Origin of the sequence: Pseudomonas sp. NPDC089758, assembly GCF_044748705.1 — a bacterium.
Taxonomy (GTDB): Bacteria; Pseudomonadota; Gammaproteobacteria; order Pseudomonadales; family Pseudomonadaceae; genus Aquipseudomonas; species Aquipseudomonas putida_X.
The window spans coordinates 345,406-393,450 of record NZ_JBIVGN010000002.1; the positions used below are offsets into that span (position 1 = coordinate 345,406).

A 48,045-nucleotide genomic window follows, 5' to 3' on the forward strand; every position below is an offset into this window, starting at 1 on the left:
TTGGCAGGCATCAAGCCACCAGGTCGAATTCATAAAGCAGGTCCTTTGAGCATCAGGGGCAGGCCGGCGACAGTGAGTACCACGCGCTGGCAACGTTCGGCGACGGCCTGGTGCAGCCAGCCGGCCTGGTCGACATAGCGCCGGGTCAGCTCGCCCATGGGCACTACACCCAGGCCGGTTTCATTGCTGACCAGAATGATCACGCCGGGCAATTGCTCCAGGCAGTCGAGCAGTGCATCGCGCTCTTGGGCCAGGCGCTGATCGTCGTAGAGCATCAACAGATTGGTCAGCCACAGGGTCAGGCAGTCCACCAGCAGGCAGCGCCCTTCGCCCGCTTCGGCGCGCAGCGCGGCAGCCAGGGCCAGCGGCTCTTCGATCAGCGCCCAATCGCTTGGCCGGCGCTGGCGGTGCAGGCGTACCCGTTCGTTCATTTCGCCGTCAAGGGGTTCGCTGGTGGCGATATAGGTCACCGGCAGGCCGCTGTCGACTGCCAGTTGTTCGGCCAGGCGGCTTTTGCCCGAACGGGCACCGCCGAGGATCAGGTTGCGCATGTCAGGCGAGCCCACAAAGTTTGCGCAGTTGCGCGGTGTCCAGGTGCTTTTCCACCAGGTCGGCCAGGCGTTCGATATCCCGTTCGCGCAGGGCCTGGTAATCGATCTGCTGCACGTCCGCCAGGCCCGCCCAACGCAGCAGCGCTGCGCACGACTGGCTGCCTTCGAACAGGCCATGCAGGTAGGTGGCGAGGATCTGCCCGTCCGCGCTGATGGCTCCGTCGCTGCGGCCATCGGCCAGTTGCACGGCGGGGCGCTCCAGCGCAGGGCCTTGGGTGACGCCGGCATGGATCTCGTAACCGGCCACAGGCGACTGTTCGAGGTGCAAGGCCCCGGCTACGTTGCGCAGCTGCTTCTCGGCCTCAAGCACCGTGGCGTAATCGAGCAGGCCCAGCCCCGGGCTGGACCCGGCAGGCCCCTCGAGGCCGAGCGGATCATGCACCTCACGGCCCAGCATCTGCAGGCCGCCACAGATACCGATGAGCTTGCCATCGTAGCGCAGATGGCGGGCGATGGCGGTATCCCAACCGCGCGCGCGCAGTTGCGCCAGATCGCCACGCACGCTTTTGGAGCCAGGCAGGATGATCAGGTCGGCAGGCGGAATCGGCTGGCCAGGGCCGATGAACTGCAGGTCCACCTGGGGGTGCAGGCGCAATGGGTCGAAGTCGGTGTGGTTGCTGATGCGCGGCAGCACCGGCACGATCACCTTGAGCACGCGCTCATCCTTGGCCGCCTGGCGTACATCGATGCCGTCTTCGGCCTCCAGGTGCAGGTCGGTGACATACGGCAGCACACCCAGCACCGGCTTGCCCGTGCGCTGCTCCAGCCAGTCCAGGCCCGGCTGCAGCAGGGCGATGTCACCACGGAAACGGTTGATGACGAAGCCCTTGACCCGGGCCTGCTCGGTCGGCGACAGCAGTTCCAGGGTGCCGACCAGGTGGGCGAAAACGCCGCCGCGATTGATGTCGGCGACCAGAATCACCGGGCAGTCGACCGCTTCGGCGAACCCCATGTTGGCGATGTCACCCGCACGCAGGTTGATCTCGGCAGGCGAACCTGCACCTTCGACCATCACCACCGGGTACTGGCCGCTGAGGCGCTGGTGGGACGCCAGTACCGCCTGCATGGCAATGGCCTTGTAGTCGTGATAGGCCACCGCATTCATGCTGGTGACCGCGCGGCCATGGATGATGACTTGGGCGCCGGTGTCACTGTTGGGCTTGAGCAGCACCGGGTTCATGTCGGTGTGCGGCGCCAGGCGGCAAGCCTGGGCCTGGACCGCCTGGGCGCGGCCGATCTCACCGCCATCGGCAGTCACGGCACTGTTGAGTGCCATGTTCTGCGGCTTGAACGGCACCACGGCCACCCCCTCGCGCAGCAGCCACCGGCACAGGGCGGTCACCAGCGTGCTCTTGCCGGCGTCGGAGGTGGTGCCTTGCACCATGAGGGTGGTCATGCCATTTCCTTCTGATAATCGGCCAGGGCCTGGGCCAGCCGCTGCTCTTCAGCAGCGCAGGCGGGCAGGCCCAGGCGCACGGCAGGTGGCTGTTCGAACAGGCGCACCAGGATGCCGCGGCGGGCCAGAAAGTCATGCAGGTGCGCTGCGCGCTCGTAGCGTACGTACTGGAACAGGTCGCAACCACCTGCGGGGGCCAGGCCAGTGTTTTCCAGCAGCCGGGCAAGCCGTTGGCTGGCACGGGCACAACGCTCGATCTGCAGCCGGTGCGCTGCCCGGTCGGCGAAACACGCCTGGGCCAGCACCCGGGTCGGGCCGCTGATGGTCCACGGGCCCAGCAGGTCGGCCATGCGCCGCAACAGTGGCTGCTCGGCTGCCACGCAGCCCAAGCGCACACCGGCCAGGCCGAAGAACTTGCCGAACGAGCGCAGCACGATCAGCCCAGGGCGTTCGGCGCAACCGGCCACGCTGTGCTCGGGCGTGTTGTCCATGAAGGCTTCATCCACCACCAACCAGCCGCCGCGCTCGGCCAGGCGGGCATGCCATGCCAGCAGGCGATCGCGCGGCACGCGGTGGCCGGTGGGGTTGTTCGGGTTGACCAGCACCAGCACATCGAGGCTGTCCAGGCACGCCTGGGCCTCGCTTTCATCCAGTTCGATCACGTGATGCCCGGCGCGTCGCCAGGCCTGTGGATGCTCGGCATAGCACGGCGACAGCACTCCGACACGACCGCGCGGGCGCAGATGCGGAAGGGCCTGGATCGCCGCTTGCGAGCCCGCTACCGGCAACAATTGGCCAACACCGTAGTACTGGCGGGCCGCCTCTTCGAGGCCGTCTTCGGTCTCGGGTAGCCGCGCCCAGGCGTGCGCCGGGATCGGCGGCACCGGGTAGGCCCACGGCGCAATACCGCTGGACAGATCGAGCCAGGCCTCCCGGGCAATCCCGTATTGCCGCACTGCCCTGAGCAGTCGGCCGCCATGTTCAAGCATTGCAGTAGGCTCCCACGCACATCACCAGCAACCACAACCACACGCCACGCTGCACCAGGGCCCAGCCGCGCTCGATGGCACCGGCATCGGCTACCGGGCCTTCGCCCAGGCGCGGGCGCTCGTGGCGCTCACCGTGATACACCGCCGGGCCACCGAGTTCGACACCCAGCGCACCGGCCCCCGCCGCCATCACCGGCCCGGCGTTGGGGCTGTCCCACAACGGGCCCTGGTTGCGCCAACAGGCCAGCGCCAGGCGGGTTTTGCCGAGCAAGGCGTAGGTCAGTGCCACCAGCCTTGCGGGAATATAGTTGAGTACATCGTCGATGCGCGCCGCACACCACCCGAAGCGTTCAAAGCGTTCATTGCGGTAGCCCCACATGGCATCCAGCGTATTGCTCAGGCGGTACAGGACCACGCCCGGCGCTCCGGCCACGATGAACCAGAACAGCGCGGCGAACACGGCATCGCTGCCGTTCTCCAGCACCGATTCGGTTGCGGCCCTGGCCACGGCCGGCTCGTCGAGCTCGCCGGTCTCGCGGCTGACCAGGTAACCGACGCGGCGCCTCGCATCCTCCAGATCACCCTGGCGCAAGGCGCTGGCGACCGGCAGCACATGCTCGCCCAGGCTGCGCAGGCCCAGGGCGCAGTACAGCGCCAGCACATCCACCAACCAGCCAATGTAGGGCAGCCAGGAGAGGATCAGCGCCACCAGGGTCAAGGGCACCACGGCCAGGAACCAGGCACTCACGCCGTGGCTGCGCCAACCACGCCCACCGGCATTCAGGCGCTGCTCCAGGCTCGACGCCAGGTTACCGAAGGCCACCAGCGGATGGCGCCGCTGCGGCTCGCCGAACAATGCATCCAGGGCCACACCGGCCACGGTCAGCAAAGCGACACTCATGGGCGCTCTCCCCAGTGGTTCTCATACAGCATGTCGCTCAAAGGCCGCTCCTGGGCCCAGTTTTCCATCACCAGCATGGGCGCCGGATAGAACTCGGTGACAGGCCCCAGGCACAGCACCGCCACCGGTTTGGCGCCGGCAGGCATGCCCAGCAGCGCAGCCAGTGCCTGCGGGTCGAACAACGAGACCCAGCCCAGCCCCAGCCCTTCGGCACGGGCCGCCAGCCACAGGTTCTGAATGGCGCAGGCGAGCGAGGCGAGGTCCATTTCCGGCAAGGTCCGCCGGCCGAAAATATGTGGCTCGCGGTTGTCCATCAATGCCGCCACCAAGACTTCGGCGCAGTCGTTGATGCCTTCTACCTTGAGCTTCATGAAGGCGTCGCTGCGCTCGCCCAAGGCCTGGGCCGTGCGCACCCGCTCCTCCTCCACCAGCGCCTGGATCCGCCCGCGCAGATCCCCCTGGCTGATGCGGATGAACCGCCAAGGCTGCATCAGGCCAACGCTGGGGGCCTGGTGCGCTGCGCCGAGCAGGCGGCCGAGCACGTCAGGCGCAACGCTGCCGCCGGCGAAGTGGCGCATGTCGCGGCGCTCGCCGATTGCCCGGTAGACGGCCGCGCGCTCGGCATCACTGAAGGCGTGCTCGCTCATGGCCGCAACAGCGCCGCCGCCGCCTCTGGGTTGGAGGGGAAATAGAAGTGCACATAGGATGCAGTGAGCCGCCCAAGGCGGTAGACCGCCTCGTTGCCGCGCCCGCCGTTGGGGCTCAGGCCGCGCGCGATGGGCTGCAGCTCGGTGCTGGTCAGGGAGTGGTGGTAGGTGTGGCCGCGCAGAGTGCCTTCGGGCAGCTCCACAGCTTGCAGGGCCAGCGCCGCCAAGCGTTTTTGCATGGTCGCCTCGCCGGGCAGCAGGCCGAGCAGCGCTGCACGCTCACCGGCTACGTCGGTCAGGGCATCGAGCAGGTAGAGCATGCCACCGCACTCGGCCAGCAACGGCTTGCCGGCGCCGTGGTGCGCACGGATCGCGGCGCACATCGGGGCGTTGGCGGCCAGCGCATGGTGGTACAGCTCCGGGTAGCCGCCCGGCAGGTACAGGCTGTCTACATCGGGCAACGCGCGGTCGTGCAGCGGTGAGAAGAACGCCAGCTGTGCGCCCAGGTTGCGCAGCAGGTCGAGGTTGGCGCCGTAGGTGAAGGCGAACGCTGCGTCCCGGGCGACGCCAATGCGCACACCCGCCAGCGAGGCGGTGCAGGGCACTTCCTGCGGCGCGGCGAATGCCACCGGCGGCGGCAATGCGGCATCGCAGCTGCTGCCCAGTGCCTGGGCGGCAGCGTCCAGGCGCGCATCCAGGTCATTCAGCTCGCTGGCCTGTACCAACCCCAGGTGGCGGCTGGGCAGCTCGATACCGCGCTCGCGCGACAACCCGCCGTACCAGCGCAGGCCTTCGCTCAGGCTGCCTTCGAGCAACTGCGCGTGGCGCAGGCTGCCGACACGGTTGGCGAGCACCCCTGCGAACGGCAGGTCGGGCTGGTAGCGCGCCAGCCCCAGGGCCAGTGCACCAAAGGTCTGGGCCATGGCCGTACCATCGATCACCGCCAACACCGGCACGCCGAAGTGGCGCGCCAGGTCGGCACTGGACGGGGTGCCGTCGAACAGCCCCATCACGCCCTCTATCAGGATAAGGTCGGCCTCACCCGCCGCGTCCCACAGCAGGCGGCGGCTTTCCTGCGCACCGATCATCCACAGGTCGAGCTGGTACACCGGCGCCCCACTGGCACGCTCGAGGATCATCGGGTCGAGAAAATCAGGCCCGCATTTGAACACACGGACCTTGCGCCCAAGGTTGCGGTGCAGGCGGGCCAGGGCTGCGGTCACGGTGGTCTTGCCCTGGCCAGATGCCGGTGCTGCGATCAGGACGGCTGGGCAGTGGCGCGTCTGACTCACAGTTCGACGCCCTTCTGGGCACGGATACCCGCCTGGAAGGCATGCTTGAGCATGCCCATCTCGGTAACGGTGTCGGCCAGTTCGATCATTTCGGCTTTGGCCGCGCGGCCAGTGACGATCACATGCTGCATGGGGGGGCGCGCCTGGATGTCGCCAAGCACCTGATCGAGGTCGAGGTAGCCGTGCTTGAGGGCGATGTTCAGCTCGTCGAGCACCACGAACTGGACGCTCGGGTCCTGCAGCAGCTGGCGTGAAACCGCCCAGGCTGCCTCAGCGGCGGCAATGTCGCGCTGGCGGTCCTGGGTTTCCCAGGTGAAGCCTTCGCCCATCACGTGGTACCGCACCTGCTCGGGGAAGCGCCGGAAGAACAGCTCCTCGCCGGTACTGTTGCGGCCCTTGATGAACTGCACCACGCCGCACTGCATGCCGTGGCCCAAGGCGCGTGCGAGCATGCCGAACGCGGAACTGCTCTTGCCCTTGCCATTGCCGGTCAGCACCAGCAGCAGGCCGCACTCATTAGGGGAATTGGCGATGCGCTCGTCGATGATCGCCTTCTTGCGCTGCATGCGCGCCAGGTGACGTTCGTCGCGTTCGGTGGTTTCGCTCATGGGGGTCTCCGCAGGCTGTCGCCGCGTAAGACACGGCGACAGGTCGATAGGCGGGCAGACGGAGAGCGCGCAGGGCCGTGGCCAGACGCCACGGTGCACCGCGCATCACCCTCCGTGATGCCGTTGGCAGTGACAGGCCGGTCTCCGGGCTCGTGAGCGGGCGTTGGCCCGGGCCCGCGCGCCTTCCCGGATACTGGCATCCAGTGGCCGTGCGCGGTTTTTGACTCACCTACCGTTGCGGGGGCAGCGCCGGACTCGCACCTTATAGGCGCACACCGGCTTCCCAGTTTCACCCTGCCCAGACGGGCTTGCAGGGCACCTGAAACACGCGCGAAGGTTAGAGTGTTGCACCGGGAGCGTCAATCGAAGGGGGTGATTTGGCAGCGATCTGATGCCGATAAAGGCGCATGATCGATTGCTCATGGATCGCTGCGAGCGGATCGGCCGCTACGACCGGGAAGTGCTCAGCTGAACCACTGGCCGTTCTCCCGGCTCTGAATCTTCAAGAGCATCGTCACAGGGGTGCAGACATGAAACACATGCGTGTTGTCTTTCCTTGGGTACTGGGCGCTTGCCTGGCGGGCTGCACCGAAAGGGCCATGCTGGAGGTCAGTGAGGGCAGCGGCCCGTCTGTACAGCTGCCCCCACCGAAAAAGACGTTGATACCCACCGTCAATATCGCGCCCGCCATCGGTTGGCCAACGGGTGGTAAACCCAAGGCGGCAGCAGGCACACAGGTGAACGCCTTCGCCGACAACCTCGACCACCCGCGTTGGCTTCATGTACTGCCCAACGGTGATGTGCTAGTGGCAGAGACCAATGCCCCGCCCAGGCCTGATGATGGCAAGGGCCTGCGTGGCTGGGCCATGGACAGGGCGATGAAGCGCGCCGGTGCCGCGGTGCCCAGCGCCAACCGCATCACCTTGCTGCGCGATGCCGACCATGACGGCGTTGCCGACACCCGCACGACCTTCATCGACGGGCTCAATTCGCCGTTTGGCATGGCACTGATCGGCCAGGATTTCTATGTCGCCGACACCGACAGGCTGCTGCGCTTTCGCTACACATCGGGTGCTCTGCAGCTTCGCGAACCGCCGGCGCAGGTCATCGAGTTGCCAGCGGGGCCCCTGAACCATCACTGGACCAAGAACGTCATTGCCAGTGCCGATGGCAAGAAGCTGTATGTGACAGTCGGCTCCAACAGCAATGTCGGTGAGAACGGCATGGAACAGGAACAGGGACGCGCTGCGATCTGGGAGGTCGATGCGGCCAGCGGCGCGCACCGGATCTTTGCCTCTGGGCTGCGCAACCCCAACGGCCTGGCCTGGGAGCCGCGTACTGGTGCCTTGTGGACGGCAGTCAACGAGCGTGACGAGATCGGCAGTGACCTGGTGCCCGACTACATCACATCGGTGAAAGATGGCGGCTTTTATGGTTGGCCCTACAGCTATTACGGCCAGCACGTCGATGAGCGGGTCGTGCCGCCGAACCCGCAAAAAGTCGCGCAGGCACTTGTGCCGGACTATGCCGTGGGGCCCCATACCGCATCACTGGGGTTGGCGTTTGCAGAGCCCGGAGCGCTGCCTGCACCGTTCGACCACGGTGCTTTCGTGGGCCAGCATGGTTCCTGGAATCGCCAACCGCACAGTGGCTACAAAGTGATCTTCGTGCCCTTCGACACGGCTGGCAAACCTGTCGGCAAACCGATCGACCTGCTCAGCGGCTTTCTGGATGGCGATGCCAACGCCATGGGGCGACCGGTAGGCGTGGTCAACGACCATCGCGGCGGCGTGCTGGTGGCAGACGATGTGGGCAACGTGGTGTGGCGGGTAAGCAAGGCGCCGTAGCGCCTTGCGCGATCAAGGGTTATGCGCCAGATGCCCTTGAGTGATCACCCGTTTTGCCTGCAGGTAGGCTTTGGACCAGTAACTGTTGGACAGGTAATCCAGGCGCACAGTGCCACCGGTGGACGGAGCATGCACGAAACGCCCTTCGCCCACGTAGATACCGGCGTGACTGACCTGCGAACCACCGCTGGTGGCGAAGAACACCAGGTCGCCCGATTGCAGGGAGTGGACATCCACGGTCGGAGCACGCATGACGATCATTTCTCGGGTGGAGCGAGGCAGGCTGATGCCCGCCGCATCCCGGTAGACATAGTTGATCAAGCCACTGCAATCGAAACCGGAATCGGGTGTGTTACCGCCCCAGCGATACGGCGTACCCACCAGACCGATCGCGCGCATCAGCACGTCGTTGGCAATCGGCGAAGCAGGGGGTTGGCTGTACGAGACCTGAGGCTGTACCACAGGCGCCGGTGCCGGGGCACGGCTGGAGCAGGCAGCAAGCAATGCCACCAGGGAAAGGAGTGCGAAGCGCGCCATCATCACCATGGCAGAACATCCTGTCTGAGATCGCTGGGCTGCAACCGAAAAGTGTTGAGAATTTAGATTAGACGCATTCTGTAAATGCGCACGGCGACTAGCTTTTCAAGCATCGTCGCCGTGGCAGGGTACATCATTTTGATATCAGTTGCGTGCGAGATTGCTCGCCGGCGCCATGGCCAGGGCGCGCTTGGCCTCGATGAAGGTCTTGCTCCAGTAGCGATCACCGAGGTTGTCGATGCGCACACCACCGCTGCGGCGGCTGCTGGAGTGGATGAACTGGTTGTCACCCAGATAGATGCCGGCATGGCTGACACGGCCACGGCCATTGGTGCTGAAGAACAGCAAGTCACCCGGCTTGAGCTTGTTGCGGGCCACCTTGGGCGCATCGACGTTGATCATTTCGCGGGTCGAGCGCGGCAGGGTCATGCCGGCCTCTTCGCGAAACAGGTAGCCGATGAAACCGCTGCAATCGAAACCGGACGCCTGCGAGGTACCACCGTAGCGGTAACGGGTACCGATCAGCGACATGCCACGTTCGAGGATGCTGTCGGCCAAGGCTGGCAACTGATAAGGCTTGCTGGTGCTGGAGAACGCCTGAAGGTCATCTTCAGTGGCCACTTCGGGTTGCTCGCCGAACACGGACGATACCGAAGCTTTGGCCTTGGGCGCCGACTGAGCGGCGACCGGGGTGTGATCCTGGGGCTGGGAAACAGGGCCTTGGGCCGCGCAGCCAATCAGCAGGGTCACAAGTGCGAGGGGCACGAGGGGTGCGAAGCGCTTGAGCATGGGCACGACCGTGTCTGTAGTCCTTTAGAAGGGGGAAACTATGCCTTCTATCAGGCCCATTTGCAAATTTTATCGAAAAAGATGTGACTTTTTCGTTTTGCCGCTCAAAGCCCCGTATTCAAGGGCTTACCAGCCAAGGGTTTCTTTCAGGAACGGGATGGTCAGCTTGCGCTGTGCCTGCAAAGAAGCCTGATCGAGCCGCTCGAGCAGGTCGAACAGGGCACTCATGCTGCGCGTACCACGGGTCAGGATGAAGTGGCCGACTTCATCGGTCAGGTGCAGGCCACGGCGCGAAGCGCGCAATTGCAGGGCGCGCAGCTTGTCTTCATCAGACAGCCCGCGCATCTGGAATACCAGCGCCAGGGTCAGGCGGGACTTGAGGTCGGGCAGCTTGATCGGCAGTTCGCGCGGCGAGGCCGAGGCGGCCAGCAGCAGGCGCCGACCACTGTCGCGCAGGCGGTTGAACAGATGGAACATCGCCTCTTCCCACTCTGCCTTGCCGGCAATCACGTGCAAGTCGTCGATGCACACCAGTTCGTACTGCGCCAGGTAATCGAGCAACCCGATACCACGATCGAGCAACTGCGCCAGCGGCAGGTACACAGCGGCTTCGCCCCGCTGCTGGAAGCGGTGAGTGGCGGCCTGCAACAGGTGGCTACGGCCGACACCCTGCTTGCCCCACAGGTAGATGAGGCTCTCGGTCCAGCCGGCGTCGGCTTCGCACAGCCGCTCTACGTAGCCCAACGCCGCTGCATTGGCGCCCGGATAGTAGTTGATGAAGGTGGCGTCATCGCGCAGGCGCACACCCAGGGGCAACTGGATCGGTGGTTTCATGCTCGCGGGCGGTCGGGAGACCACAGGGGGCCTAGGGTGATCGGTGTGCAAAGTCTATACCCGCAACGCGGGTGGCACAATCGCGAAGGCACGGAGCACAAGCAAAATCAACGAGTTGCAAGACAGTTTGGCGCCTACAGGGATTGCGCCGGCCTTTAGACATTGGGCAAGACAGTTGCTTCCACAGGTAAAGCGCAGGCCTGAAGAACAGCGCGGTCGTGGTGGGAGCCGGCTTGCCGGCGATGGGCTGCGTAGCAGCCCCTTAGCGGAGCTGTAATACCCCGAGCGCCCTCGACGGAACCAGCGAGCATCGGGGGCCGCTTTGCGGCCCATCGCCGGCAATCTCCCACTTGGATGGCGCCAGCGTTTAGAAGTAGAGCAAGACAGTAGCTTACAGATCAGGGTCGACCTCCCCCGCGTACATGTCCGATTCCTTGTACAGGTCATGCACATGGCGCAGCAGCACCATGATCACTGCAGCCACTGGCAAGGCCAGCAGCACGCCGGTAAAGCCGAACAGTTCGCCCCCGGCAAGGATGGCGAAGATCACCGCCACCGGATGCAGGCCGATACGGTCCCCCACCAGCAACGGTGTCAGCACCATGCCTTCCAGCGCCTGGCCGACCATGAACACTGCGACGATGCCCAGCATCGGGTACAGGTCGCCGCCAAACTGGAACAACCCGGCCACCAGCGCCGCACCGATGCCAATGATGAAGCCCATGTAGGGCACGATGGCCGCCAGGCCGGCCAGCATGCCGATCAGCAGCCCCAGCTCCAGCCCCACCAGCATCAGCCCGGCGGAATAGATCACCCCGAGCGCCAGCATGACCATCAACTGGCCCCGCACGAAGGCCCCCAACACCTCATGGCACTCTGCGGCCAGCCCGACCACCTGCGACTCGCGCTGGCGCGGCAGCAGGCTGCGCAGTTTGGCCATCATCAGGTCCCAGTCGCGCAACAGATAGAAGCCCACCACCGGGATCAGCACGAAGTTGGCCAGCCAGGCCAGCAGCGCCAGGCTCGAGGCAGTGGCTTGGGACAGCAGCATGCCAACGATGTCCGTGGTCTGGCCCATATGCTCACTGACCGCGGCCTTGATCTTGTCGAACTTCCAGAACCCGTCGGCCAGGCCCAGGCGGCTCTGCACCCAGGGCAGCGCCACATGTTGCAACCAGTCGAGCATCTGCGGCGTCAGTTCATACAGCCGCACCAGCTGTTTGGCCAGCATCGGGATCAGGATGAGCAGCAGCGCCAGCAGGATCAAGGTGAACAGGGTGAAGACCACCACCACTCCCCAGGTCCGCGACAACCCCATGCGCTCCAGGCGATCGACCAGCGGATCGGCCAGATAAGCCAGCAGGATACCCACCAAAAAGGGTGAGAGGATGTTGTGCAGGCCATAAAGAAGCAGGGCGATCAGCAGGGCGACACCCACCCAGATCCAACGGCGCATATCAGTCATGGTCGCTTATCCTTACCAGCGAAAACGCAGGCCGTCGAACGGCTTGGGGGCTACAGCAGCCGTTGCCGGTTGCCCTGGCGTAGCTTCGGCTCCAGGCGCAGGCGTAGCCGGGGCGGCAGGCGCAGGCGTAGCCGGGGCGGCAGGCGCCTGCTCAGCGGGGACCTCCTGCAACTTGGCCAAGCCAAGCTGTGCACGCAACTGCTCAGGGTTGGCAGTGACGCCATAGGTCAAGGTCTTGCCGTCGGCCAGTTGCAGGCGCGGGCCGTAAGGTTCGAGCACGCGGTTGAGCTCAGCGTAACGCTGCAGGTTCACGCCTTGCACCTGCACCTGCAACTGGCTGCTGGCGCCGGGCCGGGTCACGTAACGAGGGGCCAGGCGGTTGCTGACAGCCAGCATCACAGCATCGGCCAATGCGGCCTGGTCTGCGCCTTCAGCGCTGCCTTGCTCGCGCTTGTCGCCCAGCCACAGCTGCCATTTGCCTTGCCACTTGCCGTCAGCCTCCAGGGCGTGCACGGCCAACAGCGCATCGGCGCCATAACGCTCGGAAGCTTCGCGCAGTGGCGCCGGGTCGTTGCCTTCGAGCTGTTTGGCGTTGGCCACCAGTTGCTCCTGCAGGTCGGCCAGCGGCAGGCGCAGTGGCAGGCCGCGGTGCTGGGCGGCACGGCGCAGCGCCTGGGCGCTGGTCTGGCCATCGCCAACCAGGCTGCTGCCCTCGACACTGTCATTGAGCCACCAGCCGAGAATCGACGGCCGATTGCTGCCCCACAGCGCCAGCCCGGCCTTGCGCAAGGCCCGCTCGGTGCTACCAGGGTCGAACTCGACCATCACCGACTCAGGCGGGCCGGCCTCGGTACCGACCTGGTTGATGATCTGTTGCGGGTCTTTGCGCAGCTCGGCCAGCGCCGGGTTTTGCGGGGCCTTGGGGTCGCCGGTCAGGCGCAGCACCAACGTATCGAGCGCCTTGGTGGTGGCTGCAGTACGGGCTTCAGCGCCCTGCCCTTCGAGCGGTTCGCGCACCTGATAGAGCCCGGAAACGCTTTCGGCCTGGGCGGCGATACTGACCAAGGCAAGGCAGCCGGCTGACAGATAATTGAGAAGACGCATTGAGGATTCCTGTCCAGTCGAGCTTCAAGCTGCAAGCTTCAAGCTGTAAGAAAAAGCAGTCAGAACCCCAGCGCTTTGACTCGCGACTGGGGCTCGCTGATTGCAGCTTATACAGAAGGGGCTGCATCAACCACCCGCGAGGCTTTTTCAGTAATTTACTGCCCTGCCCGTCGGCCTGAGGATGGCCGCTGCACCGCAACCCTGATAAAATCGCGCGCCTTCACAGACCTCTGACGTTTCAGGCAGCCGCCGCTCCCAGCCGGCCTTGGCCGTCACGGTCGTTTTTACGAATCCCTCCCTCTTAAAGGCCTGGATCAATGAGCAAGCAACCCTCCCTGAGCTACAAGGACGCCGGTGTAGACATCGACGCCGGCGAAGCACTGGTCGAACGCATCAAGGGCGTGGCAAAACGCACCGCACGCCCTGAAGTCATGGGTGGCCTGGGTGGCTTCGGCGCCCTCTGCGAGATCCCGGCCGGCTACAAGCAGCCGGTGCTGGTCTCTGGCACCGACGGCGTCGGCACCAAGCTGCGCCTGGCGCTGAACCTGAACAAGCACGACAGCATCGGCCAGGACCTGGTCGCCATGTGCGTCAATGACCTGGTGGTCTGCGGCGCCGAGCCGCTGTTCTTCCTCGACTACTACGCCACCGGCAAGCTCAACGTCGACGTCGCCGCGACCGTGGTCACCGGCATCGGCGCAGGCTGTGAGCTGGCCGGCTGCTCCCTGGTTGGCGGCGAAACCGCAGAAATGCCGGGCATGTACGAAGGCGAAGATTACGACCTGGCCGGTTTCTGCGTCGGCGTGGTGGAAAAGGCCGAGATCATCGACGGCTCCAAGGTCGCTACCGGCGACGCGCTGATCGCCCTGCCGTCTTCCGGCCCGCACTCCAACGGTTACTCGCTGATCCGCAAGATTCTCGAGGTGTCGGCGACCGACATCGAGAACACCCAGCTCGACGGCAAGCCGCTGACCGACCTGCTGATGGCGCCGACCCGCATCTACGTCAAGCCACTGCTGCAACTGATCAAGCAGACCGGCGCCGTCAAGGCCATGGCCCACATCACCGGTGGTGGCCTGCTGGACAACATCCCGCGCGTTCTGCCGAAAAACGCCCAGGCCGTGGTTGACGTGGCCAGCTGGCAGCGCCCTGCGGTATTCGACTTCCTGCAAGAGAAAGGCAACGTCGACGAGCACGAGATGCACCGTGTACTGAACTGCGGCGTGGGCATGGTCATCTGCGTGGCCCAGGACCAGGTCGAGGCAGCACTGAATGTACTGCGTGCAGAAGGCGAGCAGCCTTGGGTCATCGGTCGCATCGAACAAGCCGCTGAAGGCGCTGCCCAGGTCGAGCTGCAGAACCTCAAGGCACACTGATGCCGAGCGAGCCCTGCAATGTAGTGGTACTGCTGTCGGGTTCGGGCAGCAACCTGCAAGCCTTGATCGATAGCAGCCATGGTGAAAACAGCCCGGTACGCATCGCTGCGGTGATTTCCAACCGCGCCGACGCCTACGGGCTGCAACGCGCGGCGGCGGCGGGTATCGCCACCGCCGTACTGGACCACACCGGCTTCGACGGCCGTGAAGCCTTCGATGCAGCGCTGATGGCGCGCATCGACGGCTTCGCGCCCGACCTGGTAGTGCTGGCCGGCTTCATGCGTATCCTCAGTGGCGGCTTCGTTCGCCACTATCAGGGCCGCCTGCTCAACATCCATCCGTCACTGCTGCCCAAATACAAGGGCCTGCATACTCACCGACGGGCCTTGGAGGCAGGCGACGCCGAGCACGGCTGCAGCGTACACTTCGTCACCGAGGAACTCGATGGCGGCCCTCTGGTCGTACAGGCTGTGGTGCCGGTCGCGTCAGGCGATAGCGCTGAGAGCCTGGCCCAGCGAGTACACCAACAGGAACACCAGATCTACCCGCTGGCAGTGCACTGGTTTGCCGAGGGGCGCTTGCGCCTGGGCGAACAGGGTGCATTACTGGATGGCCAGCCACTGCCGGCCAGTGGTCATTTGATCCGACCCTAGGAGAATTTATGCGTCGCGCCCTGCTCTTGGCTCTCGCCGTGCTCGCCCTGCCCCTCCAGGCAGCCGATCTGAAACCCTTCTCGGCCAGTTACACCGCCGACTGGAAGCAACTTCCCATGAGCGGCACTGCCGAGCGCAGCCTGGTCAAGAATGCCAACGGTACCTGGGACCTTAATTTCAAGGCTTCCATGATGATCGCCAGCCTGACCGAGCAAAGCACCCTGCGCATGGACAACGACACCCTGCTGCCGCAGAAGTATCACTTCGAGCGTGGCGGCCTGGGCAAAGCCAAGAAAGTCGACCTCACCTTCGACTGGAGCGGCAAGAAAGTCACCGGCAGCGACCGGGGTGACGCCGTCAGCCTGCCGCTCAACCGCGGCGTGCTGGACAAGTCCTCTTATCAGCTGGCGCTGCAGCATGATGTGGCCGCTGGCAAGAAAAGCATGACCTACCAGGTGGTCGATGGTGACGAGATCGACACCTACGACTTCCGCGTGCTGGGCACAGAGAAAGTCACCACCAAAACCGGCCAGGTCGAGGCGGTAAAGGTCGAGCGCGTGCGCGACCCAAGCCAGAGCAAGCGCATCACCGAGCTGTGGTTCGCCAAGGACTGGGACTACCTGCTGGTCCAACTGCGCCAGGTCGAAACCGATGGCAAGGAGTATGTGATCGTGCTGCAGGATGGTACGGTCGATGGCAAGTCGGTCAAAGGCAGCTAAGCCGCAGCCCGCAAGATCCGTAGCCCCGCCCTGTGCGGGGCTTCTTTTTGCCTGGGCAACATGAAACTTGTTTCATGGCTATTTTATTTACTTAGGCTGCTAACAAACTCTATAAAAGAGGTGCGCGACAGAATGTCGCAACCAACTGAACAGTGGAGTTTAACGATGACAGTCCAAGTAACTGAACGCGACGAATCGAAAATGTCCCACGAAGGCCTGGCCGCTGGCGTGCGGATCTGGGATGTGCACCAGCAAGGCGAATTGGTCGGAATGTTCCACAATGAACACGAAGCCCACCAATACCGGGCAGAGCTTGAAGTGCAGGAAAACCAGCGCACTTCGCAATGACCCGCACAGGCTTTTGATTTGGGGCCGCTGCGCGGCCCATCGCCGGCAAGCCGGCTCCCACCGGGATCGCGCCAGCTTTTAGAAGTTGAGCAAGACAGTTGCCCCACAGGATGGAGTACCACAAGACATTGGCTTGGTGTCCCACTTCCTGGGGGCAGCGCAGTACTCGAGGTGTGTGCTGTACCTGTGGGCGCTGGCTTGCCAGCGATGGGCCGCGCAGCGGCCCTACTAACGCTAACTGACTGACACTACCGCTAAGGCGGGGTGATTGGTGCTTACCACATCAAGTCGTCAGGGATCTTGTACGCCGCATACGGATCGTCCTCATCCGCTTCCTCGACATGGGTATTGAGCAGCAGGATGCGATGGGGGTCGCGCTCCTGGATCTTCACCGCTGCCTCGCGCGGAATGACTTCGTACCCCCCACCAAACGACACGATCGCTAGCGCGCCATTGCTCAGCTTGGTACGCATCAGGGCGTTTACCGCAATACGTTTGACCTTCTTGTCGTCGACGAAGTTGTAGTAGTCCTCAGTCGTGAGCTTGGGCAGGCGGGTCGCCTCGATCAACTGCTTGATCTGCGCGGCACGGGCCTTCTGTTCGGCCTTTTCCTGCTGCTGACGGTTCAGTTCCTGGTCACGCTTGGCCTTCTCGGCCATGGCTTCCTTGGCCAGGCGCTGCTGGGTGTCGTCGACTTCGACCTGGCCCTTGTGCTCCAGGCGTTTCTGTTTCTTTTGGGCCTTGTTGGCCTGGGAGACCTGCTTCTGGTTGACCAGACCGGCCTTGAGCAATTGATCGCGAAGGGAAAGACTCATGGATGTTCACTCACTTATGCAGCCACTCAGCCGCAGCTGGGCAGGTTCTTTTCCTGACGTTTGGCTTCCCCCCAAAGGGCGTCCAGTTCGTCAAGGTTACACGATTCGATGGGGCGACCGCTGTCGCGCAATGCCTGTTCGATGAAGCGGAAACGCCGCTCGAACTTGCGGTTGGCACGACGCAGTGCATTTTCCGGGTCTTGCTTGAGGTGACGGGCCAGGTTGACAGCCGCGAACAGCAGGTCGCCGACTTCATCTTCGACTGAGTCGGAATCCCCGTCGGCCATGGCCTGCAACACTTCGTCGAGCTCTTCACGGACCTTGTCCAGCACCGGCAATGCGTCTGGCCAGTCGAAACCGACAGTGGCGGCACGCTTTTGCAGTTTGGCGGCCCGGGACAGGGCAGGCAATGCCGCCGGCACGTCATCGAGCAGCGACAGCTGTTCAGGCTCGCTTTTCTCGGCACGTTCCTGGGCCTTGATTTCTTCCCAGCGCGACTTGACCTGTGCCTCGCTCAGGCTCGGCGTGTCCAGCGGCGCGTACAACTCGCCGGTGGGAAATACATGGGGGTGGCGGCGGATCAGCTTGCGGGTAATCGCATCGACCACACCGTCGAACTCGAACCGCCCCTCCTCCCTGGCCAGCTGGCTGTAGTAGACCACCTGGAACAGCAGATCACCGAGTTCGCCCTGAAGGTGCTCGAAATCCCCGCGCTCGATGGTGTCGGCAACTTCGTAGGCCTCTTCGATGGTGTGCGCCACGATGCTCGCGTAGTTCTGCTTGAGGTCCCACGGGCAACCGTACTGCGGGTCGCGCAGCCGGGCCATGAGGTGCAGCAGGTCTTCGAGGGAATAGGTCATGTAGCAGGTCCTTCGGCGGTGACTTCGTTGCGGGCAAGCCCACAAAGAAGCCACCGCAGTGTCAAGGGGTACGGTTACGCCGCGTCTCGATAATGTTCGGCAACTGCGAAATCCTGCCCAGCAGACGCCCCAGCGCATCCAGGCCCGGAATCTCGATGGTCAGCGACATCAGCGCGGTGTTGTCTTCCTTGTTCGAGCGGGTGTTGACTGCCAGCACGTTGATCTTCTCGTTGAGCAGCACCTGCGACACATCGCGCAGCAACCCTGGGCGGTCGTAGGCACGGATAACGATATCGACCGGGTAGGTCTGCACCGGTATCGGCCCCCAGCTGACCTGAATCATCCGCTCCGGCTCACGCCCTGCCAGTTGCAGCACCGAGGCACAGTCCTGGCGGTGAATGCTCACCCCGCGGCCCTGGGTGATGTAGCCGACAATGGCATCGCCCGGCAGCGGCTGGCAGCAGCCGGCCATCTGCGTGAGCAGGTTGCCGACGCCCTGGATCTGGATGTCGCCACGCTTGCCATTGCGCGGGCCGCTAGGCTTGCGCGGCACCAGTTCGATCTGCTCGATACGCTCGGGCTCGAGCAGTTGCTGAGCAGCGTTGACCAGGTGAGCCAGGCGCAGGTCACCGGCACCGAGCGAGGCGAACATGTCCTCGGCGGTCTTGACGTTGGTCTTCTCGGCCAGGCGTTCGAAGTCTACCTGCGGCAGGCCCAGGCGGCTGAGCTCGCGCTCGAGCAAGGTCTTGCCTGCGGCGACGTTCTGATCGCGGGCCTGCAGCTTGAACCAGTGAACGATCTTGGCCCGTGCCCGTGAGGTGGTGACGTACCCCAGGTTGGAGTTCAGCCAGTCCCGGCTCGGGTTGCCGTGCTTGCTGGTGATGATCTCCACCTGCTCGCCGGTCTGCAGGCTGTAGTTGAGCGGCACGATGCGCCCGTTGATCTTGGCGCCACGGCAGTTGTGGCCGATCTCGGTGTGCACCCGGTAGGCGAAGTCCAGCGGCGTGGCGCCCTTGGGCAGGTCGATGGCATGGCCGTCGGGGGTGAATACGTAGACCCGGTCCGGTTCGATATCGACCCGCAACTGCTCGGCCAGGCCACCGATGTCGCCCAGTTCCTCATGCCATTCGAGCACCTGGCGCAGCCAGGAGATCTTCTCTTCGTAGTGATTGGAGCTGGGCTTGACGTCGGTGCCCTTGTAGCGCCAGTGGGCGCAGACGCCCAGTTCGGCCTCTTCGTGCATGCCGTGGGTACGGATCTGCACTTCCAGCACCTTGCCCTCGGGGCCGATCACGGCGGTGTGAAGCGAACGGTAGCCGTTCTCCTTGGGGTTGGCGATGTAATCGTCGAACTCTTTGGGAATGTGCCGCCACAAGGTGTGGACGATACCGAGCGCCGTATAGCAGTCGCGCACTTCCGGTACCAGCACGCGCACCGCACGCACGTCGTAGATCTGGCTGAATTCCAGGCCTTTGCGCTGCATCTTGCGCCAGATCGAGTAGATGTGTTTCGCCCGCCCACTGATGTCGGCGTTGACGCCGGTGGCCAGCAGCTCATTCTGCAGCTGGTTCATCACATCAGTGATGAAGCGCTCACGGTCCAGCCGGCGCTCGTGCAACAGCTTGGCGATCTGCTTGTACTGATCGGGCTCCAGGTAGCGGAAGGACAGGTCTTCCAGCTCCCACTTGATGTGGCCGATGCCAAGCCGATGGGCCAGCGGCGCATAGATGTCGAAGACCTCCCGCGCCACACGCAGACGCTTCTCGTCATCGGCGGACTTCACCGCACGGATCGCGCAGGTGCGCTCGGCCAGCTTGATCAGCGCCACGCGCACATCGTCGACCATCGCCACCAGCATCTTGCGCAGGTTCTCCACCTGCGCCTGCGAGCCCAGCACCAGCGACTGGCGCGGGCTGAGGCTGGCACTGATGGCGGCCATGCGCAGCACGCCGTCGATCAGCTTGGACACCACAGGGCCGAAACGCTGCCCGACTTCGGCCAGGGTCACCTTACCCTCACGCACGGAGCGGTAGATCACCGCCGCCACCAGCGAATCCTGGTCGAGCTTGAGGTCGGCGAGGATTTCGGCGATTTCCAGGCCAGCCTGGAAACTGGAGGTTCCATCGGCCCAGGAATGCTTGGCAGGGTTGCCCTTTTTCTCGATTTCCTGGGCGAACTCGCAGGCCTCTTCGAGTGCCACGCGATCCAATGCCGAATCGACGCTCACCACATGATCCAGCCATGCTTCGAGATTGATACTGCCGTCCGTATTGACCGGCTGGTGCACTCTCACCTGTACCATCTTTGTTTTACCTTTCCATACAGCGCACCACTCGGAGCGCTGGCTATCACCGTGTGGCTCCCAGTCCATGGGAACCGCACCAAGGGGCCAGCCTGCTAGCCCGCTTCGAATAACGCCATGGCCTCGACATGCGCCGTCTGAGGAAACATGTCGAGAATCCCGGCCCTTTTTAACCGGTACCCCTGGCCGACCAGCACCTGGGCGTCTCGCGCCAGTGTGGCCGGGTTGCATGATACATAAACCAGCCGCTTGGCCTTGAGGCGTGCGATGCTTTGCACCACCTCGAAAGCACCGTCGCGCGGTGGATCCAAGAGTACCGCAGAAAAGCCCTCGGCGGCCCATCCGGCGCCTGCCAAAGGCTGGGATAAATCGGCCTGAAAAAACCGTGCGTTATGCACATTGTTGTTTCGGGCATTGGCCGCAGCCCGGTCCACCATCGCCTGCACACCCTCAACCGCCACCACTTCCCGCGCCTGGCGGGCCAGCGGCAGGGCGAAATTGCCCAGGCCACAGAACAGGTCGAGCACACGCTCGTCGGCCTGCGGAGCGAGCCAGGCCAGGGCCTGCTCGACCATTGCAGTATTGACCTGGGCGTTGACCTGAACGAAATCGCCCGGGCGCCAGGCCAGTTCCAGCTGCCACGGCTCCAAGGTGAAGCCTAGCGTCGCGCCAGCCTCCACCGACACCGGTTCGCCTTCGCCCTGCAGCCACAGCTGCGCCTTGGCCTCGTTGCAGAATGCCTGCAGACGCGCCAGGTCATCGGCCGGCAACGGTGCCACATGGCGTACCAGCAACGCTTCGGCCGTGCCGCTGAACAGCTCGACGTGGCCGATGGCCTGGGGCTTGCTCAACGAACGCAGCACCGTAGGCAAATGCCGCACGATGGACTGCAAAGGCTGTACCAGCACGGCGCAGTCGTCGATGGCGACGATGTCCTGACTGGCCTCGGCACGGAACCCCACCTCCAGCTGACGCGCTTTGACATCCCAGCGCACGGCCACACGCGCCCGCCGCCGATAGCCGAATTCCGGCCCGCTCAATGGCGCCGCCCATTCTTGCGGTTGCACCCCGGCCACCCGTTGCAGCTGTTCGGCCAGGGTTCGCTGCTTGAGCGCCAGCTGCGCCTGATGCGGCAGGTGCTGCAAGTTGCAGCCACCGCAACGCTCGTAATGGCGGCACGGCGCCTGGCGGCGCTCGGCGCTGGCCTGCAGCACACGCTCCAGGCGCGCCTCGACCACCTTGCCACGGGCATTGAGCACCCGCGCCTCGACCGCCTCACCGGCCAGGGCGCCGCTGACGAACCAGGTCCGCCCGTCGTGGAAGGCGATGCCACGGCCGTCACCGGCAAGACGCTCGATGTCCAGACGCTGCTTTTTGCCCACGGGTACCTGGGGCGTGCGGTTACCACCGGCTGGCTGGAAGCGCAGGCCGCTGTTGCTTTTCTTTCTGGACATTTAGCTCGGGTCGAACAGGCCGGTGGACAGGTAACGGTCGCCACGGTCGCAAATGATCGCGACCATTACCGCGTTTTCCACTTCCTGGGACAGGCGCAGCATGGCTGCCACCGCACCACCGGAAGACACGCCGCAGAAAATGCCCTCTTCGCGGGCAAGGCGACGCATGGTGTCTTCAGCTTCTTGCTGGGACATGTCCATGACGCGGTCAACGCGTGTGGCATCGAAGATTTTCGGCAGGTACTGCTCGGGCCAGCGGCGGATGCCCGGAATGGCCGAGCCTTCCATCGGTTGCAGGCCAACGATCTGCACGGCCGGGTTCTGCTCCTTGAGGTACTGCGAGCAACCCATGATGGTGCCGGTGGTGCCCATGGAGCTGACGAAATGCGTGATGGTGCCCTGGGTCTGCTGCCAGATTTCCGGGCCGGTGCTGTTGTAGTGAGCAATCGGGTTGTCGCCGTTGGCGAACTGGTCCAGCACAAGACCGCGGCCTTCAGCCTGCAGCTTCTCGGCCAGGTCGCGGGCGCCTTCCATCCCCTCTTCCTTGGTCACAAGGATCAGCTCGGCACCGTAGGCAGTCATCGCTGCCTTGCGCTCTGCAGTGGAGTTGTCGGGCATGATCAGGATCATCTTGTAGCCCTTGATCGCTGCCGCCATGGCCAGGGCTATACCGGTATTTCCGGAGGTAGCTTCGATCAGGGTGTCGCCGGGCTTGATCTGGCCGCGCAGTTCGGCGCGCGCGATCATCGACAGTGCCGGGCGGTCCTTCACGGAGCCTGCTGGATTGTTACCCTCGAGCTTGAGCAGGAGGGTGTTGCTGGTTTCTCCAGCGATGCGCTGCAGGCGAACCAGGGGCGTATTGCCGACGCAATCGGCGATGGTTGGGTACTGCAAGGTCATGGTGTATTTCACAATCCGGACGGCAGGGGCGCCTATCATACCGGCAAACACTTCCCGGCCATATCACGCAATCTGTGGTGGGTATAGCTACAAGCTATAAGCGGCAAGCTGCAAGCTGCAAGCTGCAAGCTGCAAGCTTCAAGCTGTGGGTAGCGTTTGTGCGGGCGGGGGTTGCAGTGATGGCGCGGGGAGGTGCAGCGGTAGGCGCATGCAGAGCTTTAGACCGCGTTTGCCGTTCTCTGCCCACAGGGTGCCGCCCTGACGCTGGATCGCACTGCGGGCGATGCTCAGGCCCAGGCCGAAACCGCCGTCGCCGGGGCGCGAGCCATCGAGCCGGGTGAAGGGGGCGAAGATGCGCTCCAGATCCTCGTAAGCCACGCCACCGCCCTGATCTTCCAGCCACAGGCGCCAGTGGCTACCTTCACGCTGCCCGGCCAGCTGCACCACACCGTTTTCCGGGGAGTGGCGGATGGCATTGCGCAGCATGTTTTCCAACGCCTGAGCCAGATGATTCAGGTTGCCCTGCACCCAGCAGTCGGCTGGCAGTTCGCAGCGCAGGCGTTCGGGCGACCAGCCGCTTTCGTAACTGGCATCCTCTGCCAGCAGGTCCCAAAGGGCCTGCACCTGGATAGGCTCAACGTTCATCGGCGCACGCTCGGCATCCTGCCAGGCAAGCTGCAAGGTGTTCTCGACCAACTGCTGCATGCAGTCCACCTCGCGCCCCAGGCGCTCGCGCAGGCGCTGAAGGTCAGTTTCACCGTCGCAGGCCACGCGCAACCGGCTCAGCGGTGTGCGCATTTCGTGGGACAAATCACGCAGCAACTGCTGTTGCATGGCCACCGTGCCCTGCAGCCGTTCGGCCATCTGGTCGAAGGCGCGGGCCAGCTCGCCCAGTTCGTCATGCCGGGCGGTGGTGCGTGCGTCCAGCCGCGCCGACAGCTGGTCGGCACGCCAGGCATTGGCCTGCTCGCGCAACTGGTTGAGCGGCACGATCAGCATGCGGTACAGGCCGACACACAGCAGCAAGGTGAACAACCCGGGAATCACACCGTTGGTCACCACCCGCCACAGCACCCGGTATTGGCCAGGGTTGAAACGTTCGGGCAACACCATCACCAGCATGCCCTGCTCCGGTGCCCCCGGAAACGGTATGCGCAGCCAGGGCTGATCGGTACTGCGCCGGCTCATGGGCCAGTCGACACCGCGCAAGCGCGTGAGCCGCTGCATGATCTCGGGGCCGAGGGTGGTGCTGGTAAGGGGCTGCAGATTGCTATCGAGCACGCCTATCCAGCCGCGCTCACGCTGGTGCATGGCCGCAACCCACTGGTCCAGCCCGGTGCGGCCACCACTGCGCCAGGCCGCTTCGGCCTCCCCGGCATAGCTGCGCAGCACCTGGCGGGCAGGCTCATCGAGGTAGGCATTCTGGGTTTCCATATGCCGGCCCCAGGTGTAACTCAGGCCGATCATCAGCAGGCAGAAACCTACCAGCAGGATGGCCAGCTTCCAGAACAGCGAGTGACGGTCCAGCATGGCCTACTCCGCTTCACCGGCACTGAGCACGTAACCCTTGCCCCACACGGTGCGGATCTGCCGCTCCAGGTAGCCGATGCCTTTGAGCTTGCGGCGGATCTGGCTGACGTGCATGTCCAGGCTACGGTCATGCCGCGAATAGCCCCGTTGCAGCACCTGCTGGTAGAGAAACGGCTTGCTCAGCACCTCGTCGACGTTGCGGTTGAGGAGATCGAACAGGCGATACTCGCTAGGGGTGAGGCCTGCCTGCCGGCCACCGAAGCTGACATCGCAAACCGTCTCGTCGAACCACAGCTCGCCGCAGGCAATACCCGATGGCGGCTGATGACGACGCTCCAGCGCGACGCGGCGCAGGATGGCCTCGATGCGCACCTGCAGCTCGACCATGCTGAAAGGCTTGGGCAGGTAATCGTCGGCACCGCGCTGGAAGCCATTGATGCGGTCGGCCTCGGCACCTAACGCCGACATCAGGATAACCGGCGTGGCGCTGCGTCGACGCAACTGGGCCAGGGCATCCAGCCCATTGAGCCCGGGCAGCAGAATATCCATCAGGACCACGTCGAAGTCCTGACGACCGGCGGTTTCCAGGCCTTCCAGGCCGTTGCGGCACCAGGTCACCGCAAAGCCGCCGCGCTGCAGTTCTTCGTGCAGGTAGGCACCCAGCACCGGGTCATCCTCGATGGCGAGGATGCTGGAAGTATTAATAGTTACGGGATTCATTGGCAACTGCCACATATTCTCAATTACGCGATTATTGAGCATGCGTCCGCCATAGGCAACCGCCCTGCGCTCAACGCCCGACTGCTGGGTGAAAACAGCCACATAAAGGGTGCATTAGGCAGGCAGGCGGAGTAACTTTCCGCTTTGCTCCGTTACGCCAGTAACGGCATCCAGGCACATCACAGGAGGCGAGTGTGCTCGATCGTTTGGGAATCAGAAGCCGGGTACTGCTGCTGGCACTGCTGCCTGCCAGCTTGATGGCTCTGGTGCTGGGCAGCTATTTCACCTGGCTGCAGCAAGACCAGTTGCGCACCCAACTGCTGCAACGCGGCAAGATGATTGCCGAACAACTGGCACCGTTGGCCGCGCCCGCCATGGCCCGGCAGGCGCCTGCGCAACTGGAGCGGATCGCGGCGCAAACGCTGGAGCAGGCCGATGTGCGTGCGGTGGCCTTCCTCGCCCCGGACCGCACCCGTCTGGCCCACGCCGGCCCCAGCATGATCAACCAGGCGCCCAGCGGCGGCACGGGTACTCAACTGTTGGAGCGCAGCGGCAACGATGCCACCCGCTACCTGATGCCGGTGTTCGGCCACCACCGCGACCTGGCCACCGAAGCCGTCCCGGCCGAAGCCGAGCGCCTGCTGGGTTGGGTCGAGATCGAACTGTCGCACGACGGGACGCTGCTGCGCGGCTACCGCAACCTGTTCACCAGCATGCTGCTGATACTCGCGTGCCTGGTGCTCAGCGGCCTGCTGGCAATGCGCATGAGCCGCACCATCAATGACCCGATCGCGCGCATCAAGCATGCCGTCAACCAGCTCAAAGACGGCCACCTGGAAGAACGTCTGCCGGCCATGGGCAGCCACGAGCTGGACGAACTGGCCAGGGGCATCAACCGCATGGCAGAAACCCTGCACAGCGCCCATGAAGAACTGCAGCACAGCATCGATCAGGCCACCGAGGATGTGCGCCAGAACCTGGAAACCATCGAAATCCAGAACATCGAGCTGGACATGGCGCGCAAGGAGGCCCTGGAGGCGAGCCGGATCAAATCGGAATTCCTGGCCAACATGAGCCACGAAATCCGCACGCCGCTCAACGGTATTCTCGGCTTCACCCACCTGTTGCAGAAAAGCGAGCTGACCCCGCGCCAGCTGGACTACCTGAACACCATCGAGAAATCGGCCGACAACCTGTTGGGGATCATCAACGAGATCCTCGACTTTTCCAAGATCGAGGCCGGCAAGCTGGTGCTCGACAGCATCCCTTTCAACCTGCGCGACCTGGTCCAGGACACCCTCACCATCCTGGCGCCCGCCGCCCACGCCAAGCAGCTGGAGTTGCTCAGCCTGATCTACCGCGACACACCGTCATCGCTGGTTGGCGACCCGCTGCGGCTCAAGCAGATCCTCACCAACCTGGTGAGCAACGCCATCAAATTCACCCGCGAGGGCACCATCGTCGTGCGGGCAATGCTCGAGGACGAGCAGCAAGACAGCGCGCAACTGCGCATCAGCGTGCAGGACACCGGTATCGGCCTGTCACCGCAGGATGTGCGCACGTTGTTTCAGGCGTTCAGCCAGGCCGACAATTCGCTGGCCCGCCAGCCGGGCGGCACCGGCCTTGGGCTGGTGATTTCCAAGCGCCTGATCGAGCAGATGGGCGGCGAGATCGGGGTCGACAGCACCCCAGGGGAGGGTTCGCAATTCTGGATCAGCCTGAGCCTGCCCAAGGCCCACGACGACAGCGAGACGCAGGCTTCGCAGCCGCTGCTGGGGCGTCGCGCGGCGATCGTCGACGGGCATGACCTGGCACGCCAGGCCCTGGAGCACCAGTTGCAGGACTGCGGCTTGAGCGTAAGCCTGTTCGCCTCGTATGAACAACTGCTGCAGGGGGTTCAGGCGGGCTTCCAGGCCGGCATGCCCTTCGAGTTCGCAGTGCTGGGTGCCAACCTGGGCAATCTCACGCCCGAACAGCTGGGCCAATACCACCAGCAACTGGAGCGCTACCACTGCCATTGCGTGGTGCTTTGCCCGACCACCGAGCAAGCGCTGTACCACCCTCACCTGCCTAATGGCCATGGCCAACTGCTGTCCAAGCCGACCTGCACGCGCAAGCTGCGCCGCCTGCTGCTGGAGCTGCTGCAACCGCGCCGTACGCGGGGCGAACTGGCCGCGCCAACGCGCGGCCAGCGCCAGCCGAAAATCCTCTGTGTCGACGACAATGCGGCCAACCTGCTGTTGGTACAAACCCTGCTGGAAGACCTCGGCGCCGATGTGCTGGCGCTCGACAACGGCCATGCTGCGGTCCAGGCGGTACAGAGCGAACACTTCGACCTGGTGCTGATGGACGTGCAGATGCCAGGCATGGATGGCCGTGCCTGCACCGAGCAGATCCGCTTGTGGGAAAACACCCAGAGCGGCAGCCCGCTGCCGATCGTCGCCCTCACCGCTCACGCCATGGCCAACGAGAAACGGGCACTGCTGCACAGCGGCATGGACGACTACCTGACCAAACCGATCAGCGAGCGCCAGCTGGCCCAGGTGGTGATGAAATGGACCGGCCTGAGCCTGGGTGTCGGGCCATTGGAGCGCCTGGAGGAGCAGCAGGCCGAGGGCCAGGATCTACCGGTGCTCGACCCTGACGAAGGCTTGCGCCTGGCGGCAGGCAAGCCGGATCTGGCGGCAGACATGCTGACCATGTTGCTGGCGTCGCTGGCGTCGGACCGTGAAGCCATTCGTGCTGCACGGGAGGCGGACGATCACGGTGTGCTGATCGAGCAGGTGCATCGGCTCAACGGTGCCTCGCGCTATTGCGGCGTGCCGCAGTTGCGTGCCGCCTGCCAGCGCAGCGAGACCTTGCTGAAACAGGAGCATCCGCAAGCGCAGCAGGCGCTCGACGAGCTGGATGGCGCAATTGTCCGGCTGGCGGAGCAGGCCCGCCAGAACGCCTGACCTTCAGGGCCTCATCGCCGGCAAGCCGGCTCCCACAGGGATTTGCGCCGGCTTTTATGAATGGGGCAAGACGGCGGCGTCCACAGGTAAAGCGCAGGTCTGAAGCACTGCGCGGTCGCGGTGGGAGCCGGCTTGCCGGCGATGGGGGCGGCGCAGATCAACTTCCTTGTCGGCGCAGGTGGCTACAATCCCCCAACCACGATCAAGGAAGCCCGACCATGCGCGCTCTTTTGTTCAGCAGCCAGCACTACGACCAGGAAAGTTTCACCCAGGTCGCTTGCGATAGCGCTTTGGAACTGCATTTTCAGGCCGCTCGCCTGACCCTCGACACAGCCGCCCTGGCTCAGGGCTTCGAGGTGGTGTGCGCATTCATCAACGATGAGCTCGACGCCCAGGTATTGCAACTCCTGGCGGCTGGCGGTACGCGCCTGATCGCCCTGCGCTCGGCCGGCTACAACCATGTCGACCTGGCTGCCGCCCAAAGGCTCGGCCTTGCGGTGGTGCGCGTACCCGCGTACTCACCGCACGCCGTGGCCGAGCATGCCGTGGCGCTTATCCTGGCCCTCAACCGACGCCTGCACCGGGCCTACAACCGCACCCGCGAGGGTGACTTCACCCTGCATGGCCTGACCGGCTTCGACCTGCACGGCAAGACCGTCGGCGTGGTCGGTACCGGCCAGATCGGCGCCGCCTTCGCCCAGATCATGGCAGGCTTCGGTTGCCAGCTGCTGGCCTATGACCCCTTCCCCAACCCCCAACTGCTGGCGCTTGGGGCGCGCTACGTCGAGCTGCCAGAACTGCTGCGCGAGGCGCGGATCATCAGCCTGCACTGCCCGCTCACCGAACACACCCGGCACCTGATCAACCCGCAAAGCCTGGCCCAACTGCAGCCCGGCGCCATGCTGATCAACACCGGCCGTGGTGCGTTGGTCGACACCCCGGCCCTGATTGAGGCCTTGAAAAGCGGCCAGCTCGGGTACCTGGGGCTGGATGTGTATGAAGAAGAAGCCCAGCTGTTTTTCGAGGACCGTTCTGACCTGCCGCTGCAGGATGATGTGCTGGCGCGGCTGCTGACGTTCCCCAATGTGATCGTCACCGCGCACCAGGCGTTTCTGACCCGCGAGGCGCTGGATGCCATTGCCGCGACCACGCTGGAAAACATCAACCGCTGGGCGGCGGGTAATGCGCAGAATCTGGTCACAGGTTGATGCTAGGATACGCGGCATTTCTGGAGGACCCATGGTCGAGCACGATTTCCGCTACACCCTTTTCAACCCGCAACACACCTTGATCGAGTGCCGCGCCCTGGTACCGGGCCGCTACCAGGTGACCGGCAACGGTGGTTCGATGCACAAGGGCGACACCCTGTTGGTCACCCTCAAGGGCAGCAAGGACTTGTCCATGCGCCTGACGGTCGAGAGCGTGCGCCACCTGATCAACCCGCGTGGCCAGTGGGTGGCCGTGGCCAGCGGCCCGCTGTTCCACGAGCTGGAAATCCTCAATTGGCAGGCTGAGTGCGACAGCTGCGATGCTGTGCTGGACTTCGAGTTCGCCGTGGACGCCAAGCTGGGCAAGAAAGCCCGCCAGCCGGCCGCTACGGCGCGTATCGCCGAGCTGGGCTGGGCCAGTCGTGGCGACAAGCACGTGTGCCCGCGCTGCCAGGAGAGCACCGAGTGAAGAATCTGCTGACCGGCGCCCTGATTGCCACCGGCCTGCTCGGCTGCGCAACCGAACCTTCGAAGCTGCAACTGGAGCGCAGCTATGTGCTGGAGTGGATCGGTGAACGGCCGCTGATCGACTACAGCCACCTGACACTGACGCTGGCCAGTGACGGCCGGGCCTATGGCAATGCGGGCTGCAACCATTGGTTCGCCCCGTACACGCTGGACGGCGAGCACCTGAGCTTCGGCAAGGTCGGCAAGACCCGCAAGCTTTGCGCGCCAGCGTTGATGGAGCAGGAAAAGCGCTTCCTGCAGGCGCTGGAGACAGTGCAGCGCTGGGATGTGTCCCCTGTCGAGCAGTTGCGCTTCTGGCCGGCCGAAGGCAAGCCCCTGCGGTTCTGGCCCGAAGAGGGCTAAGCTGGTCGAAGCGGCAAGCTGCAAGCCGCAAGCTGCAAGAAAAGGCGGATCGGCGCACGGCCAGCTTTTTCTTGCAGCTTGTAGCTTGAGGCTTGCCGCTCTCAGGCCCCGTTGAGTGCTTTGAGCTGCAAGCTGCTAGCTACAAGCTGCAAGCAAAGGCGGATCTATGCACGGCCCGCTTTTTCTTGCAGCTTGAAGCTTGAAGCTTGCCGCTCTCAGGCCCCCTTGAGCGCTTTGATCTTGGCCTGGAGCCCTTCCAGGGTCTGCTCACCCAGCAGTTGCTCGCGGACCTTGCCCTGGTCATCGATGATGTAGGTCACCGGCAACGCTTCGCTGCGTGGCAGGTCATAACGCTCGGCCGGGTCCTGGGCCAGCACGGTAAAGCCGATGCCCAAGGTATCGGCCGCCTGCTTCAACTCCTGCCCCTGCAGGCCATCGAAGTTCACCCCCACCACCTTGATGCCATCGGCCGCCCACTGCTTGGCCGCAGTGTTCAGTTCAGGCACCTCCGTACGGCACGGGCCGCACCATTCAGCCCAATAATTGAGCACCAGCCAGTGCCCGTCGATCTGCTCGGCCTTCACCGTGTTGCCATGCTGGTCCACACCGTAGTCGGCACCGCAGCCACTGAGCAAAAGGCCAGCGGTGATGGCCAATACTGCTGCCAAACGCCTTGCCATGGGTCAATCCTTCTCGAAGTTTCAAGCGAATAGGTCAGTTCCTGCGGTTAGAATAGCCGCCACACCCAGCTGGATGCGACCCGACATGACTGACTTGACGCTCTATCATAACCCGCGCTGCTCAAAATCCCGCGGCGCACTGGAACTGCTCGAACAACGCGGGCTGGCGCCGACCATCGTTCGTTACCTCGAAACCCCGCCCGACGCCGCCACCCTCAAGGCTCTGCTTGGCAAACTGGGCATCGGCCCACGCCAGCTGCTGCGCACCGGTGAAGACGAATACAAGGCATTGGACCTGGCCAACCCGGCCTTGAGCGATGCACAACTGATCGACGCCATGGCCCAGCACCCTAAGCTCATCGAACGCCCGATCCTGGTTGCCGGTGACAAGGCGGTGATCGGCCGACCACCAGAGAACGTGCTGGAGATCCTGCCGTGAGCGCGCCCTATATCCTGGTGCTGTACTACAGCCGACACGGCTCGACCAGCGAAATGGCCCGGCATATCGCCCGCGGTATCGAGCTGGCCGGCATGGAAGCGCGCCTGCGCACGGTGCCGGCGATTTCCACCGAGTGCGAGGCCGTGGCGCCAGACATTCCGGCCAGCGGCGCGCTGTACGCCACGTTGGACGACTTGCGCCATTGCGCTGGCCTGGTGCTGGGCAGCCCAACCCGCTTCGGCAACATGGCCGCACCACTCAAGTACTTCCTCGACGGCACCAGCAGCTTGTGGCTGGGGGGTGAACTGGTCGGCAAGCCGGCCGGCGTGTTCACCTCCACCGCCAGCCTGCACGGCGGCCAGGAAACCACCCTGCTGTCGATGATGCTGCCGCTGATGCACCACGGCATGCTGGTGATGGGCCTGCCCTACAGCGAATCGGCGCTGCTCGAAACCCGCGGCGGCGGCACGCCTTACGGCGCCAGCCACCATGCCGGCGCAGACGGCAAACGTGAGCTGGATCAACACGAGATCACCCTGTGCCGCGCGCTGGGCCAACGCCTGGCAACCACGGCCAAGGCCCTGGAGGCCTCGCGTGGCTAAGAAGCCAAAGGTGTTGCCCCCCCTGGAGTGGCTGGCACCGCGCCTGCGCCTCACACGCGCCGTGAGCCTGGCGTTTTTTCTTGGCCTGATCGCATTGCTGGTGGCGAACAACCTGTGGTTCGCCAACCTGCACGGGGCGCGGGTAGAAGTGATCCTGGCGATCGAGCTTGTGCCGCTGCTGTTGCTGCTGCCCGGCATGCTGCTGGGCAGCGCCCAGGCGCATGCCTGGACCTGCTTTGTGGTGAATATCTATTTCATCAAAGGGGTGCTGGCGGCGTTCGACCCGTCGCGGGCAGTGTTCGGCTGGGTCGAGGTGCTGCTGAGCCTGGGGCTGTTCATCAGCGGGTTGCTGTTCGTGCGCTGGAAATTCCAGCATGAACGGCGCATGGCGGGCGAAGGCCGTTGAATCCGCAGGGCTGCTGTTGCAGCCCCGGTTTTTTCAATGGTTGACGGTATGGGCCAGCATCACCGACAACTGGCACAGCGGCCGCCCGCTCTCGGCATGCCACTGGTTGAACGCCTGCTGCACCAGCGCCAGGTCGCGCTGGCTGGTCGGCTGCTTGTCGATCACCTTCTGGGCAATGAGCGCAGCGGCCATGTCATCGGTGGGGATGAACGTATCCTTGCCGACCATGCGCAAAAACCGTGGCGCTGACAACCCGCCCAACTGATTGCCATGCTTGGCCAGATACTTCCACAACCCGACGATATCGGTCACCGGCCAATCGGCGATGAACGCACCAAAGCTGCCCTTCTCCCTGGCCACATCAAGGATCATCTGTGCATTGCGCGGCACGCTCTTGAGCTTGCCCAGGTGGCGGATGATGCGCTCGTCCTGCATCAACCGCTCCAGGTGCTCCGCGCCCATCAGTACGACCTTCTCCGGGTCGAAACCGAAGAACACCTGCTCGAATGCCGGCCATTTTGCATCGACCAGGCTGTGCTTGAGCCCTGCGCGGAACACGCGCAAGGCCAAGGTCGACAGGTAGCGGTCGTTGCTGATGTCGCGCAGCTGCGCCGGGGTGCGCGGCTGCGGCAGGAAGGCCTCCAGGGCCTGGGCCGAGCCGAAGCGGTTCAGGCAGTACTCATGCAACCACTGGTAATCGCGCATGGATCAGATGTTCAGTACATCGAGGAAACGCGGGGTGGCGCTTTCGTCGATCTTGAGGCTGGTGAAGTCGAACAGGTTGCGGTCGGCCAACTGCGACGGGGCGACGTTCTGCAGGGCGCGGAAGATGCTCTCGGTACGGCCCGGGTGTTTGCGCTCCCACTCCACCAGCATGTCCTTGACCACCTGGCGCTGCAGGTTCTCCTGCGAACCGCACAGGTTGCACGGGATGATCGGGAATTCCTTCATGTCCGAGTAGGCCTGGATGTCCTTCTCGCTGCAGTACGCCAGCGGGCGGATCACCACGTTACGGCCGTCGTCGGCACGCAGCTTGGGCGGCATGCCCTTGAGCGAACCGTTGAAGAACATGTTGAGGAAGAAGGTCTCGACGATGTCGTCGCGATGGTGCCCCAGCGCCATCTTGGTTGCGCCGATTTCGTCAGCGAAGGTGTACAGGGTGCCACGGCGCAAGCGCGAGCACAGCGAGCAAGTGGTCTTGCCCTCTGGCACCAGCTCCTTGACGACCGAGTAGGTGTCCTTCTCGACGATGTGGTACTCGACGCCCAGCGCTTTCAGGTAGGCCGGCAGCACATGCTCGGGGAAGCCCGGCTGCTTCTGGTCCATGTTCACCGCGACGATCTGGAACGTGATCGGTGCCACCTTCTGCAGGTGCAACAGAACGTCGAGCATGGTGTAGCTGTCCTTGCCGCCGGACAGGCAGACCATGACCTTGTCGCCATCCTCGATCATGTTGTAGTCGGTGATGGCTTCGCCGGCGAGACGACGCAGGCGTTTTTGCAGTTTGTTCTGGTTGACCGAGAGGGTGCCCATAGCGCTTGGATCCGCGAGGTGTGACAAAAGCCGGCTATTTTACGCACAAACTACGCGCACCTGTAGGGATTCCGATAAAGACTTCAAGGGAATCAGCAGGCGGCCTTACAGCGCGATTTGCTCTAAAAAGCGCAGTTTGTGCGGGTAACGGCTTCCTATACTGCGACATAAGGCCACATTACCGCTTCCATCGGTGCCCTGGCCTCGGGCCGCTTTCGCTCCATCTGGGGGGCGATTGGCAACAACGAGAGGAGTGACCGGCATGATTCATCACGTTGTGGGGCTGTTTACCCACCCCGATCAGGAGTGGCGGGAGATACGCGGGGAAGAAGAAAGCATCAGCCACATGTACCTGACGCACACGCTGATACTGGCGGCGATACCCGCCGTTTCGGCATTCATCGGCACTACCCAGGTCGGCTGGGTGATCGGCGACCGGCCAGCGGTGATGCTGACGATGGAAAGCGCTCTATGGATGAGCATCATGTCCTACCTGGCGATGCTCGCCGGGGTTGCGGTCATGGGCGCGTTCATTCACTGGATGGCACGCACCTATGACGCCAGCCCGTCCATGGCGCAATGCATCGCCTTTGCCACCTACACCGCCACACCGCTGTTCCTCGGCGGCCTGGCAGCGCTTTACCCGCACCTGTGGCTGGGCATGCTTGTGGGTACCGCGGCCATTTGTTACACCGTCTACCTGCTGTACGTCGGCTTGCCGACATTCATGAACATACCGACCGATGAAGGCTTCCTGTTCTCCAGCTCGGTGCTGGCAGTGGGCCTGGTGGTACTGGTAGCGATCATGGCTGCGACCGTGATCATCTGGGGACTGGGCGTGGGGCCCGTCTATACCAACTAGCTTCGAAAACACTTAGATCCAACACTGGGGCATCAAACCGGAAGCCGCCGCAAGGCGACTTCCGGCTGTCTGCTGACCGGTGGCTCGGCAGGCTGCCACTGCTTGCGGCATAATGCCCGGTCAGGAGAATTACCCCGCCATGCCCGAGCTGCTCAAACAACGCGTCGAAACCTGTTACCAGCAAGCCGAAACCTTTTTCAAGCGCCCCTTCCCGCGCCCGGAAGTCAGCTTCAAGCTGCGCGGCCAGAAAGCGGGCGTCGCCCACCTGCACGAAAACCTGTTGCGCTTCAACCTGCAGCTGTACCGCGAAAACCAGGAAGATTTTCTGCGCCAGACCGTGGCCCATGAAGTGGCGCACCTGGTGGCTCACCAACTGTTCGGCGACCGCATTCAGGCCCATGGCGAAGAGTGGCAACTGATCATGCGCGGGGTGTATGAACTGCCGCCCAATCGTTGCCACAATTATGAGGTGCGCCGGCGTGTGGCGACCCGCTACATCTATCGCTGCCCGTGCCCGCAGAGCGATTTCCCGTTCACGGCACAGCGGCACAAGTTGGTGCATCAGGGGCGGCGCTACCTGTGCAGGCGGTGTAAAGAAGTTCTGATCTACAGTGGCGAGACGCGGGTTGAATAAACCGGCCTATCGCCGGCAAGCCGCCCCCCGCAGATACTGCGCTGGCTTCATAGCAAAAACGAGAAAGGCGACCCGAGGGTCGCCTTTCTCATGACGGCATCACACTCAACGAACCGGGACTTCAGCAACGCCCAGGTCATCGGTCGGGGTGTTCAGCTCGAGCGGCGCGCCACCCGAAGCCAGCTCCGATGCCAGCTTGTCGTCGTCCATTTCCTTGACCCACTTGGCCACCACCACGGTCGCAACGGCGTTGCCCACCAGGTTGGTCAGGGCGCGGGCTTCGGACATGAAGCGGTCGATGCCAAGGATCAGTGCGAGGCCGGCAACCGGCAGGTGGCCGACCGCCGACAGGGTCGCGGCGAGCACGATGAAGCCAGAGCCAGTAACACCGGCAGCCCCTTTGGACGCTACCAGCAGCACCAACAGCAGGGTGATCTGGTGAGTGATGTCCATGGTGGTGTCGGTGGCTTGAGCGATGAACACCGCGGCCATGGTCAGGTAGATCGAGGTGCCGTCCAGGTTGAAGGAATAACCGGTCGGGATCACCAGGCCAACCACCGACTTCTTGGCACCCAGGCGCTCCATCTTGGCCAGCATGCGTGGCAGCGCAGATTCCGAGGACGAGGTACCCAGTACGATCAGCAGTTCTTCACGGATGTAGCGGATCAGCTTGAGCACGCTGAAGCCGTGGGCGCGGCAGATACCGCCCAGCACGACCAGCACGAACAACAGGCAGGTGATGTAGAAGCAGGCCATCAGGTAGCCCAGCTGTACCAGCGAGCCAACGCCGTACTGGCCGATGGTGAAGGCCATGGCACCGAAGGCACCGACCGGAGCCAGCTTCATGATCATGTTGATGATGTTGAACATGACATGGGCGAAGCGGTCGATCAGGTCCAGCAGCGGTTTGCCGTAACTGCCCAGACGGTGCAGGGCAAAGCCGAAGATCACCGAGAACATCAGCACCTGCAGGATATCGCCGTTGGCGAAGGCACCTACCACGGTGTTAGGGATGATGTTGAGCAGGAAGCCAACGGTCGTCTGCTGAGCACCGGCGGCGGCGTAGGCGGCCACGCTGCTGGCGTTCAGAGTGCTCACGTCGATGTGCATCCCAGCGCCTGGTTTGACCACGTTGACGACGACAAGGCCGATGATCAGGGCGATGGTGGAAACGATCTCGAAGTACAGAAGTGCGTAGCCGCCGGTCTTGCCGACCGACTTCATGCTCTGCATGCCAGCAATGCCGCTGACCACGGTACAGAAGATGATGGGCGCGATGACCATCTTGATCAGTTTGACGAAACCATCACCCAACGGTTTGAGGGCGACGCCGGTTTCCGGGTAGAAGTGGCCGAGCAGGATGCCGATGGTGATGGCAACGATCACCTGGACATACAGGGATTTGTACAGCGGCTGACGTGTCGTCATGGCTAAATTTCCTCAAGTGTGCCGGCTTCATCCTTCCCAGGATGTCAGGGCACCTGAATCGCTAACCCTCCTGCACCCGGAGGGATTTGTCGTTGTGTTCGAGCTGCCTGGGCAGGCCTCTGCCAAGTCAGATAGCAAGGGCGATGCCAAAACGCCCACGAAGGGTGCAAAGGCCGTATTTGCTCGTGGGAAATGCCCAACGACAGGGCGAATTGCCTGAGGAGAGATGGCGGATTTCCGCCCGATGGCGGGATTTGTACAGGGGCCTTGGCGGGAATCCGCCCGCAGGTGATGGGGCACCCTGCGCCTGAACGTCAATCCAGGTAAAAGGTGACCCGCAATGCCGCTCCGCCCAGCGGCGAGTCGTCCAGGCTCAATTCAGCGTCGTAGCTGTCGACGATATCTTTGACCACTGCAAGGCCGATTCCCTGCCCCGGATGCTGCCGGTCCAGCCGCTCGCCCCGTTCGAGAATCCGCTCACGCTGATCGGCCGGTACACCCGGCCCGTCATCGTCGATGCTCAAGGTCAGCCGCCCAGGAGCCTCCTGCAGGCTCACCCGCACCTGCCCCAGGCACAGGCGGAAGGCGTTTTCCAAGAGGTTGCCCAACAGCTCCAGCAGCGCGCCCTGCTCCATCGGCACCTGTGCCTGCGCCGGCACCTCGAGCAGCACTTCGACGCGCTTGTCGCGGTACACCTTGGCCAGGGTGCTGCACAGGCTGTCCAGCACCGGAAGCAACTGCACGCTGTGGCGCACCAGGCCACTCTTGCGCAGGCTGGCGCGCTGCAACTGGTAGTCGATCTGCTGGCTCATGCGTTCGATCTGGCTCTGAAGCACCCGCGCCTGCTCACGCTCACCCGCGCGCTGCTGCATGCTCTCGCCCACGCCCTGCAGCACCGCCAGCGGCGTCTTGAGGCTGTGCGCCAGGTCCCCCAGCGAGTCGCGATAACGCTGGCGCTGTTCCCGCTCACTGCGCAGCAGACGGTTGAGCGAGCCGGTCAGGCGCAGCAGCTCACGGGGGTGCTCGGCACTTAGCCCATCGCGGGCACCCGCCTCCACCTCATCCAGCTCGCGGCTCAGCCGTCTCAGGGAACGCAGGCCCCAGGTCAGGCCGGCCCAAAGCAATACCAGCAACGCCAGCGAGGCCGCACCAAAGCCCAGGTAGAGCTTTTCACGCAGGCCATCGAGGGTTCGCTGGTACTCACGCACCGGCTGCAGGGCGACGATGCTATAGGCGGCGCTCTGGCCACCCAGCAGCTTTATTTCGACGTCGTAGACAAAGAATTCCTCACCGTCATCCTGGTGCATACGGGCGAACTCATTACCGCGTCCATCGTAGCGCGGCTGGTAGTTGATGTGCTGGTCGGCCGTGGCCCGGGAGCGCCAGACCAGCTTGCCTTCGCGGTCGAAGATGTAACCGAGCAAACCGGTATACGGCAGGTTGTAACGCTCGTCCGGCAGCAGTGCGGGCATCTGCAACTGGCCATGCTCGATGCGCGCCGAAGAAATCAGCGTGGTCACATCCGACGCCAGGCGCTGCTCGATCGATTCCTGCAAGGCCAGGCTGAAGGCCTTCTGCAGCGCGGGCAGCAGCGCCAGCATGAACAGCACCGCCAGCACCGCTGCCGCGAGCATCAAGCGCACCCGCAGCGAACGAATCATCGGCAGCGCTCGGTGAACAGGTAGCCCAGGCCACGCACCGTGTCGATCGGTTTGAACCCGCGCTCACCTTCGAGCTTGCGACGCAAACGGCCGATCAGCACTTCGATGACGTTGGGGTCACGCTCCTCGTCGCCTGGATACAGCTGTTCCATCAGGCGCTCCTTGGCCACCACCTGCTGGTGATGACGCATCAGATATTCAAGGATGCGGTACTCGTAGGCGGTCAGCGCCAGCGGCTGCTCGTCAAGGGTCGCCTGCTTGCGGTTGAGGTCCAGCAGCAAGGGCCCTGCGGCGATGGTCGACTGGGTGAAGCCGCTGGAGCGGCGCAGCAGGGCATTGAGGCGTGCTTCAAGCTCTTCGAACTGGAAGGGCTTGACCAGGTAATCATCGGCACCGGCGGCCAGGCCTTCGACCTTGTCCTGCCAGTTGCCCCGGGCGGTAAGAATCAGAATGGGAAAGGTCTTGGCCTGGGCGCGCAGGCGGCCGATCAGCTCCAGGCCGCTGATGCCGGGCAGGCCGAGGTCGATCACGGCCAGGTCGAAGTGGAATTGCTCGGCCTGGTACAGCGCTTCTTCGGCATCAGCCACGGCCTGGACCACATGGCCGCTTTCGCTCAGGCGGGTATGGAGGTGGTGCCTTAGCAGGGCTTCGTCCTCGACCACCAGCAGTTTCATGTGACGCTCCTTCCTATGTTGGCTGTACCGGCCTCATCGCCGGTAGGCCGGCTCCCGCACTCAATAGCAGTGGGGAACCCGGCTTGCAGACGATGAGGCCAGTAGAGGATAACTCGACTCGGGCATCAGAACTTGTAGTTCGCCGACAGGTAGGTCTGAGCACTGCTGGTCAGGCGCAAGGTCCCCTCTTTCGGCCCGCCGCTCGCCCCCACCTCGGTCGCCGCATTGGTACGCAGATAGCGGTAGCCCAGCTCAACCGAAGCCCGGTCGGTGATTTCCTGGATTACGCCGGCCTGCAGGCCCACTGCATAGCCATAGTCGGTATCACGGCTGGCCCCTGGCGAGTCCTGGGTCAGCTTGGTCATGCCCAGGCTGCCGCCACCGAACAGTTTGGTGGTGTCGCCTACCGGCAGGAACAGATCATAGCTGCCCAGCAGGTTCTCCTGGCGCAGCTTCAGGCCGCTGTGGTCGCCCGAGACGTTGTCGTAGGTCATGTAGTAGCGACCCTGGTCGTTGATCTTGCCCAGGCGCACGCCCCAGGTGTCATCCTTGCCGATGATGCCGTCGGCGTTCAGGTGGTCGGTGTTGCGTTGCAGCAGCCCAGACTTGCGGACCTTGTCGCTGGTCTGGCCGTAGGTCAGGCTGGCGAAGTTGTCGTCGGCGGCCTGGGCGGTGGTCATGCCCGCTGCACAGACAGCCATGGCGGCAAGCAGGGTATTGAAGGTTTTCATGGCGTTGTACTCCAGTTGAATGCGCTGTTTCGGTCTGGAAGCTAGAGTAAGCAGAACGCCCTGAACCGCGGCTGAACCCTGGCTGAACCGGGGCTGAACGATACGTTTGCAAAACAAGGAGTAGTGAACATGCGTGCCCTGCTGGCTTTGACCCTGATGTGCAGCGCCGCTCTTGCCCAGGCGGCAGTAGTGACCCGAGAGATCCCCTACCAGGACGACGATGGCAACCGCCTGGTCGGCTACTACGCCTATGACGATGCACTGGAGGGCAAACGCCCGGGCATCGTCGTAGTGCATGAATGGTGGGGGCTCAACGATTACGCCAAGCGTCGTGCCCGTGACCTCGCGGCACTGGGCTACAAAGCGCTGGCCATCGACATGTACGGTGACGGCAAGCACACCGAGCACCCGCAGGATGCCCAGGCATTCATGGCCCAAGCGCTGAAGGACCCGGCCGCGGCGGCCGCGCGCTTCGACGCGGGCCTTGAACTGCTGAAAAAGCAGCCGAACGTCAACAAGCATCAACTGGGCGCCGTAGGTTACTGCTTCGGCGGCAAGGTGGTACTGGATGCGGCCCGGCGCGGCGAGAAACTGGACGGCGTGGTGAGCTTCCATGGTGCACTGGCTACCCAGACGCCGGCCAAGCCTGGTGTGGTCAGGGCCGACATCCTGGTGGAACACGGCGCGGCGGACAGCATGGTCACTGATGAACAGGTCGCCGCGTTCAAGGCCGAAATGGACGCGGCCAAGGTCAACTATCAGTTCGTCAGCATCCCCGGCGCCAAGCATGGCTTCACCAACCCGGATGCCGACCGCTTGAGCCACGGCGCCCATGGCGGGCCGGACATTGGTTACAACAAGGCTGCGGACGAGCGTTCATGGGCGGACATGCAGGCGTTCTTCAAGAAAGCGTTCGACTGAAGATTGCCGGGCCGCTTCGCGGCCCATCTCCCACACAGCCACAGCGGCTGGCACAATACCGCCATGAACAGATTGCCTTCCTGCTGTGACCCGCTGCAGCACCACTGGCCCCTGCCCCGCCCGTTGCCCGGCGCGGTGCTGGTCAGCTGTGCCTTCGACCCCAACCGCCTGGCCGCCGACGACTTCCAGCGTGCCGGTATCGAACCCAGCCCCAGCCTGCAACGCTCGGTGGCCAAGCGTCAGGCCGAGTACCTGGCCGGCCGGGTGTGCGCGCGCGCCGCGCTGCAACGCCTGGATGGCCGTGACCATGTGCCCGGCACCCACGAAGACCGTTCGCCGATCTGGCCCACGGGCATCCACGGCTCGATCACCCACGGCAAAGGCTGGGCTGCGGCCGTGGTTGCAGCGCACGGCAGTTGCCGCGGCCTGGGGCTGGACCAGGAAGCACTGCTGGACGACGAGCGAGCCGAACGGCTGATGGGCGAAATCCTCACCCCGGCAGAGCTTGAGCGCCTGGACCGCAGCCAGCTGGGCCTGGCGGTTACCCTGACCTTTTCACTCAAGGAAAGCCTGTTCAAGACCCTTTACCCACTGACCCGGCAGCGCTTCTACTTCGAGCACGCCGAGATACTGCAGTGGTCACCTGAAGGCCTTGCACGCCTGCGCCTGCTCATCGACCTGTCGCCCGAATGGCGCCATGGCGTCGAGCTGGAAGGCCAGTTCTGCGTGCAGGACGGTCATCTGCTCAGCCTGGTCAGCGTTTAAGCCTTACAGCGGCGCCTGCTCGCGTGGCCAGTTGAGGCTGAAGCAGGCACCGCCCAGCGCTTCACTTCGCCCTACCGTGGCCCGGCCGGCGTGCCAGTAGATGATGCGCCGCACGATCGACAGGCCCAGGCCATGCCCTCCCGAAGCCCGGGTACGGCTGTCGTCGAGCCGGGTGAACGGCGTGAAGATGCGGTCCCAGTAACCTTCGGGGATGCCCGGCCCGTCATCTTCGACTTCGATGCGGCAGCGCTGCTGGCCCAACTCATAGCTCAACCGCACCTCTGCCCGGGCATGGCGCAGGGCATTGCTGACCAGGTTCTGCAGCGCCCGATGCAGATAGCGCGGTTCGGCCTCGACCCAGGCCTCTTCGCCACCCTGAAGCTGACAGGCACCGCGCACCAGCCTGACTTCGGTATTGAGCGGGGCCAGTTCGTCGATCACCCGGTCCAGCAAGGCATCCAGGTCGACGCGCTGGAACTTCAGGGCCGGCGCGCCCTGCTCCAGGCGGGCGTAGGTCAGCATCTCGTCGACCAGCTTGTCCAGGTCCTGGATATCGCCGTCCATGCCCGCCAGGTGCTTGGCGCGGGCCTGATCGGTCGGCGCGCTTTCGATCATTTCCAGGCCAAAGCGCAAACGCGCCACGGGCGTGCGCAACTCATGGGACACCGCCCGCACCAGTTCGCGCTGCATGTTCAGCGAACGCTGCAGGTGTTCGGCCATGCCGTTGAACGCTGCCGCGAGGCGCCCGACCGAATCGGCATCGTCGGCCGGCACGCGGGTTTCCAGGCTGCCCTGGGCGATGCGCGTGGCGGCCATTTCCAGGCCCGAGACCCGCCGCTCCAACTGACGCACCAGCAAATAGACCACCAGGCCAATCAGGCACAGGCCGAGGAATGCGATCAGCACCAGCAATTGCGGCGGATAGGGGTTGAGCTGGTACAGCGGGCCAATTTCCAATACCCAGGGCGAGCCCGGCAAGCCTGCGAACACGCGGATCGAATCGCCATCCTTGCCCAGCGCCATGACCGTGTCGCCCTCCTCTACCCGGCGCCGCTGGTCATCGTCCAGGCCCACGCGCTCCAGGCGCTGCAGGGCAATACCAAACCCGAACCCCTTGCTCTGCTTGATCTGCGCCAGGCGCTGTTGCTGTTCGGTGACGGGGTAGCGCACCAGTTCATCGGCGAGCAAATAGAGCGTGGCCCGCGCCAACTGCTCGCTGACCTGCTTGACCTCGGCCACCAGCAGCAGGTCTTCCTGGCCCACCTTGCGCAGCACCTGCGCGGCGTGCGGGCCGGTCTTGTGCACCACCACCAAGGCGCGATTGAGCCGCGCGCGCTGGCCTCCATCAAGGGTGCGCGCTGACATCGGTTGCAAGTCCAAGGGCACGCCCAACAAGCGCTCCCACATCAACAACGAGCGTTTGCGTTCGGTTTCATTCTGCTGGGCCAGGTTGTCTGCCATCAGGCTGAACGTGCCTTGGGCCAGACGCTCACGGTGCTGGGCGGCGCGCACCTCGTTGACCAGGTGCAGGCTGAGCACGCCGAGCAGGGCCACCAGCACCAGGACCGCGAGCATGCCGCCATAAATGCGCAGGAAGATCGAGTTGTTCATGGTGCATCGCCGACGAACAGGTAGCCCTTGCTGCGCAGGGTCTTGATAAGACGGGGGTGGATAGGGTCATCACCGATCTTGGGGCGGATCTTGGAGATGCGCACGTCGATGGAGCGGTCCTGGCCGTCGTAACCGACACCGCGCAAGGCGGTGAAGATCTGCTCGCGCGACAGCACCCGCCCGGCGTTGCTGGCCAGCAGCCAGAGCAGATCGAACTCGGCACCGGTCAGTTCGATCAGCTGTTCGCCAAGCCAGGCTTCGCGCAGGCGATTGTCAATGCGCAGGGCGCCAAAGGCCAGCTCTTGAGTTTTGCCTTGTGCCGGCTCGCTGCGCCGCAGCAGGGCCTGGATGCGTGCCAACAGCAGGCGCGGGCGCACTGGCTTGCACACGTAATCATCAGCACCCAGGTCCAGGCCCTGGACCTGGTCGAGTTCATCGCTGCGGGCGGTGAGCATGAGGATGGGGCCTGCGTACTGGCCACGTACCCGGCGACAGATGCTCAGGCCATCTTCACCGGGCAGCATCAGGTCGAGGATGACCATGTCTGGCTGGCTGTCGACGATGCGCCGGGCGGCGCGCGCGCCATCGCCCTCCACTGCCACCTCGAAACCGTTGGCCTGCAGGTATTCAGCCGTGAGCTCGGCGAGGCGCTGGTCGTCTTCGACGATCAGGATGCGGGGTACGGGTTGGTCCATGGCGTTTGCCTTGACTGTTGTTTTTGCGTTGCCTGTGCCGGCGCCATCGCCGGCATCGCCGCCTTAACCAAAAGGCAACATCCCCTGCCGATACTACGTCCCGCACCCAGCACTGCCAACCTCACCCGAAACACCCCTGGACTGAAGCGTTTTTTGTGCTAGGGTTCGCGCCCTGAAAAATCTGCACTGGGGCAACGAGCTGCAGAAAAAAATACTGCAAACCACTTGGTACAAGGCCTACAGCGAATACCCACTATTCACTCACAAAGTACGCACAAGTTATCCACAGGCGCTCGCCTTGCAAAGCCCCCGATACCGCATTATCTTGTATCCCCAGCGCAGCGAACCACTAGATGTTGGGTTTCACGTACCAACCCCAAGCACGAGTCAGCAGAGAAACTCAAGCGATTTTTCTGCCTGAACTTATTGTGGTTTCAACAACCAAACCGCTCCAGCGGAGATGGAGAGCAACAGCTTTTGGGCTAGCCCCATAGCCTTTGACTTCGGCCAGGGAGCGGCATGTTCTTTGCCCCTTATTCCTGAGTCTGTCCCGAAGTCGGTACGCCCGAGCGGGCGGATGCGTGCGCATGACGCATCCCCGCCAGGGCCGTCGAACGAGTGGACAGAACGGTGGGCGCCCAAAAGGCGCCTGAACATATAGAAATTGTGGAGACACCCACCCATGCAAACCGACACAACTCGCGAGAACCCGCAGGCTTTGGCGCCGCAGGCTGCCGATTCCAACCAGGATCTGGCCGCGACCGCTCCGGGCCAGCTGCGCGTGATCAAGCGCAACGGCACTGTCGTCCCTTACACCGACGACAAGATCACCGTGGCCATCACCAAAGCGTTCCTCGCAGTTGAAGGCGGCACCGCCGCTGCCTCGTCGCGCATCCACGACACCGTCGCGCGCCTGACCGAACAGGTCACCGCCACGTTCAAGCGTCGCATGCCATCGGGTGGCACCATCCACATCGAAGAAATCCAGGACCAGGTCGAACTGGCGCTGATGCGTGCCGGCGAGCAGAAAGTCGCCCGTGACTACGTGATCTACCGCGACCAGCGTGCCAAAGAGCGCGCCACCCGCGCCAACACCGACGCCGCGATCGAGCCGCACCCAAGCATCCGCATCACGCTGGCCGACGGCAGCCTGGCGCCGCTGGACATGGCGCGCCTGAACACCATCATCAGCGAAGCCTGCGAAGGCCTGGCCGAGGTCGATGGCGACCTGATCCAGCGCGAAACCCTGAAGAACCTGTACGACGGCGTGGCCATCAAAGACGTCAACACCGCCCTGGTGATGACCGCCCGTACCCTGGTAGAGCGCGAGCCGAACTACTCGTTCGTCACCGCCCGCCTGCTGATGGACACCCTGCGTGCCGAAGGCCTGGGCTTCCTGAACGTCGCCGACAGCGCCACCCACCACGAGATGGCCGACCTGTATGCCAAGGCCCTGCCGGCCTACATCGCCAAGGGTGTCGAGTTCGAACTGCTGAACCCGGCCCTGGCCGACTTCGACCTGGACAAACTGGGCAAGGCGATCAACCACGAGCGCGACCAGCAGTTCACCTACCTGGGCCTGCAGACCCTGTACGACCGCTACTTCATCCACAAGGATGGCGTACGCTTCGAGCTGCCGCAGGTGTTCTTCATGCGTGTGGCCATGGGCCTGGCGCTGGAAGAGAAAGACAAGGAAGCCCGTGCGATCGAGTTCTACAACCTGTTGTCGTCCTTCGACTACATGGCCTCGACCCCGACCCTGTTCAACGCCGGCACCCTGCGCCCGCAGCTGTCGAGCTGCTACCTGACCACCGTGCCGGACGACCTGTCGGGCATCTACCACGCGATCCACGACAACGCCATGCTGTCGAAATTCGCCGGTGGCCTGGGCAACGACTGGACCCCTGTGCGTGCACTGGGCTCCTACATCAAGGGCACCAACGGTAAATCCCAGGGCGTCGTACCCTTCCTCAAAGTGGTCAACGACACCGCCGTGGCCGTGAACCAGGGCGGCAAGCGCAAAGGCGCTGTGTGTGCCTACCTGGAAACCTGGCACCTGGACATCGAAGAATTCATCGAGCTGCGCAAGAACACCGGTGATGACCGTCGTCGTACCCACGACATGAACACCGCCAACTGGATGCCTGACCTGTTCATGAAGCGCGTCTTCGATGACGGCAAGTGGACCCTGTTCTCGCCATCGGAAGTGCCAGACCTGCACGACCTGACCGGCAAGGCCTTCGAAGAGCGCTACGAGTACTACGAAGCCCTGACCGAGTACAACAAGATCAAGGTGTTCAAGACCATCCAGGCCAAAGACCTGTGGCGCAAGATGCTGTCGATGCTGTTCGAGACCGGCCACCCATGGCTGACCTTCAAGGACCCGTGCAACCTGCGCTCGCCGCAGCAGCACGTGGGCGTGGTCCACAGCTCGAACCTGTGCACCGAGATCACCCTGAACACCAACAAGGACGAGATCGCGGTCTGCAACCTGGGCTCGATCAACCTGCCGAACCACATTGTCGATGGCAAGCTGGACACCGCCAAGCTGCAACGCACCGTGAACACCGCCGTGCGCATGCTCGACAACGTGATCGACATCAACTACTACTCGGTGCCGCAAGCACGCAACTCGAACTTCAAGCACCGCCCGGTCGGCCTGGGCATCATGGGCTTCCAGGACGCACTGTACCTGCAGCACATCCCTTACGGCTCCGACGCTGCCGTCGAGTTCGCCGACAAGTCGATGGAAGCGGTCAGCTACTTCGCGATCCAGGCGTCCTGCGACCTGGCCGATGAGCGCGGCGCATACGAGACCTTCCAGGGTTCGCTGTGGTCCAAAGGCATCCTGCCGCTGGATTCGCAGCAGATCCTGATCGAAGCCCGTGGCCAGAAGTACATCGACGTCAACCTGGAAGAAACCCTGGACTGGGCACCGGTACGTGCCCGCGTACAGAAAGGTATCCGTAACTCGAACATCATGGCCATCGCGCCGACCGCGACCATCGCCAACATCACCGGCGTATCGCAGTCCATCGAGCCGACCTACCAGAACCTGTACGTGAAATCGAACCTGTCGGGCGAGTTCACGGTGATCAACCCGTACCTGGTCCGCGACCTGAAAGCCCGCGGCCTGTGGGACTCGGTCATGATCAACGACCTGAAGTACTACGACGGTTCGGTGCAGCAGATCGAGCGTATCCCGCAGGAGCTCAAAGACCTGTACGCCACCGCGTTCGAAGTCGAGACCAAGTGGATCGTCGATGCCGCCTCGCGTCGCCAGAAGTGGATCGACCAGGCGCAATCGCTGAACCTGTACATCGCCGGCGCTTCGGGCAAGAAGCTGGACGTGACCTACCGCATGGCCTGGTACCGTGGTCTGAAGACCACCTACTACCTCCGTGCCCTGGCCGCGACCAGCACCGAGAAGTCGACCATCAACACCGGCAAGCTCAACGCCGTTTCCAGCGGTGGCGACAGCGCCCCGGTCCAGGCAGCCGGCCCAGCGCCAGTGCCGAAGGCCTGCGCGATCGACGAGCCTGACTGCGAAGCCTGCCAGTAAGGCCTGACTGCCGCGCGGGGTGCCTACGGGTGCCACGCGCGGCATTTTTGTATCCGCGCCTCACAGAAACCTTGGCCCTTGCCCGCCGCTCGCGCGGCTCGGTAGAAGTAGCCACCGCAGCTCGTGTTGCCTGACCCGGCCTCATCGCCGGGACGCGCGACACAATTCTCCCTAAACACTATATGGTGTGCCTTAAAATTTAAACTGGCACAAGATATAGGTTGGCGCTACACTCTCCCCCCGTAGAACAACACAGCCATTTCGTGAACGGACGCACGCAAAACCGGTCGAAAAAGTTACCCTCGCCCGCAAGACATGCGCCCCGATCGAAGGTGAATTCCGGTATACTTTGCGCCCTCTGAAAAGAGCGCCATTCAGTGTCCTGGCCCCTCCCCGAGGCCTGGCCAGGACAAGCCAGAACACATTCAGATGTAAACGAGAGTCAGCCTCTCGAGCTGTCCATTCGCCGTTACGGCCTTGCGTCAGGCATCACATTCTTAAAATCCAACCGGTTGCCCCATGGCGACCCTCAAGCAGGAGCCAAACCATGCTGAGCTGGGACGAATTCGACAAAGAAGACGGCGAAGTAGCCGCCAAAGGCAACACCCCTGCGCAGGCCACTGCCGCCGCCACCCTCGACAAGCTCGACAGCGCCGGTGGTGCCGCCGCCCTGGAAGCCCGTGCGGCCACCGCTTCTGACTCCGATGCCGTCAAACGTGCCAAGGCTGCCCTCGACGCCCTCGACGTTGCCGAAGGCCTGGCCGAGCTGGAAGGCTCCTCGGCCCGTGTTGCCGTTGACGAAAAGCGCATGATCAACTGCCGCGCCGACCTGAACCAGCTGGTACCGTTCAAGTACGACTGGGCCTGGCAGAAGTACCTCGACGGCTGCGCCAACCACTGGATGCCGCAAGAGGTCAACATGACCGCCGACATCGCCCTGTGGAAGAGCCAGGACGGGCTGACCGAAGACGAGCGCCGCATCGTGATGCGCAATCTCGGTTTCTTCTCCACCGCCGACTCGCTGGTTGCCAACAACCTGGCCCTGGCCGTGTACCGCCTGATCACCAACCCGGAGTGCCGCCAGTACATCCTGCGCCAGGCCTACGAACAGG

The 48,045-nt window shown here is 63.7% G+C and carries 47 protein-coding genes and 1 riboswitch (1 of these 48 only partly in view); of the genes, 18 read left to right on the plus strand and 29 right to left on the minus strand.

What is annotated here, in order from left to right:
• The 8 genes in view from cobT to cobO are tightly spaced (at most 1 nt apart) and all read right to left on the minus strand, a layout consistent with a single transcriptional unit that may run on beyond the window.
• Nucleotides 1–33, minus strand: the 5' end (the start) of a protein-coding gene (cobT, locus tag ACIPZH_RS04295) for a nicotinate-nucleotide--dimethylbenzimidazole phosphoribosyltransferase (protein ID WP_400635266.1). 1,023 nt of this gene lie to the left of the window's left edge; the window shows 33 of its 1,056 coding nt (coding positions 1–33); its start codon is at nucleotides 31–33; the stop codon falls past the left edge of the window.
• Nucleotides 30–551, minus strand: a complete 522-nt coding sequence (gene cobU, locus ACIPZH_RS04300) for a bifunctional adenosylcobinamide kinase/adenosylcobinamide-phosphate guanylyltransferase (protein WP_400635268.1) — start codon at nucleotides 549–551, stop codon at nucleotides 30–32. The genes cobT and cobU overlap by 4 nt, the downstream gene beginning before the upstream one ends.
• Nucleotide 552: 1 nt before the next feature.
• Nucleotides 553–2,007 carry a cobyric acid synthase gene (locus ACIPZH_RS04305; protein WP_400635270.1) on the minus strand — a complete coding sequence of 485 codons (1,455 nt, stop codon included), beginning with the start codon at nucleotides 2,005–2,007 and terminating at the stop codon, nucleotides 553–555.
• Nucleotides 2,004–2,996: a threonine-phosphate decarboxylase CobD gene (gene cobD, locus ACIPZH_RS04310; RefSeq protein WP_400635271.1), complete on the minus strand. Its 993-nt coding sequence runs from the start codon at nucleotides 2,994–2,996 to the stop codon at nucleotides 2,004–2,006. Before cobD ends, ACIPZH_RS04305 begins: the two co-directional genes overlap by 4 nt.
• Nucleotides 2,989–3,897, minus strand: coding sequence for an adenosylcobinamide-phosphate synthase CbiB (cbiB, locus tag ACIPZH_RS04315; RefSeq protein WP_400635273.1), 909 nt, complete (start codon nucleotides 3,895–3,897; stop codon nucleotides 2,989–2,991). Before cbiB ends, cobD begins: the two co-directional genes overlap by 8 nt.
• On the minus strand, nucleotides 3,894–4,544 hold the full coding sequence (bluB, locus tag ACIPZH_RS04320) for a 5,6-dimethylbenzimidazole synthase (protein WP_241802769.1): 651 nt from the start codon (nucleotides 4,542–4,544) through the stop codon (nucleotides 3,894–3,896). Before bluB ends, cbiB begins: the two co-directional genes overlap by 4 nt.
• Nucleotides 4,541–5,836 (minus strand): cobyrinate a,c-diamide synthase, encoded by a 1,296-nt coding sequence (locus tag ACIPZH_RS04325; protein WP_241802768.1) that lies wholly within the window; start codon nucleotides 5,834–5,836, stop codon nucleotides 4,541–4,543. The genes bluB and ACIPZH_RS04325 overlap by 4 nt, the downstream gene beginning before the upstream one ends.
• Nucleotides 5,833–6,444 (minus strand): cob(I)yrinic acid a,c-diamide adenosyltransferase, encoded by a 612-nt coding sequence (cobO, locus tag ACIPZH_RS04330; protein WP_267821733.1) that lies wholly within the window; start codon nucleotides 6,442–6,444, stop codon nucleotides 5,833–5,835. The genes ACIPZH_RS04325 and cobO overlap by 4 nt, the downstream gene beginning before the upstream one ends.
• Before the next feature lie 117 nt (nucleotides 6,445–6,561).
• Nucleotides 6,562–6,782, minus strand: a riboswitch (cobalamin riboswitch).
• Between the two features lie 192 nt (nucleotides 6,783–6,974).
• On the opposite strand from cobO, the gene ACIPZH_RS04335 reads away from it, so the two are divergent.
• Complete coding sequence (locus tag ACIPZH_RS04335) at nucleotides 6,975–8,291, plus strand: PQQ-dependent sugar dehydrogenase (protein WP_400635276.1); 1,317 nt, start codon at nucleotides 6,975–6,977, stop codon at nucleotides 8,289–8,291.
• A 12-nt stretch (nucleotides 8,292–8,303) separates the two neighbouring features.
• Here ACIPZH_RS04335 and ACIPZH_RS04340 read toward each other — a convergent pair whose 3' ends face one another.
• From ACIPZH_RS04340 to ACIPZH_RS04360, 5 genes are all read right to left on the minus strand, one after another.
• Nucleotides 8,304–8,837, minus strand: coding sequence for a C40 family peptidase (locus ACIPZH_RS04340; protein WP_241802764.1), 534 nt, complete (start codon nucleotides 8,835–8,837; stop codon nucleotides 8,304–8,306).
• A gap of 135 nt (nucleotides 8,838–8,972) precedes the next feature.
• On the minus strand, nucleotides 8,973–9,617 hold the full coding sequence (locus tag ACIPZH_RS04345) for a C40 family peptidase (protein ID WP_400635278.1): 645 nt from the start codon (nucleotides 9,615–9,617) through the stop codon (nucleotides 8,973–8,975).
• Between the two features lie 126 nt (nucleotides 9,618–9,743).
• On the minus strand, nucleotides 9,744–10,451 hold the full coding sequence (gene hda / locus ACIPZH_RS04350) for a DnaA regulatory inactivator Hda (protein WP_039601502.1): 708 nt from the start codon (nucleotides 10,449–10,451) through the stop codon (nucleotides 9,744–9,746).
• Nucleotides 10,452–10,842: 391 nt separating this feature from the next.
• Complete coding sequence (locus ACIPZH_RS04355) at nucleotides 10,843–11,916, minus strand: AI-2E family transporter (RefSeq protein ID WP_241802762.1); 1,074 nt, start codon at nucleotides 11,914–11,916, stop codon at nucleotides 10,843–10,845.
• Between the two features lie 12 nt (nucleotides 11,917–11,928).
• Nucleotides 11,929–13,020 carry a DUF2066 domain-containing protein gene (locus ACIPZH_RS04360; RefSeq protein WP_400635280.1) on the minus strand — a complete coding sequence of 364 codons (1,092 nt, stop codon included), beginning with the start codon at nucleotides 13,018–13,020 and terminating at the stop codon, nucleotides 11,929–11,931.
• A gap of 317 nt (nucleotides 13,021–13,337) precedes the next feature.
• On the opposite strand from ACIPZH_RS04360, the gene purM reads away from it, so the two are divergent.
• The 4 genes from purM to ACIPZH_RS04380 all read left to right on the plus strand — a co-directional run bounded on the left by purM (nucleotide 13,338) and on the right by ACIPZH_RS04380 (nucleotide 16,116).
• Nucleotides 13,338–14,396, plus strand: a complete 1,059-nt coding sequence (purM, locus tag ACIPZH_RS04365) for a phosphoribosylformylglycinamidine cyclo-ligase (protein WP_012313138.1) — start codon at nucleotides 13,338–13,340, stop codon at nucleotides 14,394–14,396.
• Complete coding sequence (gene purN, locus ACIPZH_RS04370; RefSeq protein WP_349976574.1) at nucleotides 14,396–15,049, plus strand: phosphoribosylglycinamide formyltransferase; 654 nt, start codon at nucleotides 14,396–14,398, stop codon at nucleotides 15,047–15,049. The genes purM and purN overlap by 1 nt, the downstream gene beginning before the upstream one ends.
• Nucleotides 15,050–15,057: 8 nt before the next feature.
• Nucleotides 15,058–15,768: a DUF3108 domain-containing protein gene (locus tag ACIPZH_RS04375; RefSeq protein ID WP_400635282.1), complete on the plus strand. Its 711-nt coding sequence runs from the start codon at nucleotides 15,058–15,060 to the stop codon at nucleotides 15,766–15,768.
• 165 nt (nucleotides 15,769–15,933) lie between these two features.
• Nucleotides 15,934–16,116 carry a hypothetical protein gene (locus tag ACIPZH_RS04380; protein WP_241802757.1) on the plus strand — a complete coding sequence of 61 codons (183 nt, stop codon included), beginning with the start codon at nucleotides 15,934–15,936 and terminating at the stop codon, nucleotides 16,114–16,116.
• A 275-nt stretch (nucleotides 16,117–16,391) separates the two neighbouring features.
• Here the strand turns inward: ACIPZH_RS04380 and ACIPZH_RS04385 are convergent, their stop codons facing one another.
• The 7 genes from ACIPZH_RS04385 to ACIPZH_RS04415 all read right to left on the minus strand — a co-directional run bounded on the left by ACIPZH_RS04385 (nucleotide 16,392) and on the right by ACIPZH_RS04415 (nucleotide 24,697).
• Nucleotides 16,392–16,931 carry a DUF2058 domain-containing protein gene (locus ACIPZH_RS04385; RefSeq protein ID WP_241802756.1) on the minus strand — a complete coding sequence of 180 codons (540 nt, stop codon included), beginning with the start codon at nucleotides 16,929–16,931 and terminating at the stop codon, nucleotides 16,392–16,394.
• A gap of 26 nt (nucleotides 16,932–16,957) precedes the next feature.
• Entirely contained in the window at nucleotides 16,958–17,791 is an 834-nt protein-coding gene (mazG, locus tag ACIPZH_RS04390) for a nucleoside triphosphate pyrophosphohydrolase (RefSeq protein WP_400635283.1), read from the minus strand.
• Nucleotides 17,792–17,852: 61 nt separating this feature from the next.
• The gene (gene relA / locus ACIPZH_RS04395) at nucleotides 17,853–20,093 is read right to left on the minus strand and encodes a GTP diphosphokinase (RefSeq protein WP_241802754.1); all 2,241 of its coding nucleotides are present in this window, start codon (nucleotides 20,091–20,093) and stop codon (nucleotides 17,853–17,855) included.
• A gap of 95 nt (nucleotides 20,094–20,188) precedes the next feature.
• Nucleotides 20,189–21,547, minus strand: coding sequence for a 23S rRNA (uracil(1939)-C(5))-methyltransferase RlmD (rlmD, locus tag ACIPZH_RS04400; RefSeq protein ID WP_400635286.1), 1,359 nt, complete (start codon nucleotides 21,545–21,547; stop codon nucleotides 20,189–20,191).
• Nucleotides 21,548–22,447, minus strand: coding sequence for a cysteine synthase CysM (cysM, locus tag ACIPZH_RS04405; RefSeq protein ID WP_241802752.1), 900 nt, complete (start codon nucleotides 22,445–22,447; stop codon nucleotides 21,548–21,550).
• 138 nt (nucleotides 22,448–22,585) lie between these two features.
• Nucleotides 22,586–23,977: a sensor histidine kinase gene (locus ACIPZH_RS04410; RefSeq protein ID WP_400635288.1), complete on the minus strand. Its 1,392-nt coding sequence runs from the start codon at nucleotides 23,975–23,977 to the stop codon at nucleotides 22,586–22,588.
• A 3-nt stretch (nucleotides 23,978–23,980) separates the two neighbouring features.
• Nucleotides 23,981–24,697, minus strand: coding sequence for a response regulator transcription factor (locus ACIPZH_RS04415; RefSeq protein ID WP_267821706.1), 717 nt, complete (start codon nucleotides 24,695–24,697; stop codon nucleotides 23,981–23,983).
• A 194-nt stretch (nucleotides 24,698–24,891) separates the two neighbouring features.
• Between ACIPZH_RS04415 and ACIPZH_RS04420 the strand changes: the two genes are divergently transcribed.
• The 4 genes from ACIPZH_RS04420 (at nucleotide 24,892) to ACIPZH_RS04435 (ending at nucleotide 29,729) form a co-directional block, all read left to right on the plus strand.
• Nucleotides 24,892–27,651 (plus strand): response regulator, encoded by a 2,760-nt coding sequence (locus ACIPZH_RS04420; RefSeq protein WP_400635290.1) that lies wholly within the window; start codon nucleotides 24,892–24,894, stop codon nucleotides 27,649–27,651.
• Between the two features lie 218 nt (nucleotides 27,652–27,869).
• The gene (locus ACIPZH_RS04425) at nucleotides 27,870–28,859 is read left to right on the plus strand and encodes a 2-hydroxyacid dehydrogenase (protein ID WP_400635292.1); all 990 of its coding nucleotides are present in this window, start codon (nucleotides 27,870–27,872) and stop codon (nucleotides 28,857–28,859) included.
• A gap of 31 nt (nucleotides 28,860–28,890) precedes the next feature.
• Nucleotides 28,891–29,328, plus strand: a complete 438-nt coding sequence (locus tag ACIPZH_RS04430) for a hypothetical protein (RefSeq protein WP_267821700.1) — start codon at nucleotides 28,891–28,893, stop codon at nucleotides 29,326–29,328.
• Nucleotides 29,325–29,729: an META domain-containing protein gene (locus tag ACIPZH_RS04435; protein WP_241802746.1), complete on the plus strand. Its 405-nt coding sequence runs from the start codon at nucleotides 29,325–29,327 to the stop codon at nucleotides 29,727–29,729. Before ACIPZH_RS04430 ends, ACIPZH_RS04435 begins: the two co-directional genes overlap by 4 nt.
• Nucleotides 29,730–29,944: 215 nt before the next feature.
• Here ACIPZH_RS04435 and ACIPZH_RS04440 read toward each other — a convergent pair whose 3' ends face one another.
• Nucleotides 29,945–30,409 (minus strand): TlpA disulfide reductase family protein, encoded by a 465-nt coding sequence (locus tag ACIPZH_RS04440; protein ID WP_241802745.1) that lies wholly within the window; start codon nucleotides 30,407–30,409, stop codon nucleotides 29,945–29,947.
• Between the two features lie 85 nt (nucleotides 30,410–30,494).
• Between ACIPZH_RS04440 and arsC the strand changes: the two genes are divergently transcribed.
• Genes arsC through ACIPZH_RS04455 form a run of 3 tightly spaced genes read left to right on the plus strand, consistent with a single transcriptional unit; the run spans nucleotide 30,495 to nucleotide 31,856 of the window.
• The gene (gene arsC / locus ACIPZH_RS04445; protein ID WP_241802744.1) at nucleotides 30,495–30,848 is read left to right on the plus strand and encodes an arsenate reductase (glutaredoxin); all 354 of its coding nucleotides are present in this window, start codon (nucleotides 30,495–30,497) and stop codon (nucleotides 30,846–30,848) included.
• Nucleotides 30,845–31,450, plus strand: a complete 606-nt coding sequence (gene wrbA, locus ACIPZH_RS04450) for an NAD(P)H:quinone oxidoreductase (protein ID WP_012313121.1) — start codon at nucleotides 30,845–30,847, stop codon at nucleotides 31,448–31,450. The genes arsC and wrbA overlap by 4 nt, the downstream gene beginning before the upstream one ends.
• Nucleotides 31,443–31,856 carry a DUF2069 domain-containing protein gene (locus ACIPZH_RS04455; RefSeq protein WP_400635295.1) on the plus strand — a complete coding sequence of 138 codons (414 nt, stop codon included), beginning with the start codon at nucleotides 31,443–31,445 and terminating at the stop codon, nucleotides 31,854–31,856. The genes wrbA and ACIPZH_RS04455 overlap by 8 nt, the downstream gene beginning before the upstream one ends.
• Before the next feature lie 33 nt (nucleotides 31,857–31,889).
• Here ACIPZH_RS04455 and ACIPZH_RS04460 read toward each other — a convergent pair whose 3' ends face one another.
• Entirely contained in the window at nucleotides 31,890–32,561 is a 672-nt protein-coding gene (locus ACIPZH_RS04460) for a DNA-3-methyladenine glycosylase I (protein ID WP_349976579.1), read from the minus strand.
• A gap of 3 nt (nucleotides 32,562–32,564) precedes the next feature.
• Nucleotides 32,565–33,389 carry a tRNA 2-thiocytidine(32) synthetase TtcA gene (ttcA, locus tag ACIPZH_RS04465; RefSeq protein WP_241802741.1) on the minus strand — a complete coding sequence of 275 codons (825 nt, stop codon included), beginning with the start codon at nucleotides 33,387–33,389 and terminating at the stop codon, nucleotides 32,565–32,567.
• A gap of 262 nt (nucleotides 33,390–33,651) precedes the next feature.
• On the opposite strand from ttcA, the gene ACIPZH_RS04470 reads away from it, so the two are divergent.
• The gene (locus tag ACIPZH_RS04470; RefSeq protein WP_241802740.1) at nucleotides 33,652–34,251 is read left to right on the plus strand and encodes a Yip1 family protein; all 600 of its coding nucleotides are present in this window, start codon (nucleotides 33,652–33,654) and stop codon (nucleotides 34,249–34,251) included.
• 139 nt (nucleotides 34,252–34,390) lie between these two features.
• The gene (locus ACIPZH_RS04475; protein ID WP_241802739.1) at nucleotides 34,391–34,885 is read left to right on the plus strand and encodes a SprT family zinc-dependent metalloprotease; all 495 of its coding nucleotides are present in this window, start codon (nucleotides 34,391–34,393) and stop codon (nucleotides 34,883–34,885) included.
• A gap of 105 nt (nucleotides 34,886–34,990) precedes the next feature.
• Here ACIPZH_RS04475 and ACIPZH_RS04480 read toward each other — a convergent pair whose 3' ends face one another.
• From ACIPZH_RS04480 to ACIPZH_RS04495, 4 genes are all read right to left on the minus strand, one after another.
• On the minus strand, nucleotides 34,991–36,313 hold the full coding sequence (locus tag ACIPZH_RS04480; protein WP_241802738.1) for a dicarboxylate/amino acid:cation symporter: 1,323 nt from the start codon (nucleotides 36,311–36,313) through the stop codon (nucleotides 34,991–34,993).
• A 314-nt stretch (nucleotides 36,314–36,627) separates the two neighbouring features.
• A complete protein-coding gene (locus tag ACIPZH_RS04485) occupies nucleotides 36,628–37,974 on the minus strand; it encodes an ATP-binding protein (RefSeq protein ID WP_241802737.1) in 1,347 nt (448 codons plus the stop codon).
• Complete coding sequence (locus tag ACIPZH_RS04490; protein ID WP_241802736.1) at nucleotides 37,971–38,648, minus strand: response regulator; 678 nt, start codon at nucleotides 38,646–38,648, stop codon at nucleotides 37,971–37,973. Before ACIPZH_RS04490 ends, ACIPZH_RS04485 begins: the two co-directional genes overlap by 4 nt.
• 125 nt (nucleotides 38,649–38,773) lie before the next feature.
• Nucleotides 38,774–39,379 (minus strand): outer membrane protein, encoded by a 606-nt coding sequence (locus tag ACIPZH_RS04495; RefSeq protein ID WP_400635297.1) that lies wholly within the window; start codon nucleotides 39,377–39,379, stop codon nucleotides 38,774–38,776.
• A 129-nt stretch (nucleotides 39,380–39,508) separates the two neighbouring features.
• Between ACIPZH_RS04495 and ACIPZH_RS04500 the strand changes: the two genes are divergently transcribed.
• Together ACIPZH_RS04500 and ACIPZH_RS04505 are read left to right on the plus strand one after the other, a co-directional pair.
• Nucleotides 39,509–40,300, plus strand: coding sequence for a dienelactone hydrolase family protein (locus tag ACIPZH_RS04500; protein ID WP_267821687.1), 792 nt, complete (start codon nucleotides 39,509–39,511; stop codon nucleotides 40,298–40,300).
• 63 nt (nucleotides 40,301–40,363) lie between these two features.
• Nucleotides 40,364–41,065 (plus strand): 4'-phosphopantetheinyl transferase, encoded by a 702-nt coding sequence (locus ACIPZH_RS04505; protein ID WP_400635300.1) that lies wholly within the window; start codon nucleotides 40,364–40,366, stop codon nucleotides 41,063–41,065.
• 3 nt (nucleotides 41,066–41,068) lie between these two features.
• Here ACIPZH_RS04505 and ACIPZH_RS04510 read toward each other — a convergent pair whose 3' ends face one another.
• Nucleotides 41,069–42,676, minus strand: coding sequence for an ATP-binding protein (locus ACIPZH_RS04510; RefSeq protein WP_241802732.1), 1,608 nt, complete (start codon nucleotides 42,674–42,676; stop codon nucleotides 41,069–41,071).
• Nucleotides 42,673–43,371 (minus strand): response regulator transcription factor, encoded by a 699-nt coding sequence (locus ACIPZH_RS04515; protein WP_349976467.1) that lies wholly within the window; start codon nucleotides 43,369–43,371, stop codon nucleotides 42,673–42,675. The genes ACIPZH_RS04510 and ACIPZH_RS04515 overlap by 4 nt, the downstream gene beginning before the upstream one ends.
• Before the next feature lie 682 nt (nucleotides 43,372–44,053).
• Here ACIPZH_RS04515 and ACIPZH_RS04520 point away from each other — a divergent pair.
• Complete coding sequence (locus ACIPZH_RS04520; RefSeq protein ID WP_400635301.1) at nucleotides 44,054–46,933, plus strand: ribonucleoside-diphosphate reductase subunit alpha; 2,880 nt, start codon at nucleotides 44,054–44,056, stop codon at nucleotides 46,931–46,933.
• Between the two features lie 547 nt (nucleotides 46,934–47,480).
• Nucleotides 47,481–48,045 (plus strand): ribonucleotide-diphosphate reductase subunit beta (locus tag ACIPZH_RS04525; RefSeq protein WP_400635303.1); only part of this gene is annotated, 565 nt, incomplete at its 3' end.

Coding starts and splice junctions, on each gene's coding strand:
- cobU (WP_400635268.1), bottom strand. CDS start 551: ATGCGCAACCTGATCCTCGGCGGTGCCCGTTCGGGCAAAAGCCGCCTG.
- ACIPZH_RS04305 (WP_400635270.1), bottom strand. CDS start 2,007: ATGACCACCCTCATGGTGCAAGGCACCACCTCCGACGCCGGCAAGAGC.
- cobD (WP_400635271.1), bottom strand. CDS start 2,996: ATGCTTGAACATGGCGGCCGACTGCTCAGGGCAGTGCGGCAATACGGG.
- cbiB (WP_400635273.1), bottom strand. CDS start 3,897: ATGAGTGTCGCTTTGCTGACCGTGGCCGGTGTGGCCCTGGATGCATTG.
- bluB (WP_241802769.1), bottom strand. CDS start 4,544: ATGAGCGAGCACGCCTTCAGTGATGCCGAGCGCGCGGCCGTCTACCGG.
- cobO (WP_267821733.1), bottom strand. CDS start 6,444: ATGAGCGAAACCACCGAACGCGACGAACGTCACCTGGCGCGCATGCAG.
- ACIPZH_RS04335 (WP_400635276.1), top strand. CDS start 6,975: ATGAAACACATGCGTGTTGTCTTTCCTTGGGTACTGGGCGCTTGCCTG.
- ACIPZH_RS04340 (WP_241802764.1), bottom strand. CDS start 8,837: ATGGTGATGATGGCGCGCTTCGCACTCCTTTCCCTGGTGGCATTGCTT.
- ACIPZH_RS04345 (WP_400635278.1), bottom strand. CDS start 9,617: ATGCTCAAGCGCTTCGCACCCCTCGTGCCCCTCGCACTTGTGACCCTG.
- hda (WP_039601502.1), bottom strand. CDS start 10,451: ATGAAACCACCGATCCAGTTGCCCCTGGGTGTGCGCCTGCGCGATGAC.
- ACIPZH_RS04355 (WP_241802762.1), bottom strand. CDS start 11,916: ATGACTGATATGCGCCGTTGGATCTGGGTGGGTGTCGCCCTGCTGATC.
- ACIPZH_RS04360 (WP_400635280.1), bottom strand. CDS start 13,020: ATGCGTCTTCTCAATTATCTGTCAGCCGGCTGCCTTGCCTTGGTCAGT.
- purM (WP_012313138.1), top strand. CDS start 13,338: ATGAGCAAGCAACCCTCCCTGAGCTACAAGGACGCCGGTGTAGACATC.
- purN (WP_349976574.1), top strand. CDS start 14,396: ATGCCGAGCGAGCCCTGCAATGTAGTGGTACTGCTGTCGGGTTCGGGC.
- ACIPZH_RS04375 (WP_400635282.1), top strand. CDS start 15,058: ATGCGTCGCGCCCTGCTCTTGGCTCTCGCCGTGCTCGCCCTGCCCCTC.
- ACIPZH_RS04380 (WP_241802757.1), top strand. CDS start 15,934: ATGACAGTCCAAGTAACTGAACGCGACGAATCGAAAATGTCCCACGAA.
- ACIPZH_RS04385 (WP_241802756.1), bottom strand. CDS start 16,931: ATGAGTCTTTCCCTTCGCGATCAATTGCTCAAGGCCGGTCTGGTCAAC.
- mazG (WP_400635283.1), bottom strand. CDS start 17,791: ATGACCTATTCCCTCGAAGACCTGCTGCACCTCATGGCCCGGCTGCGC.
- relA (WP_241802754.1), bottom strand. CDS start 20,093: ATGGTACAGGTGAGAGTGCACCAGCCGGTCAATACGGACGGCAGTATC.
- rlmD (WP_400635286.1), bottom strand. CDS start 21,547: ATGTCCAGAAAGAAAAGCAACAGCGGCCTGCGCTTCCAGCCAGCCGGT.
- cysM (WP_241802752.1), bottom strand. CDS start 22,447: ATGACCTTGCAGTACCCAACCATCGCCGATTGCGTCGGCAATACGCCC.
- ACIPZH_RS04410 (WP_400635288.1), bottom strand. CDS start 23,977: ATGCTGGACCGTCACTCGCTGTTCTGGAAGCTGGCCATCCTGCTGGTA.
- ACIPZH_RS04415 (WP_267821706.1), bottom strand. CDS start 24,697: ATGAATCCCGTAACTATTAATACTTCCAGCATCCTCGCCATCGAGGAT.
- ACIPZH_RS04425 (WP_400635292.1), top strand. CDS start 27,870: ATGCGCGCTCTTTTGTTCAGCAGCCAGCACTACGACCAGGAAAGTTTC.
- ACIPZH_RS04430 (WP_267821700.1), top strand. CDS start 28,891: ATGGTCGAGCACGATTTCCGCTACACCCTTTTCAACCCGCAACACACC.
- ACIPZH_RS04440 (WP_241802745.1), bottom strand. CDS start 30,409: ATGGCAAGGCGTTTGGCAGCAGTATTGGCCATCACCGCTGGCCTTTTG.
- arsC (WP_241802744.1), top strand. CDS start 30,495: ATGACTGACTTGACGCTCTATCATAACCCGCGCTGCTCAAAATCCCGC.
- ACIPZH_RS04460 (WP_349976579.1), bottom strand. CDS start 32,561: ATGCGCGATTACCAGTGGTTGCATGAGTACTGCCTGAACCGCTTCGGC.
- ttcA (WP_241802741.1), bottom strand. CDS start 33,389: ATGGGCACCCTCTCGGTCAACCAGAACAAACTGCAAAAACGCCTGCGT.
- ACIPZH_RS04470 (WP_241802740.1), top strand. CDS start 33,652: ATGATTCATCACGTTGTGGGGCTGTTTACCCACCCCGATCAGGAGTGG.
- ACIPZH_RS04475 (WP_241802739.1), top strand. CDS start 34,391: ATGCCCGAGCTGCTCAAACAACGCGTCGAAACCTGTTACCAGCAAGCC.
- ACIPZH_RS04480 (WP_241802738.1), bottom strand. CDS start 36,313: ATGACGACACGTCAGCCGCTGTACAAATCCCTGTATGTCCAGGTGATC.
- ACIPZH_RS04485 (WP_241802737.1), bottom strand. CDS start 37,974: ATGATTCGTTCGCTGCGGGTGCGCTTGATGCTCGCGGCAGCGGTGCTG.
- ACIPZH_RS04490 (WP_241802736.1), bottom strand. CDS start 38,648: ATGAAACTGCTGGTGGTCGAGGACGAAGCCCTGCTAAGGCACCACCTC.
- ACIPZH_RS04495 (WP_400635297.1), bottom strand. CDS start 39,379: ATGAAAACCTTCAATACCCTGCTTGCCGCCATGGCTGTCTGTGCAGCG.
- ACIPZH_RS04500 (WP_267821687.1), top strand. CDS start 39,509: ATGCGTGCCCTGCTGGCTTTGACCCTGATGTGCAGCGCCGCTCTTGCC.
- ACIPZH_RS04505 (WP_400635300.1), top strand. CDS start 40,364: ATGAACAGATTGCCTTCCTGCTGTGACCCGCTGCAGCACCACTGGCCC.
- ACIPZH_RS04510 (WP_241802732.1), bottom strand. CDS start 42,676: ATGAACAACTCGATCTTCCTGCGCATTTATGGCGGCATGCTCGCGGTC.
- ACIPZH_RS04515 (WP_349976467.1), bottom strand. CDS start 43,371: ATGGACCAACCCGTACCCCGCATCCTGATCGTCGAAGACGACCAGCGC.
- ACIPZH_RS04520 (WP_400635301.1), top strand. CDS start 44,054: ATGCAAACCGACACAACTCGCGAGAACCCGCAGGCTTTGGCGCCGCAG.